The 57,671-nt window shown below is 73.3% G+C and carries 45 protein-coding genes (1 of these 45 running past the window's edge); 12 read left to right on the plus strand and 33 right to left on the minus strand.

The window, feature by feature from the left end:
* On the minus strand, positions 1–7,511 hold a 7,511-nt coding region (locus tag ABFX50_RS43550), incomplete at its 3' end, for an SDR family NAD(P)-dependent oxidoreductase (protein ID WP_346155142.1).
* A gap of 263 nt (positions 7,512–7,774) precedes the next feature.
* Here ABFX50_RS43550 and ABFX50_RS43555 point away from each other — a divergent pair.
* Positions 7,775–9,133: a condensation domain-containing protein gene (locus tag ABFX50_RS43555; RefSeq protein WP_346155144.1), complete on the plus strand. Its 1,359-nt coding sequence runs from the start codon at positions 7,775–7,777 to the stop codon at positions 9,131–9,133.
* A 27-nt stretch (positions 9,134–9,160) separates the two neighbouring features.
* Positions 9,161–10,702, plus strand: coding sequence for an AMP-binding protein (locus tag ABFX50_RS43560; protein ID WP_346155146.1), 1,542 nt, complete (start codon positions 9,161–9,163; stop codon positions 10,700–10,702).
* Positions 10,703–10,708: 6 nt separating this feature from the next.
* Here ABFX50_RS43560 and ABFX50_RS43565 read toward each other — a convergent pair whose 3' ends face one another.
* Entirely contained in the window at positions 10,709–10,978 is a 270-nt protein-coding gene (locus ABFX50_RS43565) for a phosphopantetheine-binding protein (protein ID WP_346117188.1), read from the minus strand.
* Positions 10,979–11,184: 206 nt separating this feature from the next.
* Between ABFX50_RS43565 and ABFX50_RS43570 the strand changes: the two genes are divergently transcribed.
* The 3 genes from ABFX50_RS43570 to ABFX50_RS43580 are packed head-to-tail and all read left to right on the plus strand — an operon-like array spanning position 11,185 to position 14,900.
* Entirely contained in the window at positions 11,185–12,816 is a 1,632-nt protein-coding gene (locus tag ABFX50_RS43570) for a condensation domain-containing protein (protein WP_346155150.1), read from the plus strand.
* A 7-nt stretch (positions 12,817–12,823) separates the two neighbouring features.
* Positions 12,824–13,714: a hypothetical protein gene (locus tag ABFX50_RS43575; protein ID WP_346155153.1), complete on the plus strand. Its 891-nt coding sequence runs from the start codon at positions 12,824–12,826 to the stop codon at positions 13,712–13,714.
* A gap of 4 nt (positions 13,715–13,718) precedes the next feature.
* On the plus strand, positions 13,719–14,900 hold the full coding sequence (locus tag ABFX50_RS43580; protein WP_346155156.1) for a cysteine desulfurase family protein: 1,182 nt from the start codon (positions 13,719–13,721) through the stop codon (positions 14,898–14,900).
* Here ABFX50_RS43580 and ABFX50_RS43585 read toward each other — a convergent pair.
* From ABFX50_RS43585 to fabG, 19 genes are read right to left on the minus strand one after another with little or no spacing between them, the layout of a single operon-like run.
* On the minus strand, positions 14,887–15,888 hold the full coding sequence (locus tag ABFX50_RS43585) for a hypothetical protein (RefSeq protein ID WP_346155157.1): 1,002 nt from the start codon (positions 15,886–15,888) through the stop codon (positions 14,887–14,889). The genes ABFX50_RS43580 and ABFX50_RS43585 overlap by 14 nt on opposite strands.
* 16 nt (positions 15,889–15,904) lie before the next feature.
* On the minus strand, positions 15,905–16,783 hold the full coding sequence (gene rfbA / locus ABFX50_RS43590) for a glucose-1-phosphate thymidylyltransferase RfbA (RefSeq protein ID WP_346117178.1): 879 nt from the start codon (positions 16,781–16,783) through the stop codon (positions 15,905–15,907).
* Between the two features lie 26 nt (positions 16,784–16,809).
* Positions 16,810–17,961 (minus strand): ABC transporter permease, encoded by a 1,152-nt coding sequence (locus ABFX50_RS43595; RefSeq protein ID WP_346155162.1) that lies wholly within the window; start codon positions 17,959–17,961, stop codon positions 16,810–16,812.
* On the minus strand, positions 17,958–19,124 hold the full coding sequence (locus ABFX50_RS43600; protein WP_346155166.1) for an ABC transporter permease: 1,167 nt from the start codon (positions 19,122–19,124) through the stop codon (positions 17,958–17,960). Before ABFX50_RS43600 ends, ABFX50_RS43595 begins: the two co-directional genes overlap by 4 nt.
* Before the next feature lie 14 nt (positions 19,125–19,138).
* A complete protein-coding gene (locus ABFX50_RS43605) occupies positions 19,139–20,077 on the minus strand; it encodes an ABC transporter ATP-binding protein (protein WP_346155169.1) in 939 nt (312 codons plus the stop codon).
* Positions 20,074–21,090, minus strand: coding sequence for a right-handed parallel beta-helix repeat-containing protein (locus ABFX50_RS43610; RefSeq protein WP_183644387.1), 1,017 nt, complete (start codon positions 21,088–21,090; stop codon positions 20,074–20,076). The genes ABFX50_RS43605 and ABFX50_RS43610 overlap by 4 nt, the downstream gene beginning before the upstream one ends.
* Positions 21,081–21,569: a 4'-phosphopantetheinyl transferase superfamily protein gene (locus ABFX50_RS43615; RefSeq protein WP_346155175.1), complete on the minus strand. Its 489-nt coding sequence runs from the start codon at positions 21,567–21,569 to the stop codon at positions 21,081–21,083. Before ABFX50_RS43615 ends, ABFX50_RS43610 begins: the two co-directional genes overlap by 10 nt.
* On the minus strand, positions 21,566–22,345 hold the full coding sequence (locus ABFX50_RS43620) for an alpha/beta fold hydrolase (RefSeq protein ID WP_346155178.1): 780 nt from the start codon (positions 22,343–22,345) through the stop codon (positions 21,566–21,568). Before ABFX50_RS43620 ends, ABFX50_RS43615 begins: the two co-directional genes overlap by 4 nt.
* 19 nt (positions 22,346–22,364) lie before the next feature.
* Entirely contained in the window at positions 22,365–23,207 is an 843-nt protein-coding gene (locus ABFX50_RS43625) for an ester cyclase (protein ID WP_346155182.1), read from the minus strand.
* Positions 23,207–23,659, minus strand: coding sequence for a holo-ACP synthase (locus ABFX50_RS43630; protein WP_346155184.1), 453 nt, complete (start codon positions 23,657–23,659; stop codon positions 23,207–23,209). The genes ABFX50_RS43625 and ABFX50_RS43630 overlap by 1 nt, the downstream gene beginning before the upstream one ends.
* Positions 23,656–24,597 carry an ACP S-malonyltransferase gene (locus ABFX50_RS43635; protein ID WP_346155187.1) on the minus strand — a complete coding sequence of 314 codons (942 nt, stop codon included), beginning with the start codon at positions 24,595–24,597 and terminating at the stop codon, positions 23,656–23,658. Before ABFX50_RS43635 ends, ABFX50_RS43630 begins: the two co-directional genes overlap by 4 nt.
* An 18-nt stretch (positions 24,598–24,615) precedes the next feature.
* Complete coding sequence (locus ABFX50_RS43640) at positions 24,616–25,485, minus strand: alpha/beta fold hydrolase (protein ID WP_346155189.1); 870 nt, start codon at positions 25,483–25,485, stop codon at positions 24,616–24,618.
* Positions 25,482–26,726 carry an FAD-dependent oxidoreductase gene (locus ABFX50_RS43645; RefSeq protein ID WP_346155192.1) on the minus strand — a complete coding sequence of 415 codons (1,245 nt, stop codon included), beginning with the start codon at positions 26,724–26,726 and terminating at the stop codon, positions 25,482–25,484. The genes ABFX50_RS43640 and ABFX50_RS43645 overlap by 4 nt, the downstream gene beginning before the upstream one ends.
* Entirely contained in the window at positions 26,723–27,442 is a 720-nt protein-coding gene (locus ABFX50_RS43650) for a nitroreductase family protein (protein ID WP_346155283.1), read from the minus strand. Before ABFX50_RS43650 ends, ABFX50_RS43645 begins: the two co-directional genes overlap by 4 nt.
* 5 nt (positions 27,443–27,447) lie before the next feature.
* Complete coding sequence (locus tag ABFX50_RS43655) at positions 27,448–29,724, minus strand: beta-ketoacyl synthase N-terminal-like domain-containing protein (RefSeq protein WP_346155195.1); 2,277 nt, start codon at positions 29,722–29,724, stop codon at positions 27,448–27,450.
* A gap of 31 nt (positions 29,725–29,755) precedes the next feature.
* Entirely contained in the window at positions 29,756–30,820 is a 1,065-nt protein-coding gene (locus ABFX50_RS43660) for an aminomethyl transferase family protein (RefSeq protein ID WP_346155199.1), read from the minus strand.
* Positions 30,821–30,823: 3 nt separating this feature from the next.
* The gene (fabZ, locus tag ABFX50_RS43665; RefSeq protein ID WP_346117153.1) at positions 30,824–31,300 is read right to left on the minus strand and encodes a 3-hydroxyacyl-ACP dehydratase FabZ; all 477 of its coding nucleotides are present in this window, start codon (positions 31,298–31,300) and stop codon (positions 30,824–30,826) included.
* A complete protein-coding gene (locus ABFX50_RS43670; RefSeq protein ID WP_183644419.1) occupies positions 31,297–31,587 on the minus strand; it encodes an acyl carrier protein in 291 nt (96 codons plus the stop codon). The genes fabZ and ABFX50_RS43670 overlap by 4 nt, the downstream gene beginning before the upstream one ends.
* Before the next feature lie 38 nt (positions 31,588–31,625).
* On the minus strand, positions 31,626–32,378 hold the full coding sequence (fabG, locus tag ABFX50_RS43675; protein WP_246451681.1) for a 3-oxoacyl-ACP reductase FabG: 753 nt from the start codon (positions 32,376–32,378) through the stop codon (positions 31,626–31,628).
* 137 nt (positions 32,379–32,515) lie between these two features.
* Here fabG and ABFX50_RS43680 point away from each other — a divergent pair, with 137 nt between their 5' ends.
* Complete coding sequence (locus ABFX50_RS43680) at positions 32,516–34,210, plus strand: FAD-dependent oxidoreductase (RefSeq protein WP_346155207.1); 1,695 nt, start codon at positions 32,516–32,518, stop codon at positions 34,208–34,210.
* A 49-nt stretch (positions 34,211–34,259) separates the two neighbouring features.
* Here the strand turns inward: ABFX50_RS43680 and ABFX50_RS43685 are convergent, their stop codons facing one another.
* Both ABFX50_RS43685 and ABFX50_RS43690 read right to left on the minus strand, forming a co-directional pair.
* Entirely contained in the window at positions 34,260–35,696 is a 1,437-nt protein-coding gene (locus tag ABFX50_RS43685; protein WP_346155209.1) for an AfsR/SARP family transcriptional regulator, read from the minus strand.
* On the minus strand, positions 35,696–36,877 hold the full coding sequence (locus ABFX50_RS43690; protein WP_346155213.1) for a macrolide family glycosyltransferase: 1,182 nt from the start codon (positions 36,875–36,877) through the stop codon (positions 35,696–35,698). Before ABFX50_RS43690 ends, ABFX50_RS43685 begins: the two co-directional genes overlap by 1 nt.
* Positions 36,878–37,046: 169 nt before the next feature.
* Between ABFX50_RS43690 and ABFX50_RS43695 the strand changes: the two genes are divergently transcribed.
* A complete protein-coding gene (locus ABFX50_RS43695; protein WP_346155216.1) occupies positions 37,047–38,147 on the plus strand; it encodes a DegT/DnrJ/EryC1/StrS family aminotransferase in 1,101 nt (366 codons plus the stop codon).
* Here the strand turns inward: ABFX50_RS43695 and ABFX50_RS43700 are convergent.
* The 3 genes from ABFX50_RS43700 to ABFX50_RS43710 are packed head-to-tail and all read right to left on the minus strand — an operon-like array spanning position 38,122 to position 40,550.
* On the minus strand, positions 38,122–38,718 hold the full coding sequence (locus ABFX50_RS43700; RefSeq protein WP_346155217.1) for a dTDP-4-dehydrorhamnose 3,5-epimerase family protein: 597 nt from the start codon (positions 38,716–38,718) through the stop codon (positions 38,122–38,124). The genes ABFX50_RS43695 and ABFX50_RS43700 overlap by 26 nt on opposite strands.
* 4 nt (positions 38,719–38,722) lie before the next feature.
* Entirely contained in the window at positions 38,723–39,943 is a 1,221-nt protein-coding gene (locus ABFX50_RS43705) for a methyltransferase domain-containing protein (RefSeq protein WP_346155221.1), read from the minus strand.
* Between the two features lie 10 nt (positions 39,944–39,953).
* Positions 39,954–40,550 (minus strand): DUF1707 SHOCT-like domain-containing protein, encoded by a 597-nt coding sequence (locus ABFX50_RS43710; protein ID WP_346155223.1) that lies wholly within the window; start codon positions 40,548–40,550, stop codon positions 39,954–39,956.
* A gap of 160 nt (positions 40,551–40,710) precedes the next feature.
* Here ABFX50_RS43710 and ABFX50_RS43715 point away from each other — a divergent pair, with 160 nt between their 5' ends.
* Positions 40,711–42,066, plus strand: coding sequence for an NDP-hexose 2,3-dehydratase family protein (locus ABFX50_RS43715; RefSeq protein ID WP_346155287.1), 1,356 nt, complete (start codon positions 40,711–40,713; stop codon positions 42,064–42,066).
* On the opposite strand, the gene ABFX50_RS43720 is transcribed toward ABFX50_RS43715, so the two are convergent.
* Positions 42,047–42,886 (minus strand): TIGR03621 family F420-dependent LLM class oxidoreductase, encoded by an 840-nt coding sequence (locus tag ABFX50_RS43720; protein WP_346155225.1) that lies wholly within the window; start codon positions 42,884–42,886, stop codon positions 42,047–42,049. The genes ABFX50_RS43715 and ABFX50_RS43720 overlap by 20 nt on opposite strands.
* Positions 42,883–43,581, minus strand: coding sequence for a 4'-phosphopantetheinyl transferase family protein (locus ABFX50_RS43725; RefSeq protein ID WP_346155229.1), 699 nt, complete (start codon positions 43,579–43,581; stop codon positions 42,883–42,885). The genes ABFX50_RS43720 and ABFX50_RS43725 overlap by 4 nt, the downstream gene beginning before the upstream one ends.
* A gap of 277 nt (positions 43,582–43,858) precedes the next feature.
* Here ABFX50_RS43725 and ABFX50_RS43730 point away from each other — a divergent pair, with 277 nt between their 5' ends.
* Positions 43,859–44,821, plus strand: coding sequence for an aldo/keto reductase (locus ABFX50_RS43730; RefSeq protein WP_346155231.1), 963 nt, complete (start codon positions 43,859–43,861; stop codon positions 44,819–44,821).
* On the opposite strand, the gene ABFX50_RS43735 is transcribed toward ABFX50_RS43730, so the two are convergent.
* The 3 genes from ABFX50_RS43735 to ABFX50_RS43745 all read right to left on the minus strand — a co-directional run bounded on the left by ABFX50_RS43735 (position 44,797) and on the right by ABFX50_RS43745 (position 47,525).
* Positions 44,797–45,465, minus strand: a complete 669-nt coding sequence (locus ABFX50_RS43735) for a response regulator transcription factor (protein WP_183644451.1) — start codon at positions 45,463–45,465, stop codon at positions 44,797–44,799. The two genes, ABFX50_RS43730 and ABFX50_RS43735, sit on opposite strands and share 25 nt — an antisense overlap.
* A complete protein-coding gene (locus tag ABFX50_RS43740) occupies positions 45,455–46,282 on the minus strand; it encodes a sensor histidine kinase (protein ID WP_183644454.1) in 828 nt (275 codons plus the stop codon). Before ABFX50_RS43740 ends, ABFX50_RS43735 begins: the two co-directional genes overlap by 11 nt.
* A 340-nt stretch (positions 46,283–46,622) precedes the next feature.
* Complete coding sequence (locus ABFX50_RS43745; RefSeq protein ID WP_346155235.1) at positions 46,623–47,525, minus strand: UbiA family prenyltransferase; 903 nt, start codon at positions 47,523–47,525, stop codon at positions 46,623–46,625.
* A 283-nt stretch (positions 47,526–47,808) separates the two neighbouring features.
* Here ABFX50_RS43745 and ABFX50_RS43750 point away from each other — a divergent pair, with 283 nt between their 5' ends.
* Together ABFX50_RS43750 and ABFX50_RS43755 are read left to right on the plus strand one after the other, a co-directional pair.
* Positions 47,809–49,557 carry a 2-isopropylmalate synthase gene (locus tag ABFX50_RS43750; RefSeq protein WP_346155237.1) on the plus strand — a complete coding sequence of 583 codons (1,749 nt, stop codon included), beginning with the start codon at positions 47,809–47,811 and terminating at the stop codon, positions 49,555–49,557.
* Between the two features lie 131 nt (positions 49,558–49,688).
* A complete protein-coding gene (locus ABFX50_RS43755; RefSeq protein WP_346155238.1) occupies positions 49,689–52,400 on the plus strand; it encodes an AAA family ATPase in 2,712 nt (903 codons plus the stop codon).
* Positions 52,401–52,452: 52 nt separating this feature from the next.
* Here the strand turns inward: ABFX50_RS43755 and ABFX50_RS43760 are convergent, their stop codons facing one another.
* Positions 52,453–53,883: an acyl-CoA carboxylase subunit beta gene (locus ABFX50_RS43760; RefSeq protein ID WP_346155240.1), complete on the minus strand. Its 1,431-nt coding sequence runs from the start codon at positions 53,881–53,883 to the stop codon at positions 52,453–52,455.
* 184 nt (positions 53,884–54,067) lie between these two features.
* Between ABFX50_RS43760 and ABFX50_RS43765 the strand changes: the two genes are divergently transcribed.
* A complete protein-coding gene (locus ABFX50_RS43765; RefSeq protein WP_346155242.1) occupies positions 54,068–57,259 on the plus strand; it encodes a GH92 family glycosyl hydrolase in 3,192 nt (1,063 codons plus the stop codon).
* On the opposite strand, the gene ABFX50_RS43770 is transcribed toward ABFX50_RS43765, so the two are convergent.
* A protein-coding gene (locus ABFX50_RS43770) for an SMP-30/gluconolactonase/LRE family protein (protein ID WP_346155244.1) crosses the window boundary here: on the minus strand, positions 57,256–57,671 show its 3' end. Its footprint extends 493 nt past the window's final position; the window shows 416 of its 909 coding nt (coding positions 494–909); the start codon falls outside the window, past its right edge; it ends in the stop codon at positions 57,256–57,258. The genes ABFX50_RS43765 and ABFX50_RS43770 overlap by 4 nt on opposite strands.

Raw genomic sequence — 57,671 nt, forward strand, 5'->3', positions numbered from 1 at the left:
CCGGCCAGCGAGGAGAACAACACGAACAACGACAACGGCCGCCCCGCCGTCAACTCGTGCAGATACCACGCCGCATCCGCCTTCGGCGCCAGCACCGCGTCGAGCCGGGAGGCGGAGAGCCCTTCGAGGACGGCGTCGTCGAGCACGGCGGCGGTGTGCACCACACCGCCCAGCGGCACCCCCTCCAGCAGACCGGCCAGCGCCTCACGATCGGAGACGTCACAGGCGGCCACCACCACCCGCGCGCCCAGCCCCTCCAGCTCCGCCACCAACTCGGCCGCACAAGGCGCGCCAGGACCGCGACGCGAGACCAGCAACAGATCCCGCACCCCATGACGCGCCACCAACCGCCGCGCCACCAACGCGCCCAGACCACCCGTGCCACCGGTCACCAGCACCGTCCCCGACACCTCGGGCAACGACTCGGCGGCGACCTCACGCCGGGTCAGGCGCGGCGCCAGCAGGTCCTGTCCCGCGGCGGTGAGCTGGGTCTCGCCGGCGGCGATCGCGGCGGCCAGCCGCTCCCAGCCGGAGAAGCCCGGGGCGATCTCGGCGAGGACGAACCGGCCAGGGTGCTCCGACTGCGCCGAGCGCACCAGCCCCCACACCGCCGCCGCCTCGGGCCCGCCTGGGCGGGTGGCGAACACCAGCCGGGACTCGGCGAACCGCTCGTCGGCCAGCCAGCCCTGGGCCAGGTCGAGCACCTCACGCAGGGCGTCGTGCGCGGCGTAGGGGAGGTCGTCGGCGTCGGCGTGGACGGGCGCCAGCACCACGCCAGGGACCCTGCCTGCGCTCATGCCGGCCAGCGAGGCGAGGTCGTAGTGGCGTGGCGCCGCGATGCCCGCCCGCTCCAGTTCGGCGCCCAGGTCGTCGGCCGCCTCGTCGTAGCCGACCAGCGCCCAGTCCCCTTCGCCCGTCCCGGCGCCGAGCATGGGCGGTTCGGCCCATTCGACGGTGTAGCTGGCGGCGGCGGAGGCGGGGCGGGCGGCGCTTCTCGGCAGGCGGCGCAGCGCCAGCAGATCGACGGCGGCGATCCGGTCTCCCGCCCCGTCGAACAGGCTCAGCGCGATCCGGTCGTCTCCGAGATCCGTCACACGAGCGCGCAGCGCCTCCGCGCCGAGCGCGGCCACTCGCACCCCGCTCCAGGAGAACGGCAGCAGCAGCGCGGTGGGGTCGTCGGCCGACTCCAGCACCACCAGGTGCAGCACCGCGTCCAGCAGGGCGGGGTGCAGGACGAACCGCCCTGCGTCGGCGCGTACCTGGTCGGGCGGCGCCACCTCGACGAAGGCGTCGTCGCCCGCGCGCCAGGCGGCGCGCAGCCCCTGGAACGCGGGACCGTAGGCGTACCCCCGCTCGGCGAGCAGGTCGTAGAGCCCGTCCAGGCCGATCGGGAGGCCATCGGGCGGCCAGGAAGGCAGGCGCTCGGGCGGATCCTCGGGGGCAGGGCCGAGCAGGCCGGTGGCGTGGCGGGTCCAGGGGGCGTCGGCGTCGCCGGCAGGGCGGGCGTGGACGGCCACGGTACGGCGGCCCTGTTCGTCCTGGCCGCCGACGGTGACCTGGACGTGGACGCCACCGGCCGCGGGCAGCGGCAGCGGGGCCTCCAAGGTCAGCTCCTCGACGGCGTCGCAGCCCGCCTCGACGGCGGCCTGCAGCGCCAGCTCGACGAAGGCGGTGCCGGGCAGCAGGACGGTGCCGTCCACCGCGTGGTCGGCCAGCCACGGATCGGTACCGGCGGACAGCTGGCCGGCCAGCAGGAAGCCGCCGTCGGCCGCGAGCGGCAGCGCGGTGCCGAGCAGCGGATGGCCGGAGCCGGGGCCGCCGACGGGGCCGGGGGCCAGCCAGTGCCTGTGCCGCTCGAAGGGGTAGGCGGGCAGGCTGTCGTGGTGGCGGCCGGCGGGGCCGACGTCGGCCGCCCAGTCCACGTCGGCGCCGAGCACCCACGCCTGGCCGAGCGCCTTGAACAGCCTCGGCAGGCCGCCGTCGTCGCGCCGCAGCGTGCCCGTGGCGCCTCCGGCGACGCCGGCGGCCGCCAGCGTGTCCACGACGTGGCCGGTGAGCACCGGGTGCGGGCTGGCCTCGACGAACACCGGCGTTCCTGTGGCCGCTACCGCCTCGATCGCCTGCTGGAAGCGGACCGGGTTGCGCAGGCTCGTGAACCAGTAGCCGGCCGTCAGCAGGCCGGTGTCGATGAACTCTCCCGCGTAGGAGGAGCAGAACGCCACCTCGGTGTCGCGGGGCCGTACTCCGTCGAGGCTGCGCAGGATCTCCTCGCGCAGCGCCTCGATGTGCGGGGTGTGGGCGGCGTAGCCGATCGCGACCCTGCGAGCCTGGACGTCGTCGCCGCAGGCGGCGGCGCACTCCTCCAGCGCGTCGGTGTCGCCCGCCACCACCGTGCTGGAAGGGCCGCTGTACACGGCCGGCCACAGGCGGCCGGCCCAGGGCCGCAGCAGTTCCTCGGCCCTGGCGGCGGGCAGCGACACGGCCAGCATGCCGCCCTTGTCCCCGAGCCTCGTCAGGGCCCGGCTGCGCAGCGCGACCACGCGCGCGGCGTCCTCCAGGGAGAGCGCCCCTGCCACGCACGCCGCGGCGATCTCGCCCTGGGAGTGGCCGACGACGGCCGCGGGGTGGACGCCGAGCGAGCGCCACAGCCCGGCCAGTGCGACCATGACGGCGAACAGCGCAGGCTGGATGACGTCCGAGCCCTCCAGTGGGGGCGCGCCGTTCCTGCCGCGCAGCACGTCCACGACCGACCATCCGGTGTACGGCCGCAGCGCGCGGTCGCACCGGGCGACCTGGTCGCGGAAGGCGGGGCTGGCGTCGAGGAGGTCCACGGCCATCCCGGCCCACTGGGAGCCCTGTCCTGGGAAGGCGAACACCGGCCTGGCCTCGGCGGGCGCGGCCCCGCTGGTGACGGCGGCGTGCGGGGTGCCGGCGGACACGGCCTCGAGCCCGGCGAGCAGCTCCTCGCGGTCGGCGGCCACCACCACGGCGCGATGCGCGAACGCGGCTCGCCTGGCCAGCGTCCGCCCGGCGTCGGCCAGCTCGCCGTCCGCGAGCCCGCCGGCGTACGCGTGCAGCCTGGTCGCCTGGGCGCGCAGCGCGGGCTCGCTCCTGGCCGACACCACCCACACCATCGGCCCTGCCTCCGGGTCGAGGACCCGCGGCGCCTCGTCAGGGCGCGCGGCGGGCGGCGACGGGGCGGCTTCCACGATGAGGTGGGCGTTGGTGCCGCTGATGCCGAAGCTGGACACCCCTGCCCGCGGCGGCCGGTCCTGCGCCAGCTCGACCTTCCCTGTGAGCAGCCTGACCCCGGCCGAGGCCCAGTCCACGTGCGGCGTGGGGTCGGCGGCGTGCAGGGTGGGCGGCAGAGTGCGGTGTTCCAGCGCCTTCACCATCTTGATCACCCCGGCCACCCCGGCCGCCGCCTGGGTGTGGCCGATGTTGGACTTGAGCGAGCCGAGCCAGACCGGTCGTCCCGGGTCCCTGCCCTCGCCGTACACGGCGATGATCGAGTCCGCCTCGATGGGATCGCCCAGCCGGGTGCCCGTGCCGTGCGCCTCCACGGCGTCGACCTCGGCGGCGGTGAGCCGGGCGTCGGCCAGCGCCTGCCTGATGACCTCACGCTGCGCCTGGCCGCTCGGCGCGGTGAGGCCGTTGCTGGCGCCGTCCTGGTTGACCGCGCCGCCCCGCAGCACGGCGAGGACCTGATGACCGTTGCGGCGCGCGTCGGAGAGCCGCTCCAGCACGAGCATGCCCGCGCCCTCGGCCCACCCCGTGCCGTCGGCCAGGGCGGAGAAGGCCTTGCACCGTCCGTCGGGGGCCAGGCCGCCCTGCCTGCTGAACTCCACGAACATGCCGGGCGTGGACATGACGGTCACGCCGCCCGCGAGCGCCAGCGCGCATTCCCCGCGGCGCAGCGCCCGCATCGCCAGGATGATCGAGACGAGCGAGGACGAGCAGGCCGTGTCCGTGGTGATCGCCGGTCCGCGCAGGCCGAGCGCGTACGCGACGCGGCCGGAGACGACGCTGAGCGCGGTGCCGGTCAGCAGGTGACCGTCGGAGGCGCCGTCCGGCTGGTGCAGCCGGGGTCCGTAGTCGGGGGCCATGGCGCCGACGTAGACGCCGGTGGCCGAGCCCCGCAGGGTGGCCGGGTCGATGCCGGCGCGCTCCACGGCTTCCCAGCAGGTCTCCAGGAGCACCCGCTGCTGCGGGTCCATGGCCGTGGCCTCGCGCGGGCTGATTCCGAAGAACGCGGCGTCGAACCGGTCGGCGTCATGCAGGAACCCGCCGTACCGGGTGTCGCTGGTGCCCGAGGCGCCGGGGGCGAAGAGCGTGTCGAGGTCCCATCCGCGGTTGGCGGGGAACTCGGTGATCGCGTCGGTGCCGGTGCTGACCAGCCGCCAGAGGTCCTCGGGCGAGACGACCTCGCCGGGGTAGCGGCAGCCCATGCCGACCACCGCGATCGGGTCGTCGTCCGCCCGATCCCGCGCGCCGCCGCCGTCCGCTTCCTCCGGCCCGCCGCCGGTGAGCAGCGCGTGCAGGTGGCCGGCCAGCCGGTCGGGCGTGGGGTGGTCGTACAGCAGTCCTGCGGGCAGCCGCAGCCCGGTGGCCGAGCGCAGCCTGTCCCGCAGCTCGACGGCGGTGGCCGACTCCAGTCCGAGGTCCTTGAACGTGCGCTCAGGCTCCACGGCGGTCGCGTCGCCGTAGCCGAGCAGCCGCGCCGTGGCCGCCAGCACCAGCTCGCGCAGCTCCTTCCTGGACCTGGCCGCCGGCGCGGCCGGCGTTCCCGACGGCTCCGGCGTGCCCGCCGCGTCCGCCGCCTGCGGCCGTGCGGTACGGGGCGGAGGGGCGGCCGTGGTGTGGCGGCGGCGCTGGAACGGGTAGGTGGGCAGGTCCACCAGCCGCCCGCCGGGACAGAGCAGGGCCCAGTCCACGGGCGCGCCCTGGGCGTACGCCTGGGCGAGTGACCGGGTCAGCCGCTGCGCGCCGCCCTCGCCGCGGCGCAGCGTGGCGACCACGGCCACCTCCCGGCCAGCGTCCTCCGCGCTCTCCTCCACGCCCGTGACCAGAACGGGGTGCGGGCTGCACTCCACGAACAGCGCGCAGCTCTCCAGGGCGGCCCGTACGGCCTGGCCGAAGCGGACCGGGCGGCGCAGGCTGCGATACCAGTAGGCGGCGTCGAGCCCTGCCGTGTCCATGGGCTCGCCCGTGAGCGTGGAGACGAACGCCGTCGCGCTGCTCACCGGCCGGATCGGGGCCAGCGCCGCCAGCACCTCCTCGCGCACCGCCTCGACCTCGGGCGAGTGGGAGGCATAGTCCACAGTAATGATCTTGGTTCGGTGGCCGGGCAGCCGGGCGGCGAGCTCGGCCAGCGCCTCTCTCGGGCCGGAGACCACCAGAGAGCGGGGGCCGTTGAAGGCGGCCACGGACACGCCTTCGGGCAGGACCGGCTCGACCACGTCCAGGGGGGCGGCGACCGACATCATGCCGCCCCTGCCGGTGATGCCGGCGATGGCGCGGCTGCGCAGCGCGACGACCCTGGCGGCGTCGGGCAGGGTGAGCGCGCCGGCGACGGTGGCGGCGGCGATCTCGCCCTGGGAGTGGCCGACGACCACGTCGGGCCGCACGCCGTGCGCCCGCCACGTCTCGGCGAGCGAGACCATGACGGCCCACAGGGCGGGCTGCACCACGTCCACCCGGTCCAGGCCCGGGGCGCCGGGACGCTCCTGGAGCACGTCCATCAGGGCGTACCCGGTGAAGGGTTCGAGCGCGCCTGCGCACTCGGCCAGCCGCGCGCCGAAGATCGGCGAGGCGGCGATCAGCTCACGCGCCATCCCCGGCCACTGCGAGCCCTGCCCTGGGAAGACGAAGGCGCACCCGCCGCCCACGGCGCCGCCGGTGACGACGGCGTCGTGGGGACGGCCCGCGGCCAGTGCGCGCAGCGCCTCCTGGCGCGTGGCGGAGTCGGGGGCGAGCACGACGGCACGGCGCTCGAAGGCCGTCCTGCTCACGGCGAGGCTCAACGCCACGTCCACCGGCCGCGCGCCGTCGATGTCCACGCCGGCGTCAGCGTCGTGGGCGGCGGCGATCGTGGCCAGCCGGCCCGCCTGCTCGCGCACCGCCTCCTCCGTCCGCCCGGACACCACCCAGGGCGCCTCCGCGCCCGGCCCCCCGGAGTCGTGTCCCGCAGAGTCGTGTTGCGCGGTGCCGGGCGTTACGCCTGGGGCGACCGTGGCGGTGGGAGGAGGCTCGGCGACGATCAGGTGGCAGTTCGTGCCGCCCATGCCGAAGGAGCTGACGCCCGCCACCAGACGGCCGCCCACCGGCCAGGGGCGGGTCTCCTGCACCACCCGCAGGCGCAGGGCGTCCAGGGGGATCTGCGCGGGAGGCGTCTGGAAGTGCAGGCTGGCGGGCAGCCGGCGGTGCTTGACCGCGAGCACCACCTTGAGCAGCCCGGCGATGCCCGCCGCGCCCTCCAGGTGGCCGATGTTCGTCTTGACGGACCCGACCAGGAGCGGCTCCGTACGCCCGGCTCCGTAGGCGGCGCCGAGCGCCGCCGCCTCCACCGGGTCGCCGACCCTGGTGCCCGTGCCGTGCAGCTCGACGTAGCCCACGTCGCCCGGCGTGACCCCGGCTTCGGCGCAGGCGAGCCTGATGACCTCCTCCTGCGCCCGTGCGCTCGGCACGGTCAGCCCCTCGCCGCCGCCGTCGTTGTTGACGGCCCCGCCGAGGATCACCGCGTGCACCTGGTCGCCGTCGGCCAGCGCGTCGGCCAGCCGCTTGAGCACCACGACCGCGCCGCCCTCGCCGCGCACGTACCCGTTGGCCCGCTCGTCGAAGACGTGGCAGCGTCCGTCGGGCGACAGCGCGCCGAAGGCGCCGATGGCGGCGGTGGTCTCGGCGAGCAGGTTCAGGTTCACCCCGCCGGCCAGCGCCAGGTCGCTCTCACCGCGCCGCAGGCTCGCCCCGGCCATCTGGACCGCGACGAGCGACGACGACTGGCCCGTGTCGAGGGTGAGGCTGGGCCCGCGCAGCCCGAGCACGTACGAGATCCGGTTGGCGATCAGCGCCCGGTTGACGCCGGTGTAGGCGTGCCGGCCGGGGCTCGCGGTCCTGTCACTCAGCGCGGCGTAGTCCTGGGAGATGGCGCCGAGGAAGACGCCGGCGGCGCTGCCGCGCAGCGCGGCGGGCAGGACGCGGGCGTTCTCCAGCGCCTCCCAGCCGAGTTCGAGCGCCAGCCGCTGGTGCGGGTCCATCGCCGCCGCCTCGTTCGGCGAGATGCCGAAGAAGGCCGCGTCGAAGCCGTCCACGTCGGCCAGGAATCCGCCCCTGCGGTACTCGGCGGCCTCCGGCCACCGGCCGGCGGGCGCGTCGGCGACCGCGTCAACGCCCTCGCGCAGCAGCCTCCAGAAACCCGCCGGATCGGCGGCCTGAGGGAGCCTGCACGCCATGCCGATGACGGCGATCGCGTCCGGCCCGCCCGTCCCGGGTCGCTGTCTCGACTCAGCCATCAATACGCCACCCCAAGCCTCGGGCGTCCATAAGACGCCGTTTATCCGAACGGCTGTGATGCATTTACCGACAGCCGGACGAGTTCGCGGCTATTGCATAGTGAATGAGACCCTAATTGCCGGTCCTCATGCGGCACACGGTCTGCGGGCGGCACCTTGTTGCCGCCATTTATTGCCATCGCCTCCGACCGGGACGAGCCTTGACCCGGACGTCCGGGTCGGGGATGAATGACGGACGGAGAAATCCGCGGGAGGAGGGGCGCATGCCCGTCGAGTCTCCGCTCAGCCACGGCCAGCTCTTCAGCTGGCGCGAGATCGAGCGGTATCCGGAGGACTGGCTGGCCGAGGCGAACCTGCCGGCCACCTGGGATCTGCGTGGCCTGTCCACCGGGCAGGTGACGGCCGCGCTGGAGCGGCTCGTCGAGCGGCACGAGGCCCTGCGGACCACCTACCACCTGGGCGGCGACGTCCCGGTCCAGCACGTGCACGAGGTCGTGGCGCCGCCGATCGAGCGGGTCGACCGGATCGTCACCGACCCCTCGGAGCACGAGCGGACCAAGGCCGAACTGGTGGCGCTGCCGTTCTCGATGGCAGGCGACCTCAACTGGCGCGGCCGGATGGTCAGCTCGCGGGGCGCCCCGGTGTACCTGTCGCTGACCTTCTCCCATCTGATCGTCGACCTGTGGTCGATCCACCACCTACAGGACGAGTTCAAGGCGCTGACGTCCGGCGCGGGCGCGGTGGCGCCGGCCGGACCGCCGCCGCGCGAGCTGGCGCGGCGGCAGCGCGGGGCTGCCTGGCGGCCCCGGCAGGAGAGCGCGGAGCGCTACTGGCGGGGGGTGCTGGCCGAGGGGCTCACGGACGAGCTGCCGACGCTGCCCGCACGGGTCAAGCGGGAGCGGCTGGAGCTGACCCTGCACTCGCGGCGCCTGGGCGGCCTGGCGGCGGAGACGGCCCGCAGGCACGGCGTCACCGCCCCCGCGGTGGTGATGGCCTTCGTGGCCGCCGGTCTGGCCAGGCATCTCGGCACCGACCGGGTCACGATGAGTCTGATGTCGTCCAACCGGTTCGCCCCTGAGGACCAGCACCTCATCGGCACGATGAACCAGCTCATCCCCGTCGTCACGGAGGTGGACCGGCGGGCCACGCTCGCCGAGCACATCAGGCGCCTGCACTGGGCGGGCGCCCGGGCCTACCGTCACGGCTCCTACGACGTCGACCGGATCGCCGAGGTGGCCGGGGCCGCAGGGCCGGCGCCGGAGCACGGCTGCTGGATCAACCACCTCTTCCGTGCCTGGTTCAACTACATCCAGGTCGACAGGCGGCCGTGCGACCCGGCTGACCAGACGCCCGCCGAGCTGGCCTGGACGCCTCTGGCCCAGCCGTACGGCCAGGCCTTCCGGGTCCGGATCGAGGTGCGGGGCGGGCGCACCAGCGTGCTCATGCTGGCCGACCCCGAGGTGCTGCCGGCCCCTGCGATGGTCGACATCATGCGGACGATCCCGCTGGGGATGCAGCTCGCGCTGACCGACCCCGGCCGGGCGTTGAAGGACCTGTGGAGCGCGGGCGAGGAGCTGCCGCCGGCGCTGTTCCCCTCCCGTCCGCCCGAGCCGCCCGGGTAGCGGCCTGGCCATCATCGTGGAGAGCTCATGGCACGCACCCTCTACCAGTGGTTCGCCGGTTCTGCGGCGCGGTTCGGCGATCGGGTCGCCCTGGAGGTCGGCGGCGAACGGTACACCTACGCCGAGCTGGAGGCGATGTCCGGGGTTCTCGCGGCGCGGATCGCGGCCACCTGCGACCGGCCACCCGCGCGGGTGGGGTTGCACGCCGGCCGCGGCGTCCTGGCCTACGCCGGGTATCTGGCGATCCAGCGGCTGGGCGCGGCGGCGGTCCCGCTGAACCCGGCCGCGCCGGCCGCGCGCAACTGCCTGGTGGCCGCCTCCGCCCGCCTCGACCTCGTGCTGTCCGACGCCTCCCACGAGCCGCCGGATCTCGCCGGGCCGTCAGGGCGCGGCCCGCGCACCGTGCGGGTGGACCAGAGCGCCCTGCGGACCGGCCCGCGCCCCGCCGCCGCCTTTCGGGAGGCGGGCGCCGACGACCTGGCCTATGTGCTGTTCACGTCGGGATCCACCGGCGTCCCGAAGGGGGTGCCGGTGCGCCATCGCGGCGTGGACGCCTACCTGCGGCACGTGATCCCCCGGTACGAGCTCGGCCCAGGCAGCCGCGTCTCCCAGACCTTCGACCTGACCTTCGACCTGTCGGTGTTCGACCTGTTCGCCACCTGGGGCAGCGGCGCGACGCTCGTCGTGCCCGGCCGCTACGACCTGCTCAAGCCTGTCGCGTTCGCCGCTCGGGAACGGCTGACCCACTGGTTCTCGGTGCCGTCGGTGGTGTCGGTGGCCATGCGGTTGCGCCGGCTGACGCCCGCGGCGATGCCGTCACTGCGGTGGAGCCTGTTCTGCGGGGAGCCTCTCACCCTGCGGCAGGCCGACGCCTGGCGGGTGGCCGCGCCAGGCAGCGTCCTGGAGAACCTGTACGGCCCGACGGAGCTGACGCTCAGCTGCACCGAGTACCGCCTGCCTGCCGACCGGTCCCGCTGGCCGGAGACGGTCAACGGCACGGTGCCGATCGGCCTGCCCTACCCCGGCGTCGAGCATCTGGTGCTCGACGGGGACGGGCGGCCCGCCGAGGAGGGCGAGCTGTGCCTGCGCGGCGTGCAGCGCTTCCCCGGTTACACCGATCCGGCGGCGAACGCGGGCCGGTTCGCCGCCTTCGACGGCGGCTCCGCCGTCCCCGCCGCGACGGGCGACACGGCCGCGCCCGAGCTGTGGTACCGCACCGGGGACCGGGTGGCGTGGCGCGACGGGCTCCTGGTGCACCTGGGCCGGTTGGACCAGCAGGTGAAGATCTCGGGTCACCGGGTGGAGCTGGGCGAGGTCGAGTGCGCCCTGCGCGGGCAGCCGGGGGTGCGGGAGGCGATCGTGCTGGCGGTGCCAGGGCCCGACGGCGAGGCGGAGCTGGCCGCCGCCTGCACAGGCGCGGGCCTGGACGCGATGACGCTGGTCAAGGGCGTCACGCAGGCGCTGCCCGGATACATGGTGCCCCGCTCGGTCACGGTGCTGGCGGAGCTGCCGCTCAACGCCAACGGCAAGGTGGACCGGCGAGCCCTGGTGGGCCTGCTGGGCAGGTGATCCGCGTCAGAACGACCGGGAGCTGTCCGATCCTGTCGTCATCAGCGTGGACAGCGCCCGCCACAACGAGCCGACGGTCGCGAACGTGGCCTCGTCCAGGATCTCGTCGGGCAGTTCGACCGCGTAGCCGTTCTCGATGTCGACGAGCAGGCGCACCACGCCCATCGAGTCGAGGCCGAGCGCGGACAGCTCGTCGCGGGCGGTCAGTCCGCCCGCCTCGGCGTACGGCAGATGCGCGCGCAGAATGCTCTGGAACCGGTCCGGTATTTCCAGCATCGCATTACCTCGAATCCAGCGGAGAATACTCGCCGATATCGAGGCTGCCGAATGGCCGGGCGCCGGTCAAGGCGGCGGGGAAAGGCGCACGTGGCAGCTTATCCCGGGCCGGAACCTGCCATTGAGCAGTGGTTGTGCCGGGTGCCGGAAAAGCTGATCCTCGAACGTGTCCGGGATTTTGCGACGACCGCTGGGGGTGGGAACCGGTGAAATCCGCGAACCTGGGCTGGGGACAGCGCTACATGTGGCTGCGGTTCCATCAGCTGCCGCCCCGCCACCAGCGCGAGACGCACGTGGTCCTGCGCTTCGATCTGCCCTCGGGGCTCACGGTCGCCGCCTGCAGGGCGATGCTCACCTACCTCGTGCGCCGGCACGAGATCCTGCGCACCACCTTCGACCTCGGCCCTGAGCCGGCGCAGCGGGTGCATCCGGCCGCGCCGCTACCGGTCACGGTGGCCACGACCGAGCGGGACGGCACCGCCGCGCCCGCCGACGTGGTCGAGGAGCTCACCGGCAGGCCGTTCGACCTCGCCGCCGAGTGGCCGATCCGGGCCTGCCTGATCACTTCGGGCGGCGTGCCGAGGCACTGCGTGCTGGTGTTCAACCACCTGGCCGTGGACGTGTGGACGCTCGGCGAGATCAAGCGGGAGCTGCGCGCGCAGAGCGCAGGCGCCGCCGCCCGCCGTCCCGCGGCCCTGCTCCCTGTGCGCCGCCAGCCCGCCGACCTGGCCCGTTACGAGGCGTCGGCCGACGCCGCCATCCTGGCGTCGCAGGCGATGGCGTACTGGCAGGACGAGGTGGCAGGGTTGCCCGCCGACCCGTTCGCGGCGCGGCGCGGCGCGCGGTCAGAGCCGCCCGCCCGGCACGCGACGCTGGTCTCACCGGCGATGTTGGGGGCCTCGCGGCGACTGGCAGGCCGGCACGGCGTGTGGCCGTCGCTGGTGCACGTGGCCGCCTACACCGCGATGATGGCCGCCTACACCGGCCAGGACAGCGTCGCGCACCTGGCGTTCGTCAGCAACCGCGGGTCCCACCCTTGCCCGGACGTGCTGACGTGCATGTTCTCGCCGATGCTGGTGCGGGTCGGCTGCGCAGGCGACCCGTCGTTCGGCGAGCTGCTGCGCCAGGTGGCGGGCGCGTACGAGCGGGCGGGAGAGCACGCGTACGTGCCCTACGACAAGGTCGTCGAGATGGTGTCGAGGGAGGGCTCCCTGCGCGGCACGGCCGTACGGCTGGGCTCGGAGATCAACTTCATCAAGCAGCGCACCAAGGAGTACGGCGGCCGGCGCACCGCCTTCACCTGGAACCCGGTCCCGGAGGCCTGGGCGCACCACGGCTCCGACACCTATCTGCGCGTGGACGAGTGGCGTGACGCCGTCGCCGTGGCGCTCCACGCCGCCTCGCCGGTCATGGACGCCGTCGCCGTGGAGCGCTTCCTGCGCGGCATGGAGGCGCTGGTGCTCGCGCACGACGACCCCGCCACCGACCTGCCGCTGAGCGAGGCGGCCCGGCTGGCCGGGTTCGAACCGCCCCGCGGCGCGCCCGCCGCCGCCCCGATCGAGGTCTGGGACGGCGAGGCGGGCCCCGCCGCCCGCGCGCTGGTCGACGCCGTGCGGCAGGCGCACGGTCTCGGCGACCTCGACCTGTCCGACAGCTACACCCTCGCCGGAGGTCAGGCCCTGCGCATCCCGCAGGTGCTGGCCGAGCTCACCAGGCGCGGCTGGGAGGGCCTGACCCTCAACCAGCTCGCCGGTCCTGCGCCGCTGGGCGCGCTGGCCTCCCGGCTGGCCCCGAACCCGCGGACCGCCCCTGCCCAGAACCCCGTGAATTCGGAGTGACACCATCATGAACCACGTATCCACCGGCCAGGTGTCCAGGTCACGCCGGCTGGTCGCCTCCGAGCAGGAGCTCCGCGACGCCATAGCCCGGGAACTGCCAGGCCAGGACCTCGGCGGCCTGGTCGTCATGGGCGGCCACTTCATGCTGTTCGAGGACGAGGCGTCGGGGCGGCTGGTCCCCGGCGTCATCGAGGAGCAGGCGGACGAGACCATGCGCCGCCGCATCGCCGGTCGCGTCGGCATCTTCCCCGGCTACACCTGGGAGCTGTCGGCCGGCCTGCTGCGCGACTACGCCGCGGCGGGGGTGGAGTCCCGGCTGCTCCTGCTCGTCAACGACTGGCAGTACGTGCCGTCGGCGGACCGGCCCGCCGGCGAGCTGCGCGCCGAGTTCTTCGAGGGGTTCACCGCGCTGCCCGCGGCCTACGAGAAGATCCTCTGCGAGGCCGGGCTGTCGGCCGCGGACGTGCTGCCGAGCAGGAAGCATCCGCTGGCCTTCCCCGAGACCTGGCTGAAGTACCGCTTCCAGAAGTCCGCCGACCGGCTGGTCAAGCAGGGCCGCCTGGAGAAGCGCTACCTCGACGGCGGGAGCGGGGACAGCGAGGTGGCCTTCCTCGACGCCGCCGGCAACTATCGCACGCTGATCAGCTGCGGCATCACCGGTTGCGCCGGCGAGATCACCGAGATGGTCGCCGAGGTGTACCGGGCAGGCTACCGGGCGATCCTGATCTTCGCGCCGGGCGAGTGCCTGATGCCCGTGCAGACCGGCGTGGACATCGCGCTGAGCCTGTACGACCTTCCGGGCATGAGGGTGGTGATCGCCGACCCCGGCGGCAGCGGAGAGATGTCCCCCGAGGAGATCTACGGCAAGCTCGTCACCGTCAGCACGTTCCGGAGCTGACGTCGTGAAGAAGCTCATCTATCTGGACGGCTGCGCGACGACGCGGGTGGACGACGAGGTGTTCGAGGCGATGCTGCCGTTCCTCCGCGAGGAGTACGGCAACCCGTCCTCCCCGCACGTGCTCGGCAAGCGGGCGAGGCGGGCCGTGGACGAGGCGGCCGCCTCGGTGGCCGCCCTCATGGGGGCCGACCCCGCCGACGTGGTGTTCACCTCCGGCGCGACAGAGGGCAACAATCTGGCGCTGCTCGGCATGTTCAGCCACGACGACCGGGCGCCGGTCAGCGGGCTGTTCTGCCCGACCGACCACAAGTCGTCGCTGGCGATCGGCAGGGCGCTGGCCGCCCGCGGCGTGGACGTCAGGACGATGCGGGTCGGACCGGACGGCAGGATCGACCTGCAGCACCTGGCCGGCCTGCTCGACCTGCACTCCAGGGTGGCGACCACGGCCTGGGTCAACAGCGAGATCGGCACCGTGCAGCCGGTGGCGGCGATGGCCGCGCTCTGCCACGAGGTGGGGGCCATGCTGCACGTGGACGCCGCCCAGGCGGCCGGGCGGGTCCCGCTGCGCGTGCGGGAGGCCGAGGTCGACACGATGTCGCTGTCCGGGCACAAGATCCGCGGCCCCAAGGGCGTCGGCGCGCTGTACGTCCGGCCGGAGATCCGCCATCGGCTGCGGCCGGTCATGTTCGGCGGCGGGCAGTACGAGCTGCGCAGCGGGACGATCCCGACGCACCTGGTGGTCGGGCTGGGCAAGGCGTGCGAGCTGGCGCTGGCCCGGCTCGACGCCGAGCGGCGGCGCGCCGTCGAGCTGCGCGCCACCGCGCTGGACATGCTGCGCGCGGGACTGCCGGGCGTGCGCGTCAACGGCGACCCGCGCCACGGGGTTCCGCACGTGCTCAACGTGGTCCTGCCCGGCGTGCGCGGGGAGAGCCTGGTCTCCAGCCTGTCGACGGTGGCGCTGGCCACCGGGTCGGCGTGCAACTCCGGCTCGCAGGAGCCCTCGCACGTCCTGACCGCCATCGGCCTGAGCGCACAGGACGCCAACAGCTCGGTCCGGATCTGCCTGGACGCCAGGATGCCGTTCGAAGATCTGGTGCTCGGCCTCGACCTGATCGTGGAACGGGCCCGCGACCTGGCGGGCGTGGTCGTCGCCATGGGCGGCCACGCCCCCTTCAGCCCGTCTTGAGGAACTTCCTGGCCGCTTCCACCCCGGCCTGGAAGCGGCTGGTGGCGTCGAGGTCGCGCATGAGGGTGGCGATGTGCCGGCGGCAGCTGCGCACCGACATGCCGAGCTTCCTGGCCACCACCTCGTCGGTGTAACCCTTGGCCATGAGCGTGGCGATGGACTGCTGGAGGTCGTCGGCGACGGTGGCGTAGCCGAACTCGACGCCCTCCAGCGGCGTCGCCGTCTCCCACAGATGGTTGAACATGTCGAGGAAGAACTGGGCGATCCCCTGGTTGCGCACCCGGGCGAGGCTGACGTCGCCGCCTTCCCCGCCCTCGCCGTCGCCGAACAGGACGACGAGTGAGCGGTCGAAGACGATCGCCGAGCGCGGCACGTGGCTGACGGTGTAGACCTCCACGCCTGCGTCGGTCAGCCGCTTCATCGCCAGCCGCGTGGCCACGTCGGCCCTGCTGCGGTGCTGGCAGATGACCCGCACGGTCACGCCCCTGGCGACCAGCACCAGGAACATCTGCGACAGGTCGCCGGCCTCGCCCACGCCGCCCTGCAGGACGAGCAGCTCGTCGCGGCAGGCGTCGCCGGCCGTCTTCAGGAAGCCGCGCACCTCCATGGCTCCCACCAGGTACTCCACGGTGCTGGGCGGAGGATCGCCGCCGGTCCTGGCGCCGAAGACGCCGACCCGCTCGCGGATCTGGTCGATGAGCTCGCGCCGCCGGTAGATCTCCCGCTCGACGGAGGACACCAGCGAGGCGACCGCGAGATCGGGATCGACGGGCACGAACCGTCCGCCCGCGCCGTCGTCGGCGCGCAGCAGGCGGCTCTCCATCAGGTGCCGCACGGCCTCGCTCACCAGGTGGACGTCGATCCCCAGGTCGGCTGCGGCCACTTCGACCGCCTCGATCGCCCCCTTGCGGGCGGCATAGTGGTACACGTCGGTCACATGCTCGCCACCGGAGGGCGACCTGCCGGTGAACAGCGCCGTCATGGACATGATGGTCACTCCTTACTCACCTGTTCGCGAACCGCTCGGCCACCGAGATGACGTACTGGCCGTAGGCGGACGTGCCGAGTTCGACGCCGAGCCGGTGGCACGTCTCGGCGTCGATGTAGCCCATGCGCAGGGCGATCTCCTCCAGGCAGGCGATCCGCACGCCCTGCCGCTGCTCCATGAGCTGGACGTACTGGCCCGCCTGCAGCAGCGACTCGGGGGTTCCGGCGTCCAGCCACGCGAAGCCGCGACCGAGGTCGACCAGCTTCGCCTTGCCTCTTTCGAGGTAGACGCGGTTGAGGTCGGTGATCTCCAGCTCGCCCCGCGCCGACGGGGTGAGGTTCTTGGCGATGTCGACCGCGTCGCCGTCGTACAGGTAGAGACCGACGATCGCGCGGTTGGAGCGGGGCGCCGCCGGCTTCTCCACGATGGACAGCAGCCGGCCGTCCGCGGCCGTCTCGCCGATGCCGTACCGGTGGGGGTCGCCGACCGGGTAGCCGAACAGCACGCAGCCGTCCAGGCTGCGGCACTCCTGACGGAGCAGTTCCTGGAAGGAGTGGCCGTGGAAGACGTTGTCGCCGAGGACGAGCGCGACCGGGTCGCCGCCGATGTGCCCGGCCCCGATCAGCAGGGCCTCGGCGATGCCGTTGGGCTCTGGCTGTTCGGCGTAGTCGAGGCGGAGCCCGAGGTGGGAGCCGTCGCCGAGCAGGCGGTGCAGCTGCGGCAGGTCCCTGGGCGTGGTGATGATCAGGATGTCCCTGATCCCGGCCAGCATGAGCACCGACAGCGGGAAGTACACCAGCGGCTTGTCGTTGACCGGCAGGAGCTGCTTGGAGACCGCCAGCGTGGTGGGCAGCAGGCGGGTGCCCCGCCCTCCGGCGAGCAGGATGCCCTTCATCGCGTTCCCTCCTTCCTGCCCGGCGCTCACGTGCGGGCCGGGGTACGGCGGCTGAACAGGACCAGGGAGATGACCAGGAGCAGGGCGGCCATCCCCGCGAGCACGCCGAGCTGCGGCAGCACCGCGTCCAGGCCGGTGCCGGGCTCGGCGAGCGTCAGCAGCGCGTCCATCCCCCAGGCGTGCGGGAAGAGGTGGCCGATGGCGTTGAGCACCTCTCCCGAGGACTCGCGCGGCCACAGGCAGCCGCCGAGCATGCCGAGGACCACGCCGAGCGGCGGGCCGATCGCCGGAGCCTGGTCGGGCGATCGCAGCAGCGTGCCGACGAGGAGCGCGGCTCCGGTCGCGACGAGCGCGAACACGCCCACGACAGCCGCCACGCCGAGCGGGTCGCCCCACGAGACGCCGAATGCCAGCGCACTGACCACCACGATGAGCGCGGCCTGCGCGAGCGCGACGAACAGGCGGCTCAGCGCCTCGCCGAGCAGCACCGACCTGCGCCGCACGGGAGCGGTGAGCGCGCGCTGCAGCATGCCCAGCCGGCGGCTCTCCACCAGGGCGGCCGCCACGGCCATCGAGTTGATGAAGGTGAACAGCAGCAGGTTGGCCGGGGCCGTGTACGCGAAGCCGCGCGGATCGCCGCCGCCCGTGGCCGAGCCGGTCACGCCGACGCGGCCAGACTCGGCCTGCGCCCTGCGCACGTACCCGGCGGCCTGCTCGGGAGTGGCGCCGGCGGCCACGACGGCCCTGGTGGCCTCCAGGACGGCGGCGACCTTGGCGACCGCGCCGCCGATGGCGCCGCGGGCGGCCAGGCCGCTGCCGTTGGTCTGGGTCACGACGAGGTCCAGGCGGCCGGCGCCTGGCGAGATGACCAGGCCGGCGGCCAGCGAGCCGGCCCGCACGCCGGACCGTACGTCCTCGGCCGCGTCCAAGGGCCGCACCTCCAGGTCGGGATGCTCGCGCAGCTCGGCGAGCAGGGCGGCGGTGACGGCGTCGGAGCCGGGGGCGACGACGCCGACGGGAAGCCGGGAGGAGCCCGCGCCGCCACCGAACGCCATGCCGACGAACAGGATGGACACGAAAGGCATGACGACCATGAAGAACAGGCCGGTGCGGTCGCGGGTGTGCCTGCGCAGGTTGGCGGCCACCAGCGCGGCCACCGGCCTCGGGCGGAGGGTCACAGCAGCATCCCCTTCCTGAGGCCGAGGACGGCCAGGCCGCCCGCGGCGAGCGCGATCGCCAGCAGGACGCCGATCGGCCCCATGACGGCGGCCACGCCCGCGCCGGACCCGGCCAGCTCCGCCAGCGCCGTGGCGGTCCAGCCGTTCGGCGTCAGCAGCGCCACGGCCTGGAGCACGCCGGGCAGGCTGTGCAGCGGTACGAGGCTGCCGCCGAGGAACGCCATCACGAACGAGATGACCATGATCACCCCGTCGGCCTGGGCGTCGGTCTTGACCCTGGCGGCCACCAGCATGGTGATCGCTGCGGCGGCCAGCACGTGGGCGGTCAGCACGGCGAGCACCGCGAGCGGGTCGCCCCAGCTGGAGCCGAAGATCAGCGTGCCGGAGACCCAGGTGGCGCACACGCTGACCATGGCCAGCGCGAACCCGACCACGGCCTTGCCCGCGACCGGGACCCAGGCGGCGAGCGGCCCGGCCCGCATCCGGTCGAGGGTGCCGAGCTTGCGCTCGGTGAGCAGGCTCCTGAACGACGCGCCGACCACGAAGAAGGCGAACAGCGCCGCCATGCCGGAGCCGTAGTAGACCGCGAGGTCCACCTTGCCGCCGGCCAGCGGGTCTCCGGTGAGCCTGAGCGCGGGCCCTGCCGCGCCGTTGCGCTCCACCAGCTCCTTGACGCGCTCTCCCGGCACCCCTGCGAGCAGGGCGGCGCGCACCGCCAGCGTCCTGGCGTCCACCACCGCCGAGATGCGGTCCACGACGGCTCCCGCGACCACTCCGGCCAGCGGCGAGCGGGGCGAGGTCAGGACGGTGACGTCGCCGCCCTCCCCCGCGCCGACGCTGCGGGTGAACCCGGCGGGGAAGATGATGGCCGCGCCGATCTCGTCGGCGTCGAGCGCCCGCCTCGCCTCACCGCCGCTCGCCAGGTCGCGCAGCGTCACGCTGCCCTTCAGCTCCTCTGCCGCCGTCACCTCGCGCCGCACGCTGGCGGGGAACTCTCCGCCGTCCAGGTCCACGAAGCCGACCGTGGCGCGCAGCGGCGGGTCGTCGCCGCCCAGGGCCAGCCCGAACAGCGTGGCCAGGGTCACCGGCACGACGAGCGCGATGACGATCGCGGTGCCGTCGCGCAGGCGGGTGCGCAGTTCGAGTGCGCTCACCGTGAGCATGGCTCGCCACATGATCAGTCCCGCAGAGTGGTGCCGGTGAGGTGCAGGAACGTCGCTTCCAGGTCGGGTTCGATGACCTGGGTGGCCGTCACGGTGGCATGCCCCTCCACGGCGGTGATGAGCGACGGCAGCAGGTACCTGCCGCCGTCGGCCATCAGGCGGACGGACGCGGCCCCGGTCCTGACGGCCTCGGCCACGCCCTCGACGGCGCGCAGCTTGGCGCAGGCGGCTTCGACGTCGCCGTCGAGCACCAGCTCGACGGTGTCGGCGCCGCCGACCAGGGAGACCAGCTCGCGGCGGGTGCCGTCGGCGACGATGCGGCCGTGGTCGATGATCGCCACCCGGTCGCAGACCCGCTCGACCTCCTCCATGTAGTGGGAGGTGTACAGCAGCGCCATGCCGTCGCCGACCAGGCGTTCCAGGCCTTCGAGGATGGCCTTGCGGCTTTGCGGGTCCACGCCCACGGTGGGCTCGTCGAGGATGAGCACCTCGGGGCGGTGCAGCAGGGCGGCCCCGATGTTGATGCGCCGCTTCATGCCGCCCGAGTAGGTGCCGAGCTTGGTGTCGGCCCGGTCGGCGAGGCCGATCAGGTCGAGCACCTCGGCGATGCGCGTGGCCAGGGCGCGGCGGGGAAGGCCGAAGAGCCTGCCGAAGAAGCGCAGGTTCTCCCGGCCGGTCAGCTCCGGGTAGAGGGCGATCTCCTGAGGCACGTAGCCGATCCTGGACTTGGCGCGCAGCGGCTCGCCGGCCAGGTCGACGCCGCCGACCAGGACGGTGCCCGTGTCCGGCCGCAGCAGACCCACCAGCATGGAGATCGTGGTGGTCTTGCCCGCGCCGTTGGGGCCGAGCAGGCCGTACGCCTGGCCGGGGGCGATGGAGAAGCCGACGTCGTGCACGGCGACCAGGTCGCCGTAGCGCTTGCCGAGTCCCCCGCAGGACAGGGCGGCCGTCATCGCCGCCACCCCTGCACGTCCTGCGGGTCGCCCTTGGCGGCGGTGTTGGCGGCGAACACCTGCCGGGCGGGGTCGGCGCCGAGCTGATAGTCCAGCGGAGTGTTGCCGGTGACCCGGTTCCACAGCACGTGGCAGTCGAGGACGTCGTCGCCGCCGAAGTCCTTGGAGGAGCCCATGACGAACCCCGCGCCCATGACCGACTCGCCGCCGGGATGGTTGTCGTGGATGTGGTTGTCCACGACGGTGACCCGGTGCGTGCCGATCAGGGCGAGGCCGACGCCCGAGATCGGTGGGCCGGCCGCGCCCAGGCCGTCCTGCTCGGCGCCCGCGGCCAGCACGTTGCCGTACAGGTCGTTGCCGGCCACCAGGCAGTCTCGTACGCCGCCCTCGGGCTCGCCCTCGTACACCTGGTTGAGCAGCAGGATGCCGATCGCGTTGCCGTGGCAGGCGTTGCCCAGCACCCTGGCCTCGGAGGAGTTGTCCACGAAGACGCCGAAGGCGTTGGCGGTGCACTCGTTGCCGGCGATCTCCGCGCCGGAGCGCGGGCAGAAGCTCAGGGCGACGCCGCCGTACTGGCTGCCCGAGGCCCGGCAGCGCACGACCCGGCAACCGGTGGACTCGCGCAGGTAGATCCCCCAGACGGCGTTGTCGCGCACCTCCACCTCGTGCACGGTCACGCCGGCGGCCGAGTGGGCGTAGACGCCGGCGCCGGAGAAGCCCCGCACCGTCAGCGCCTCCACGCGCACGTCGCCCGCGAGCTCGCCGTGCACGGTGAGGCCGCTGACCACGTCCTCGGCCGCGTCGTGCAGCCTGGGGACGTCGGGCGGCCCGCCGCCGCCCGGCACCAGCACCGTGCGCCCTGCCCCTGCGCCGGTCAGCGTCACGCCGGGCTGCCTGATCCACACGCTCTGCGCGTACGTCCCCTCCTCCAGCAGGATCCGGGCGCCGGGTCCGCTCTCGTCCAGCGCCCGCTGGATCGACTCCCCCGGTGAGACCGTTCTCGTCACGGACATGAGCTTTCCTTCCCCTGCGCAACCGGCGCGCCGGCGTAGACGATCGCCAGCGACACGAGCACTCCGCCGCCCTCGCCCCAGCGGGCGGCGGCCTCGACCGTTGCCTGCGCGCCGGGACCCAGCCGCAGCAGCGCCGCGCCGGCGCTGGCACCGCGGACCGCGTACGCCGTCCCTGCGGTCAGCGGCAGCCCGGTGGAGGCGGTCAGCTCGTCGGCGGCCTCGTCCAGCAGCGGCATGGTCCACGCGGCCGCAGGCGCGGCCACGGCCTCGAAGTCGTGCCAGGTGAAGCCGGGCGGCCTGCCTCCGACCGCCTTGATGAGGCTCTCCTTGACCGAGAAGGCGACGCGACCCGCTTCCGTGCGCCGCTCGGCCGCGGTGGCGACGTGGCGGGCGAGGAGCTCCCCGCCCCGGTCCGCGGCCCTGGCCAGCCGGCCGGACTCCACGATGTCCACGCCCACGAGGACGGCGGGCGGGTTCACGCGAGGGCTCCCGCGCATCGGGCGACGAACGGCTCCAGCGCCGCGGTGTACTCCTCGGCGCACTCCACCATCGGGATGTGGCCGCTCTCCTCGACCACGAGCGTCTCGTGCCCGTCCCGCCCTTCGAGGGCCTCCAGCCAGGGGGTCACCGGCGTCATCCGGTCGTGCCGTCCCCATATGTACAGGGCGGGGCAGGCCACCTTGTCCAGGGCGGGGGCGACGCGGTAGGCGCGGGTGGCCTTGAGGCTGCGGGCCATGGACACCATCGAGTCGGGGCGGCTGATCAGCTCGCCCGCCTCCGCCATGCGCTCGGCGGAGAAGTGGCAGCCGCGGTGGAAGAGCGCCGCCACCATGCGGCGGCCGAAGTCGTCGCCGGTCGGCCGCACGCTGCCCCGCCGGTCGAAGCTCAGCCCGACGTCCGGGTCGGCGGTGAGGCCGGGCGCGCCGCTCACCACGATGCCACGGACCCGGTCGGGGCGGCGGCCCGCCAGGTCGATGGCGACCAGGCCGCCGAGCGAGTTGGCGCAGACGACGATCTCGCCCAGGCCCGCGGCGTCGCAGGCGCTGAGCAGCGCGTCGCCGAGCCGCTCGATGGAGCCCGCCACCTGGCGGTCCATCGCGCAGATCGCCTCGTTCGTGCGCAGCACGGGGCGGCCGGCCCGCGCCAGGCTGTGGTACGGGTGGTCCCAGATCCAGCCGCCGGCGAACAGCGCGGACATGAACACCACAGCCGGCGCTCGGTCACCGGGCCGGTGCTCGGTGGTGAATTCCCTCATCAAGGCTCCAGTCACTCGGTCACAGCGTCGAGGCGTCGTCGGGGGTCCATCCGCAGCCGCAGGCCGAGCCGGCCGCCACGACCTGCGCGCAGCCGGGGCAGCGGGCGTAGTCGCGCACGGTGGCGGGATACCAGACGCTGGTGTGGACGCGGGTGCACAGCCCGCCCTTGAAGAAGCGGCGCATGGCCCGCTGGTGCGGCCGGGCGTGGACCGCGCGCAGCGACTCGGGCCTGTCGAAGGCGCTGAGCGTGAACTTGCGCCCGCCGACGTCGAACGTGGTCACGCCGAGGAAGCCGCGCGAGGCGCGCAGCGACTTGACTATCTCCACGCTGAGCAGGTCCACCTCGGCGGATTCGGCGTCGTCGCGGATCTCCAGCCAGGTCAGGACGAGCGCGCCGGGGCGCTCGGTGCGGCCGGTGGCGGCTCTGGCGCTCACGCCGAACTCGCGGGTCGCGTCGGCGGCGGGCACGAACCGCGCCGTGTAGCCGAGCGCCTCGGCGAGCGCGAGCCGGTCGAAGACACGTTGGACGTGCACGCCGCCGGCGCCGGCGGTCACCAGGTCGAGGCCGGAGACGGTGACGGCGCCGCCTGCCGCCGGCATGCCCAGGTACGCCTCGCGGTGATCGGCCGTCAGCCGCCAGGACACGGCGGCGGCGTCCCCGTCCCCCGTGACGCGGTCCACCTCGAAGCTCAGGTTCCTGAAGCGGGCCAGCGTGGTGGCGGCGTGCGCGGCCAGCGCCTCGCCGGCCAGCGGCCCCGCGCAGTCGGGGTCGGCGTAGGTGCCGGCGCAGGCCGCGACCGCCGCGGCGTCGCCGGCCTGCCACGCCTCCAGGTGCGCCTCGGCCGTCTTCCTGGCGTCCATCAGCCGCCCCCGTCTTCCGGCAACCGCCGCGTACGCACCGCCAGGGCCATCGCCCTGACATCGGTGTGGCTGATCGACACCCGGATCCACCCGGCACCGCCGTCGGGCGCCGCGGGCCCTTCGGGGCGGGGCGGGAGCGCCGCCAGGTCGCCGTGCAGGCGTACGGCGGGCGGGTGCCCGTCGAGGCAGGCCCTGCTCGCCCGGCAGGCCGTGGTGGGGAGCGGCAGGATCTCGACCTGGCCGAGGTGCTCGGGGGTCGGCGGCAGGCCGAGCAGGCGCAGGACGGCGCGCTTGGCGGCCAGCCGTCCGGCCCAGTGCTGCAGCGTGCGCCCGCCCGCCGACCTGAGCCGTTCGGCGCGCGTGTAGACGACCTCCAGCGGCATGTCGCCGACGAGCTCGCGGGGGCTGGTGAGCCCCGCGTGGCCGACGATCGCGCTGCCCCACCGTTTCACGCCGCCACCGCCTTCGCCAGCCGCCTGAGGGTCGCGGGGTCGGTCATGCTCAGGCAGCGCACCCCGGTGCGGCGGGCCAGCCCGGTGAGCACCTTGCTGTCGCCCACCTCGACGACGGACACCGGCGCGAGGGCCGTCTCCCGCATGCCGGCCGACGGGGTGGGCGCGATCGCCTCCATCGTGTGGGTCCAGCGGACGCGGCCCGTGAGCTGGGCGACCAGTGCGCGGCGCAGAACGGCGAGGTCCGTGGTGGGCTCGCCGGTGACGTTGGGGACGACGGGAACGCGGGGCTCGCGCATGAGGGCCGCCTCGACCGCCGCCGCCCAGGCGCGTTCGGCGCCGGCCATCAGCGGCGAGTGGAAGGCGTTGCCCACCCGCAAGGCAACGATCTGGTCGGCGTCGGCGGCGAGCTCCGCGAGCCGGTCGAGCGCGGGCGGCGAGCCCGACACCACCACGTGCCCTGGCGCGTTCTCCAGCCCCACCACGACGGGCTCCCCGGGCGCGGACGCGGCCTCGGCGAGCTGCTCGACCCGCTCCACCGGCAGGCCCATCACCGCCCGCATACCGCCGCGGACGTCCACTCCGGCCATGAGCCCGGCGCGCAGTTCCACCAGCCGGACCGTGCCGGCCAGGTCCAGCACGCCGGCCGCGTGCAGCGCGCTCAGTTCGCCCACGCTGTGCCCGGCCACGACGGCTGGCTCGTACCCCTCCTCGTCGAGGACGGCCAGCGCCGCCAGGTTGCAGGCCGTGACCGCGATCTGGGCGTGCTCGGTGGCGACCAGCCGGTCGAGCGGCCCCCTGGCGCACAGCGGCGAGATCGGCCGGGTGAGCATCGCGTCGACCTGCTCGAGGCGTCGCCTGGCCGCCGGGCTGCGACGCAGCCATGCGCCCATGCCGACACGGACCGTTCCCTGTCCGGGGAAGAGATAGCCCAGCATGTCGTCTCCCTTCGCCGACTAGAGCCGGCGCCTGGGGCGCCGCTCCTGGTGCGCGGGCCGTTCCGTGCCGAGGAAGCCGAGCAGCAGCTTGTTGACCTCGTCGGGGGCGTCCAGAGGGAGCCAGTGGCCGGCGTCCTCGATCCGCTCGTAGCGCCACGGGCCCTTGACGTACTTGCCGGAGGCGGCCATGCCCTCCTCCAGGAGCGCCTTGTCGCCCGCGCCCCAGATGCCGAGCGTCGGCGCGTACACCGGCGGGAACGGCCGGGCCGGGCGCAGCTCGGCCTCGGGCGAGCGGTTGGCCCTGTACCAGTTGAGCCCGGCGGTGAGCGCGCCGGGTCTGGCCAGGTCGCGCAGGTAGCGGTCGTGGTCGCCTTCGCGGCCCATGATCTCCTTGAACAGCCGCCAGCCGTTGCGCCGCAGCAGTTCCTCGCTCACTCCGGGGAACTGGTAGAAGAGCATGTACCAGGAGGCGGCCCGCTGCTCCAGTGAGGGCGTGGCGAAGACGCCGGGGTGGCCGACCGACATGACCACCAGGTGGTCGAGCCTGCGCGGCATCAGGAAGGCGTACATCCAGGCGATCGCCGCCCCCCAGTCGTGGCCGACCAGGTGCGGGCGTTTGACGCCGAGGTGGAGCGTGAGGGCCACGACGTCGTTGACGATGGTCTGCATGCCGTAGGCGGCGGCCTCCTGCGGCTTGCCGGAGTCGCCGAAGCCGCGCAGGTCGGGCGCGATGACCCGGAAACCGCCCTCGACGAGCGCCGGGATCTGATGACGCCACAGGTAGGAGGAGTCGGGGAAGCCGTGCAGCAGGATCACGGGCTCGCCCTCGCCCTCGTCCACGTAGGCGAGTTCCACGTCGTTGACGCGTACGGTTCTCTTCTCGGTCATGCCGTCTCCCTGAACAGCCGCTCAGCGAAGAACTCGCTGAAGCCGAACTCCGGTACGTCCTCCGGGGCGACCATGTTGAGCAGCCCGGTCACCTGCGCAGCGAAGTTGCGCGCCATGAGCTTGCGGACCCGGCGCCTGCGCTCGACGGCGGCGGGCCCGAACTCCACGTGCAGCCTGCTGATGATGGAGGCGCCGAAGTCCAGGCGCTCCAGGCGGAAGCCACGCTCCTCGACGTACGGCGCGAACGCCGCGGGCGACCAGTCGGAGGAGGCCAGCAGGATGTCGCAGACCGTGCGCGAGTCGCGCATGGCGCAGGACAGCCCGGTGCCGAGCACGGTGTCGGCGTTGCCGGCCTCGTCGCCGATCAGCACGACGCCCTCGGTCAGCGGCGGCCCCTCGGGAACGCTGGACACCGACGGCCACACCGACAGCGGGCCCGCGGGCGTCGCCTCGGTCACCGCCTTGCCCCGGTCCGGCAGGCACTCCAGCTCGAAGGCGGCCATGAACCGCTCGACGCCGCCAGGTCCCCTGTAGCGGTGCTTGTTGGCGGTGGGGAAGTTGAGGTAGAGGCGGGCCCGGCCGTAGCCCTGGGGGAAGACCATGAACATGACGTCGCCCTCGGTGCCCATGGCCTGCACGTCGGGCGGCCAGCCGGCCATGTCCTCGACCATCATGCCGCCGCCCCAGTGGTGCATGGAGTTGCGCATGGTGATGCCGACCTGGCGGCCGACCGTGCAGCCGCGGCCGGTGGCGCCGAGCACGAGGCGGGGCCGCAGCTCGAACGCGCCCTCCGGGGTCCGGTAGGTGACGACGGGCCGCTCACCGGGAACCACGACGATCTTGGAGGCGTTCATCACCAGGCGGGCGCCCGAGGCGGCGGCCTGCTCCGCCATCAGCGCGCACACGGCGTGGTGCGGGAAGGACATGGGGCCCCCGACGCCGGGGATGAACCTGGTCATGTCCACCGCCTCGACCTCGTCGTCCGTGACGGCTTCGTCCCAGGTCATCCACTCGCGGATCTCCCAGGCGCCGCCGGCCGAGAAACAGTCGTAGACGCCCAGGCGCTGCGCCTCCCTGATCCCCCATGGCGCGAGCCACTCTCCGCGGACCAGATCCTGGTAGGTGTCCTGCTTCTCCAGCAGCACCACGGAAAGCCCGCCGGCGGTCAGCTTGCAGGCGGCGGACGCGCCGGCGATGCCGCCGCCGACGATGACGACGTCGGGCGGCTCGGGTCGGGTCACTGCCCCCACCTCTCCCAGTAGGTGCGTTCCTTGGCTCGGTAACGGTCGGCCGGGCGGAAGCCGGTGCCCAGCGTGTAGGCGACGGGGATCATGCAGACCTGCGTGACCCCTGTGGGTATGCCGAGCAGGCGCCCGGTCTCGCGTTCGTGCGGCACGTGCAGGCACGTGATCGTGCTGCCGAGCCCCCTGCTGCGCAGGGCGAGCTGGAAGGACCAGATGGCGGGGAAGATGGAGCCGTAGAAGATGCTGGCCCGCGTCTCGCCGTGCTGGACGAGGTGGCCGGGGTCGTCGGCGATCTTGTCCGCCATCCGCGCCCGCCAGCGGGCGTTGATGGCGGCGATGTCCGGCGGCCTGCCCAACACGCAGGGGATGACCAGCACCGGCACCGCCGCGATCGTCTCGGTGAGCGCCTGCGCGGAGTCGTAGTTGCGGCGGGCCTGCGCGTCGTTGCGCCGCCGGCCCGCGTTGGTCCACATGTCGTTGCGGTGGAAGGCCCAGGACGAGCGGATCATCTCGGCGAGCTTCTCCTTGACGCCCGCCTCGGTGATCACCAGCCAGCGCCAGTTCTGGTGGTTGTTGGCGGTGGGCGCCTGGACGGCGACCTCCAGCGCCTGCTCCACGACCTCCCGGGGTACGGGCCGGTCCAGGTCCAGCCTGCGGCGCACGGACCGGGTGGTGGTCAGCAACCGGTCGGTCTCGGCCACGTCGAAGGGCATCTGGCTCACACCGCCTCCAGCAGGACGGCGCCGCGGACCGAGTCGTGTGCCGCGGTCAGCGCCAGCGCGCCGGCCACCGGCCCCGCGAGTTCGGGGCGGGTCACGTACGAGCCCGTGTCGCCGGCGAGCGGCGCGGTGAGCCCGGTCAGCGCGGGGGCGAGACCGTCGCGGACCGCGAGCGCGGCCAGGGCGATGTTCATCGCGCCGGTGGCCGCCTGGCAGTCGCCGATGAGCGCCGCCGAGGCGATGAGCAGCGCGCCCGGCATGCGGGCCAGGACCGCCGCCGCCTCCTCGCCGTCGCGGGGCAGCCCGGTGGCCGCGCCCACGACCAGGCCTGGCGCCGCTCCGGGCAGCGCGAGGCTGCGCGCCACCGGCTCGGCTCCCTCTCCTGCCGCGTGCCTGGTGCCTGCCACGCGGGCGTACGGCCTGCCGCCGCGCGCCGCGCAGTGGTCGGCGGACTCGACCACGAAGGCCACGGCCCCCGATCCGGTCACCGGCTCCACCGCCTCCGCCCCGTACGGCACCGGCCCGTCGTCCTCGAACGGCGCGGAAGCGCCGCCGGTGGCGGGCCTGGCGGGCGTCTCGTCGGCGGCGACGACCAGGACCACCTCGGCCTTGCCCGCGTCGATCATCTCCAGCGCGCAGTCCAGGGCGATGGACGCCGACGCCGCGCCGTTGCAGAGGGTCGTGGTGGGGCCACGCAGCCCGAGCGTCTGGCAGACCGCGCCGCCGGTGGCGTTCAGCACCACGTTGGAGAAACTCAGTACGGCCGGCTTGTTCGGGTTGAGCGCGATGCTGTCGTCGAAGCCGCCGGTGCTCTCGGCCGATCCTGCCCCTGTGGCGAAGACCAGCGCGACGTCGTCCAGCGCCTTGCGCGGCAGCTTGAGCTCGGCGTCCTCCCAGGCCAGGCGCGAAGCCGCGATCGCCAGGCGGGACAGGCGGTTCATGTGCCGCCACAGTGAGCGCGGCGCGAACGTCCGGCCTTCGAGCGACGGGGCCTGCCCCGCCGCGCGGGGGGCCGCGGCGATCGCCGCGGCCGTCTCGGCGATGCCGGTGCCGGCGCCGGTGACCGGCCCCAGCCCGCTGATCACCGCCTGCCTGCGCGGCGCGGGCTCGTACGGAACCGGGTCCCTGGGCCTGGCCAGCACGAGCGAGACGTTGTTGCCGCCGAAGGCGTAGTTGTTGGAGACCACGGTGTCGATGGGCATCGCCCTGGCCTGGTTCGGCACGTAGTCCAGGTCGGCCTGCGCGCCGTCGTCGAAGCCGATCGTGGGCGGCGCCACGCCGTGGCGCAGGGCCAGCACGCTGGCCACGGCCTCGACCGCACCGGCGGCGCCGAGGGTGTGGCCGACGAAGGACTTGATGCTGCTGGTGGGCACCCGGGCGGCCCGCTCGCCGAAGACCAGGCGCATGACCTTGGCCTCCATGGCGTCGTTGGCCGGGGTGCCGGTGCCGTGCCCGCTGACGTAGTGGACGTCGCCGGGGGTGAGCCCGGCTTCGGCCAGTGCGCGGCGCACGGCGCTGGCCCCGCCGCGCCCGGTGGGGTCCGGGGCGGTGGCGTGGTAGGCGTCGGCGGACAGCCCGTAGCCGGCGACCTCCGCCAGCGGCGTGACCCCTCTGGCGAGCGCCAGGTCCAGCGGCTCCAGCAGCAGGAACGCGGCGCCCTCGCCGAGGTTGAGCCCGTCGGAGCGGCTGTAGGGCCGGCACGGACCGGTGCTCAGCGCCTGCAGCCCGGCGAAGCCCGCGTAGGTGCCGAACAGCAGCGGGTCGACGCCGCCTGCCAGGACCGCGTCGGCCTCGCCGGTGAGGATCTTGTCCCTGGCCAGGCCGACCGCGTTGCCGCCGGCGGCGCAGGCGGTCGAGACGAGGATCCGCGGCCCGCGCAGGCCGAGCCGCTCCGCGACCACGTCGGCGGTGTGGTGCATGGGCTGGTAGCGCCCGGCGGGCCCTGGGGTCGCCTGGCACTTGCCGAGGATGATGCCGAACCGGTCGGGGGCGGGGGCCGCCCGTGCCGGCCCTGCCTGCTCGACCGCCTGGCGGGCGGCGACGAGCGCGAGCCGCGCGGTGCGGTCCCCTGCCTGCTCGCCTGCGGGCAGCTGGGCGTCGATCCACTCGTCGGGCACCTGACCCGCGTGCCTGGCCGTGAACACGGCGAACGCCTCGTCCTCGATCGGGGCGAGCCCGCCCCTGGCCGTGGTGAGCCGCGTCCAGAACTCCACGGGGTTCCTGCCGGCCGCGCAGATGATGCCCAGGCCGGTGACGACGACGGGCCGCAGCGCCATGCTCTGCCTCCTTCTCAGCGTGACCTGCCGATCAGATGATCGGGATGCTCCAGCTCTTGGGCACGATGTACGGGCTGGTCAGCGTGGTGACGCCGACGCCGCCGACGGTCAGGCCGAGGCCTGCCGCCGCCAGTTCGGGGTCCACGCGGGCCAGGCCGAGGGTGGCGCCGAGGCCGGCGCTCTGCACGGCGTAGACGACCTCGCCCACGTCCTGGCCGCCGGCGAGCACGCGGGTGCCAGGCGCAGGGACGCCCTCGCAGCCGGTGAAGCCGACCGTGCGCCGCCCGCCTCCGGTCTCGAAGGCCTCCAGCACGGCGGCGCGGCCGACGAAGTCGTCCTTGGTGATGTCGACCAGCCAGTTGGCGCCGATCTCGATCACCGAGGCGCCCGGGGTGGCCTCGTGGCGTGGGATCGGCTGACGCACCTCCAGCATCGCCAGCTCCAGCGCCTCCTGCCCCGCGGCCTGCGCGTGCTCCAGCGCGCCCGCCCACAGGCCGGGCGCGGCCTGCCTGGGGACGATCATCTGGTAGCCGTACTCACCGGTGTAGCCGGTCCTGGCGAAGACGATGTCCACGCCGTTCCAGGTGGTGTCCACCACGGACTCGAACGGCAGCGAGGCGAGTTCGCCGTCGATCAGCCGGCCGACCACGCCCCACGCGTACGGGCCCTCCAGTCCGATGACCGTCAGGTCGGCGGAGCGGTCGGCGATCTCGGCGCCCTCCTCGGCGTGCGCCAGCAGATGGTCCAGCAGGCGGGCGCCGGCGCCGCAGGAGCTCTCCAGGAGCAGCCCCTCCTCCCGGCCGAAGGCGACGACCTGGTCCACGACCTGGCCGGACTCGTCCAGGACGAGGCTCATCATGCAGCGGTCGGAGGTGAGGTACTCCACGTCGCGGGCCAGCACCCGCTGGGCGAAGTCCACGGCGGCGGGGCCGGTGATCTCGATGAGCCGGTGCCCACTGAGGTCGAGCACGGCCGCGCGCTCCCTGAGCACCTGGTACTCCTGCGAGAAGGAGGAGAAGCGCAGCGGGACGGTGGCGTCGCCCACGTCGCCGTAGACGGTGTCCTCCGGATGCAGGGACGCGAGGACGCTAGCCATGGTTCACACCTTTCGCACAGAACGTTGGGTCGCCGGATCGGCGATCGTGAGGTTTCCTTCGGCGGCGACCTGGCCGTCCACCCGGGCCGAGACCCGGTACTCGGCGAACCCCGAGCCGCCACCGGTCTGCTCGGCCGTCAGCACGAGCTGGTCGCCGGGCACGACCGGGCGGCGGAAGCGCATCGACCTCACGCCCGCCAGGTAGCTGATCTCGCTGGCGCCCGCCAGGGCGAAGACCACGCCGGCGAGCTGGGCCATGGCCTCGACCACGACGACCCCGGGCAGCACCGCCTGGCCGGGGAAGTGTCCCTGGAACCACAGCTCGGTGCCGGTGACGTTCTTGGTCGCCGTTCCCTTGACGCCGGGCACCACCTTGACGACCCGGTCGAGCAGCAGCATCGGCCAGCGGTGCGGCAGGACGGCGCGGACCTGGTCGTGGGTCAGCCCGGAGACGGGCGGCGCCTGCTGTGCCACCGTCATGCCGGCGCCCTCAGCGTGGGGTCGACCTCGTCGGCCAGTCGCGACACCGAACCGAACACCGCCATGTCGCTGTCGTAGAGCGCGACGCCGAACTCGGCCTCGATGGCGACGTAGAGCTCCAGCACGTCGAGGCTGTCCAGCTCGAGGCCGCGGCCGAACAGCGGCTGGTCGTCGGTGATCCAGCCGGGCTCGATCTCCAGATCGAGCCGCGACACGATCATCTTCTTGATCTGGCTGCAGGTCTGCTGCCGCTGGGCGGCCTTCGCCCGCAGTTCGTCGATGGTCATGGATTCTCCTTGTGCGCCAGGCTGATGGTCGGGGCCGGTCACTGGAGGCCACCGCCGTGCGCGACGACCACCGAGCCGGACATGTACGAGGCCTTGTCCGAGGCGAGGAAGCTGACGATGGAGGCGATCTCCTCCGGCCGGCCCATCCGGCCCAGGCGGATGCGCGACTCGTAGCGCTTCTTGATGTCGGCGGGCACCTTGCGGGTCATGTCGGTGGCGACGAAGCCGGGGGCGACCACGTTGGCCCGCACCCCGTGCGGGGCCGCCTCGTTCGACAGCGCGTGGGTGAAGGCGATGATCGCGCCCTTGGACGCCACGTAGTTGGTCTGGCCGGGAAAGCCGCCGTCGAGCCCGCTGGAGGAGGAGATGGTCACGATCGACCCGCTCCGCTGGTGCTGCATCACCTTCAGCGCCTCCCGGCAGGCGAGGAAGGTGCCGACGAGGTTGGTGTCCACGGGGGCGCGGAACTGCTCCAGGCTCATCGCGATGAGGTAGCGGTCCCTGGTGACGCCGGCGCTGGTCACCAGCACGTCGAGCCGCCCGTGCTCGGCCCGCACCGTGCGGAAGAGGCGCTTGACCGCCTCCTCGTCGGTGACGTCGGCCTGCACGGCGCTCGCGCTGCCGCCCTCCTGCGCGATCTGGTCGGCCACTTCCTTGGCGTCGCGCTCGGACTGGGCGTAGTTGACGATGACGTGGGCGCCCTCCCTGGCCAGGTCGAGCGCGACGGCCCGGCCGATCCCGCGGGACCCGCCCGTCACCACGGCCACAGAGCCGGGGGCAAAGAGCATCATCTCTCCAGGAATTCGATAATCACCGCATCGATCAATCTGGATCTTTACGCATAAGCTACTAAGCCGCGATATCACGCCTGCATCACCCAGATATCTCGGCATTGACCTGAATATTCGCGATATATGACTCTTGGCCCATGAATGAGCTCGATGTAGAAGTTCTGGTCGTCGGAGGCGGGCCTGTCGGGCTCTGCGCCGCCATTGAGCTCGCCCGCCACGGAATATCGGTGCTGCTGGTGGAAAGGCGTGCGGACACGTCGATTTTCCCGAAGGCGCGTTTGATCACCACCAGGACGATGGAGCTGCTGCGCGGCTGGGGCGTCCAGGAGGAGGTGGAGCGCGCAGGCATGCCCAGGGAGGAGTACCTCGCGGTGGGCGTCGGCAGCTCCCTGACCGCCGCCGACTTTCTCAGGTCCGCCGCGGAGCTGGACCGGGACGCGCCACAGAGCCCCACCTACACCTTCCTGTGCGCGCAGGACCGCCTGGAGGTGATCCTCCGGCGGCTGGCCGAGTCCCGGCCTGAGACCGAGGTGTGGTTCGGCGCCACCATGACCGGCATGCGCCCCACCGCCGGCGGCGTGACGGCGACCGTGAACCGCGCGGACGGCGAGACGCTGGTGCGCTGCCGCTATCTGGTGGCCGCCGACGGCAGCCGCAGCGGCGTGCGCGAGGGCCTCGGCATCGCGGCCGAGGGTCCGCCGCCGCTCGGCCACATGATCAGCATCATGTTCGAGGCGGACCTCGGCTTCCTGCCACCCGACCGGCGGGCCGCGCTGTCCTTCCTGCGCGACCCGCCCTGTGCCGTGGAGGCGGTCGACCACGAGCGCCGCTGGATGGTGCAGACCGGCTACGAGCCGGAGCTCGGCGGCAGCCCTGCGGACTTCACCGAGGAGGCCTGCCTGGCGGCCGTGCGCGCCGCCGTGGGTGTGCCCGGCCTGCCCGTCACCATCCTCGGCGTGATGCCGTGGCTGCAGCAGGCCATGGTGGCCGCCGCCTTCAGGGCAGGCCCGGTCTTCCTGGCGGGCGACGCCGCGCACGTGGCGACGCCGCAGGGCGGGTTCGGCATGAACTGCGGCATCCAGGACGCCCACAACCTGGCCTGGAAGCTGGCCGCCGTGCTGCGCGGCACGGCGGGCGAGGAGCTGCTGGACACCTACGAGGCGGAGCGCCGGCCCGTCGCCGCCCGCACGGTGGACGAGAGCCTGAACAACGCGCTGATCACCTTCGACATGATGGAGGGCAGGCTGTCGATGCGGGAGGCGATCGAGCGGCAGGCAGGGCGGCGCAGCTGCGAGGGGCTGGTGCTGGGGTTCGGCTACGACTCCCGCGCCGTGGTGTCCGACGGCACCGCGCCCCCCGCGCCCGCCGACCCCTACCGGACGTACGTCCCCACCGCCCGGCCCGGGCATCGGGCCCCGCACGTGTGGCTCCATGGCCCCGACGGGCGTGTCTCCACCCTGGACCTGCTCGGCCCGCGTTTCACGCTGCTCGCTGCCGCCGGCGCCGGCTGGCCGCAGCAGGCCGCGGAGGCGGCCCGCCGCACCGGTGTCCCGCTCACCGCCGTGGAGATCGCCGCCGAGGAGATCTCCGCCGAGGACCCGCCCACGCTTGGAGAGCCCTCCCCGCACGTCCCAGGGGACCCGTTCACCGTCGCGGTCCGCCGTCCCTCCGGCCCGCTCCTCTCGCCTACCTGGGCCAAGGAGTACGGGCTCGGTCCTGAGGGCGCGGTCCTCATCCGTCCTGACGGTCACGTCGCCTGGCGCTCCCCGGACGGCCCCGCCTCGGCGCTGGCGCTCACGAAGGCCGTCGACCAGGTGCTGTCCAGGCGCTGACACGGCGGACCGGGCGGCGGGCCCCCGGCCAGGAACGCCCGCTGCGGTGTCAGGCGGCGGGCTGACCCGCGCGGGAGTGCAGGCGGGCGGCGCCGAGCCGCAGCGAGAGCGGGTTGCCGCGGGAGGTGACCACGAGGTCGGCCACCGCCTGGGGGCCGAGTGCCCCGCCGACCAGCAGGTCCGCCAGGTGTCTGGCCGCGTCGTCGGCCAGGGGCTGCAGGAACGCCCGGTTGGCCCCCTGCCTGGCCACCAGGTCGTCGAGCGGGTTCCGGCTGGTGACGATGACGCGGCAGTCCGGCCCTCCCGGCAGCAGCGGCAGCACCTGGTCGCTGTCCTCAGCGCCGTCCAGCACGACCAGCAGCCGGGTGCGCGCCGTGCAACTCCGGTAGAGGGCGAGCTTCTCGGCGGGGTCGGCCGGTGTCTCCTGCACACCGAGCGCGCGCAGGAACCGGTCCATCACCGCCGCGGGCCCGGTGGCGCTCATGTCGGCGTAGAGCTGCCCGTCGGGGAAACGGTCCGCCTGGCGGTGCGCCCAGTGCACCGCCAGCGTGGTCTTGCCGACGCCCGCCGCCCCGCACAGCACCATGGCGCCCGGCGCCCTGGCGGAGCCCAGGATGGTGTCGAGCGTGGCCAGCTCCCTGTCGCGGCCCACGAACGGCAGGACCTGCGGCGGAAGCTGGGAGGGCACGGGCCGGGCGGCGGCCGGACGTGGGGCGGGCGGGCGCATGAGCGCCGACTCGTCCCGCAGGATCTGCTCGTGCAGCCGCCGCAGGGCAGGGCCGGGTTCGAGGCCGATCTGCTCCAGAAGGTAGCGGCGGGTCTCCTGGTAGGTCCGCAGCGCGTCGGCGCGGCGGCCCGCTCGGTACTGCGCCAGCATGAGCTGCGCCCGCACCCGCTCCCTGAAGGGCGACTCGGCCACGAGGGCGAGCAGCTCGGGGATCACCTGGTGGTGGCGGCCGAGCTCGATCTCCAGCTCCAGGCAGGTCTCCAGGGCCTCAAGCCGTGACTCGGCCATCCGCGCCGCGTCGAAGCGCAGCCCGCGGATGTCCTCGAACGGCTGGCCGCGCCAGAGCGCGAGCGCGTCGCGCAGCAGGAGGACGGCGTCCTCCCGCTCGCCGGCGGCGGCCTGGCCGCGCGAGCGCGCCACCAGCTCCCTGAACCGGAGCCAGTCGATGCTGGCAGGAGAGGCGCGCAGCAGGTAGCCGGGGCTGGAGGTCTCGATCAGGCCCGCGCCGAGCGTGCGGCGCAGCCGTGACACGCAGATGGCCACCTGCCGCCAGGCGCTCCGGGGCGCCGAGCCCGCCCACACCGCTTCGACCAGCCGTTCCACGCTCATCACCCGGTTGGCGTTGAGCAGCAGGCTGGCCAGGATGACCAGCTCCCTGTTGGCGCTCATGGCCAGCTCGGCACCGTCCTTGACCACGGTGAGCGGGCCCAGCACATGGAACTCGAAGGCGGGCGCCCGCCCGGGCGCGACCCGCTCCATCAGGCGGCCAGACGGCGTTCGAGCACGTCGGCGGCGCGGACCGTGCCGCCCGCCGACTCGATCTCGCGCCGCATCTCGCCCGCGGCCCGCCGTACGCGCTCGTCGGAGGCGACGGCGAGCACCGCCTCCACCAGGCGATCGGGGGTGAGCCCCGCGGGGTCGAGCGCCCGGCCGAGCGCGAGCTCCTCGATGCGGCGGGCGTTGAGCCTGTCGATGGCGGTGGCGGGAAGCACGACCGCGGGACAGCCCCAGTAGAGCGCCTCCATGGCGGTGCCCATGCCACCGTGGGTGACCGCCACCGACGCGTGGCGCAGCACGCTCAGGTGCGACACCCACCGGCGGGCCTCGACGGTGGGCGGCAGCGGGCCGAGGTCGGCAGGGTCCATGCCGTCGCCGAGCGTCACCACGGCCCGCCACGGCAGCTCGGCGAAGGCCTGCACGCAGGTACGGACCAGATCGGGGCGGCTGGTGAGCACGGTGCCGAAGGACAGCAGCGCGATCGGCAGCCCGTCTCCCGGCGGCTCCCACCCGGTGAGGAAGCGGCGCTCCCCCAGGCAGGGGCCGACGAAGGCGAACCGCTCGTCGAAGGTGTCCCCGGCGAACTGGAAGGCGCGCGGCAGGGCGACCAGGTTGGAGTCCTGCACCTCCCACCAGAGCTCGGCGGGGTCGGCGCTCACTCCGTGGGCCTCGGCCAGCTCCCGGGTCCTGGCGAGCATGCCGTCCACCCAGCCAGGCAGCTCGGGGGACTCGCCGCCCTCCTCGGCGTAGACCGCGGACAGGAAGGAGAAGTGGGCGTTGGCGGCGAAGACCGGGATGAGCTGCGTGGCGGGCAGCCCCCACTTCCTCGCCAGGACGCGCCCGGCGTGCAGGACGGAGACGTCGTAGACGATCACGTCCGGCCGGTGCTCGGGGCCGGCCGCGGCGAGCATCGCCGCGCTCTCGTCGAGAAAGAGCGAGAGCAGGCCGAGCGGATCGTCCTCCAGCTTCCGCAGGTCCACGTGCTGGTAGATCGAGTCGTACGGGAGCACGGTGGCGCCGGCTCCCGTCACCAGCCCGGCCATCGCGGGCGAGGTGAGGTAGGTGACCTGATTTCCCCTGCGGACCAGTTCAGCGACCACGGCGAGACTGGGAATGACGTGACCGTGGTCGGGCTGGCACATGAAAAGAAAACGCCCCGTCATGTGGAGCCTCCCGGCAATTTTTTCGCATTACGTGCGGTGCCCAATCTAGGGACGGCGGCGAGAAACGGTCACCCCTACCGTGCCCCTCATATTCGCCCCCTCCTTTAGGGGTTCCCCCGCTCCCGGTCGGGGTGTTTATCCTGGGGCCGCCGGAGCCCGAGGAGGACGAATGGCCACGCGCGTATGGGATTATCTGCCCGAATACGAATCCGAACGAGCCGACATCCTGGACGCCGTCGAGACCGTGTTCCGCTCCGGACGGCTCGTCCTGGGCGAGAGCGTCCGCTCCTTCGAGGAGGAGTTCGCCGCCTACCACGGCGTACGCCACTGCGTCGGCGTCGACAACGGAACCAACGCCGTCAAGCTGGGCCTGCAGGCGCTGGGCGTCGGCCGGGGCGACGAGGTGATCACGGTCTCCAACACGGCCGCGCCGACGGTGGTGGCCATCGACGCCGTGGGCGCCACCCCGGTCTTCACCGACGTACGCGCGGACACCTACCTGATGGACGTGGAGCGGGTGGAGGCGGCGATCACGCCGCGCACCCGCTGCCTGCTGCCGGTCCACCTGTACGGGCAGTGCGTGGACATGGCGCCGCTGGAGCGGCTGGCCGCCGCGCACGGGTTGGTGATCCTGGAGGACTGCGCGCAGGCCCACGGCGCCCGCCACCACGGCAGGACGGCAGGCTCGATGGGCCACGCCGCCGCCTTCTCCTTCTACCCGACGAAGGTGCTGGGGGCATACGGCGACGGGGGCGCGACGATCACTTCCGACGGGGACGTGGAGCGCGCGCTGCGGCGGCTGCGCTATTACGGGATGGAACAGACGTACTACGTGGTCCAGACCCCCGGCCACAACGCGCGGCTGGACGAGGTGCAGGCGGAGATCCTGCGCCGCAAGCTGAGCAGGCTCGACCGCTACATCGCCGGCCGCAGGGCGGTGGCCGCCCGCTACGCCGAGGGCCTGGCCGGCACCGACCTGGTGCTGCCGGAGACCGCCGCGGGCAACGAGCACGTCTACTACCTGTACGTGGTGCGCCACCCGCGCCGGGACGAGATCATCCAGGCGCTGCGCGCCTTCGACATCCATCTCAACGTCAGCTATCCGTGGCCGGTGCACACCATGTCGGGCTTCGCCCATCTGGGATACGCGCAGGGCAGCCTGCCGGTGACCGAGGCGCTGGCCGGGGAGATCTTCTCCCTGCCGATGTACCCGTCGCTGCCGGTGGAGTCGCAGGAGCGGATCATCACCGCGCTGCTGAAGGTGCTGTAGCGGGCGCGTAGCTCGGGAGCAGCCCGCGCGCCGCCGCCTCCGCCAGGGTGGGCGCGGCGGCGTCGCGCTCCGACAGCGCCGGCGACATGCCGCCCGGCAGCGGCAGCCCGAGGTCCTCGTCGAGGACCGACAGGGTGAGGTCGTCCTCCTTGCGGTATTCGGAGGACAGCAGGTAACACATCACGGTGTCGTCCTCGAGCGCGGCGAACGCGTGGCCGGCGCCCGGCGGGAGGTAGACCGCGCGGCCGTTGCCCGCCGTCAGCTCCACAGCCTCCCAGCGGCCGAACGTCGGCGAGCCCATCCGCAGGTCGACGACCATGTCGAGGCCCCGGCCTCCGGCGCAGAAGACGTACTTGGCGGTGCCGGGCGGGACCAGGGTGTAGTGCACGCCGCGCACCACCCCGCGCCGGGAGACGTTCCGGCTGGCCTGCGCGACGGGGAAGAGCGGACGCCCCACCGCGGCGGCGAACACGCTCTCCTGGTAGGGCGAGGCGAAGCTGCCGCGCCGGTCGGGGTGGACCTCGGGGTCGAACACGAAGGCGCCGGCCACGGCCAGCTCGCGGTGTTCCACCTGCTCAGCCCCGCACCAGGTGGACGTCGGGGACGTACAGGATCCACGTGCCTCCCGCGTCGCGGAACGCCGTCTCCTTGGCCATGATCTCCTCTGCGTGGTTCCACGCGAACAGCAGCGCGTAGTCCGGGTACGGGGCCGCGAACGCCTCGGGGCCGCGGACCGGGATGTGCGAGCCGGGCGTGAGCCTGCCCTGCTTGGCCGGGGTGGTGTCGCAGATGTGCGAGACGAGGCCGGGGCCGATGCCGCAGTAGTTGAGCACTGTGGCGCTCTTGGCCGTCGCGCCGTAGCCGTACACCGTGGCCCCTCGCGCGCGCAGGCCGGTGAGCAGGTCCACGAGGCTGTCGCGGATGCCCGCCACGCGGCCGGCGAAGTCCCGCAGCGTCTGCGGGCCGGTCAGGGCGCCGGCCTCCTCGGCGGCCAGGAGCTCGGCCACCGCCGGGCTCGGCGTCCTGGCGCCGCGCCTGGCCAGCGTGTAGCGGACCTCTCCGCCGTGCACGGGCAGCCGCTCCACGTCCACCAGGTCGAACCCGTGGCGGCGGGCCAGCTCCCGCACGGAGGTGGCGGAGAAGAGGTAGAAGTGCTCGTCGTAGATCTGGTCGAAGGAGGCGCGGTCCAGGATGTCGCCCAGGTAGGGGTCCTCGAAGACGAAGACGCCGCCCGGCCGCAGCAGTGTGGCGACGCCCTTCATGATCGAGTCCAGATAGGGGATGTGGCACAGGGTGTTGGCGGCGTAGACGACGTCGGCGGGTCCGTCGAAGGCCAGGATGCTCGCCGCGGTGGCGGCCTCGAAGAAGTCCTTGCGCACTCGCACGCCCCGGGCCGCGGCCAGGTCGGCCACCCCGCCCGACGGCTCGACGCCGAGATGCCTGACGCCGGCGGCGGCGATCGTCGCCAGCATGGTGCCGTCGTTGCACCCCAGCTCGACGACGAACGGGTCGGGCCCGGCCAGTTCGGTGGCGAGCAGCCGCCCGGCCAGCGAGCGGAAGTGCTCACGCATCACCGCCGAGCCTGACGACAGGTACGGGTATCCCTCGTGGAACATGCGCTCCCTGGGCACTTCCTGCAGGAGCTGCACCATCGCGCAGCTCTCGCACACCCCCACGGCCAGATCGAAGAAGAACTCCTCGCCCGTGTCGCCGGGCAGGACGAAGGCGTCGGAGACCGGCTGACGGCCGAAGTCGGCGAAACGGTGGAGACGGCCCGAACAGATCCGGCACGCCATGCGATCCTCCTCAGCTAGTGGCCCTGCGGTACCTCACCCAGACGTCGCCGGTCTGGACGTAGCCGGTGAGCCGCACGGTGACGCCGTCGGGCGCGAGCGGGACCGGCGGGCGGTTGTACACGGCGCCCATCCACCGCCGGACGACCTCCTCGTCGCGGACCACCCAGCCGCGCGGCACCACCACGACGATGTCGCCGAACCAGGAGGTGATCTCGATGTCGAGCAGGACCTCCCGATGCGGGCAGTCGGCCGAGGTGAAGTCGATCCGCACCTTGCCCCACCGGCCTGCCTTGGCGCTCAGGTACGGGGGCACACTCCAGCGGCCCACCTGGCCGACCCTGCCGCTGGTGGTGTGCAGCAGCAGCGTGTCGCCGCCCACCGGGACGGGCAGCGGCGCGGCGCGCGTGGGCGCGGACAGCGCTCCTGGCCCCGGCAGGTCGGCCACGACCTCGTCCAGCTCGCCCAGCGTGCGGGCCGAGTAGGTGCGGTCGACGCGCTCGTTGAACTCCTCCAGGGTGATGCGCCCCTCGCCGACGGCCACGCGGAGCACCTCGGCGACCCTGTCGCGGTCGTGGTCACTGGCCCGCACTTCCCGGTGATCGGTCATGGCGTCCACCCTAGAAGAGTAGGAATGCCGCGGCCCAGAGCAGAACCCCTATCCTCCCGGCCCGCGCGGGACAGGGGTCGGGCGCGGGAGCAGGGGTTGAGCGGCCGCGGCGGCCCGTGGCAGCGTCGCCGGTGACGGACCGCGCGGTAAGGAGCTTGCCATCACCGACGTACAGGAGTGGCTGCGCGAGATGGCCGGGCACACGTTCATGAGCGTGACCCGGCTGCCCCTGGAGGAGCTGGCCGGCTGGCACGAGGACCCGGAGACGGGCAACATCCACCACCGAAGCGGCCGGTTCTTCACAGTCGAGGGTCTCGACGTGCGCCGGCCGGGGTGGGCGGTGGAGGCCTGGACCCAGCCGATCATCAACCAGCCCGAGGCGGGCATCCTCGGCATCCTGCTCAAGCGCGTCGGCGGCGTGCCGCACCTGCTGATGCAGGCCAAGAACGAGCCTGGCAACGTCGACGGGCCGCAGCTCTCCCCCACCGTGCAGGCGACCAGGAGCAACTACACGGGGGTGCACAGGGGCCGGCAGGTGCCGTACCTGGACTTCTTCAGGGAGCCGCGCGGGCGGGTGCTGGCCGACGTGCGCCAGTCGGAGCAGGGCGCCTGGTTCTATCGCAAGCGCAACCGCAACATGGTCGTGGAGGTCGGCGAGGAGGTGGCGGCGGCCGAGGGGTTCCGGTGGCTGCCGCTGCGCCAGGTGCGGGACCTGCTGTCGGTGGACGATCTGGTCAACATGGACGCCCGCACGGTGCTGGCGTGCCTGCCGCTTCAGGACGGGGCGGTGGGCGGCGACGAGTTCGGCGCCATGCTGGCGCGCTCGCGCGACCCGCGCGCGGACGCCGCGCACGGCGTGCACGAGATCCTGAGCTGGCTCAGCGGCGTCCGCTCCACGGTCGACATCCAGGCCAGGCCGCTGCCGCTCAACCGGCTGCGCCGCTGGCACCGCTCCGGCGGCCGGATCTCTCACGAGAGCGGCAGGTTCTTCGACGTCGTCGGTGTGCGGGTGGAGGCGCACGGCCGCGAGGTGAACCGGTGGACGCAGCCGATGATCGAGCCGGTGGGCACAGGGCTCGTCGCCTTCCTGGTCAGGCCGATCCGCGGGGTGCTGCACGCTATGGTGCACGCCCGCGTCGAGCCCGGCTACACCGACGTGGTGGAGCTGGCCCCGACCGTGCAGTGCACGCCGGGCAACTACGACCACCTGCCGGCGCCGGCTCGGCCGCCGCTGCTGGCGCAGGTGCTGGACGCCCCGCCGGAGCGGATTCGCTTCGACACCGTCCTGTCGGAGGAGGGCGGCCGCTTCTACCACGCGCGCAACCGCTACCTCGTCGTCGAGACGGACGAGGATCCGCTGCCCGGCCATCCGGCCTTCCGCTGGCTCGCCCTGCACCAGCTCGACGCGCTGCTGCGGCACAGCTACTACCTGAACGTGCAGGCGCGAAGCCTCAACGCCTGCCTGCACAGCCTGGCGGGCGCGCTCGACCGGCCCGTCAGCGGAGGTGTTCGATGACCTTCCCGAAGTCCTCCATGGCGGAGTCCATCACGGTGAAGTACGTGAACCCGTACCGTTCCCGATCCCTGCGGATCTGTTCGGCGATCTGCGCCGGGGTGCCCGCGAAGATCGTCGGCACCTCCAGGAGCTGCTCCGTGGTGAGGTCAGGGGCGTAGCGGCGCAGGCTCCGCACGCCCGCACGGCGGTCGCGTGTCAGGACGGTGGCCTTGGACAGCACGTTGAGCTCCGGCTGCGAGGACCGTGCGCCCGCCGCCGCGCGCACGTGCGCGACGCGCCCGAGCAGCGTGCCCGCGTCGACGAGCGCGGTCCTGCCGTACTCGGGGCGGAACGGCGCGCCGGTGAAGCTGACGATCTCGGCGTTGCGGGCGGCGAGGCTCAGCACCCGGTCGCCGTGCCCGCCGATCATGAGGGGTGGCCGCTTGCGCTCCAGGAGGCGGTCGAGCTCGGCGACGAGCCTTTCCAGCGTGCGGGTACGGGTTCCCGCGCCGAAGGGCAGTCCTGCCGCCTCGAACTCGGCCCGCACGTAGCCGGTGCCGAGCCCCAGCTCCAGGCGTCCGTCCATGAGCCGGTTGAGGGTGACGACGTCCCTGGCGAGCAGGGCAGGCCGGTGGAAGGCGGCGTTGAGCACGTAGGTGCCGATCAGCGCCCGCTCGGTGACCTCCGCGGCCAGCAGCGCGGTGGGGAACGGCGCGAGCAGGTTCAGGTGGTCGGGCACGGCGATCACGTCGTAGCCGAGCGCCTCGGCGCGCCGGCACCTGGCTGCCCACTCGTTCCTGGAGCAGTCCTCGGCGATGAGCACGACCCCGAATCTGGTCATCTGAGGTTTCCTTCCGGCCGGCGGGCGGGCGGGACGGCGTGCGGGGCCGCCACCGCGGCGACAGCGGTGACGATCAGGCCCGCGCCGGTTCGCCACCGGCCGCTGAAGCCGGTCAGCGGCCTGCCCATCCAGCGCGGCCCCGGCACGAGCAGTTCGGCCCTGAACGTGCCGCGCTCAGGGTCGAGGCTGACCACCGCGTCCTGGAAGTCGAGCCAGCGCCCGGCCAGCGGGAACCACGCCTTGTAGACCGACTCCTTGGCGCTGAACAGGAGCCGGTCCCAACTCGTGCGGGGATACAGGGCGGCCAGCCCGAGCAGCATCTCGCGCTCGCGGGGAAGGGAGACGACCTCCAGCACTCCGGGGGGCAGCGGGGCGTCGGGCTCGGCGTCGATCCCGACGGCGCCCGGCTGCACGCTGACGGCGGCGGCGCGGTAGCCGGCGCAGTGGGTGATGCTGCCGATGACGCCCGGGGGCCAGAGCGGCTCGCCGTAAGGGCCGCTCAGGATCGGGACGGGGCCGACGCCGAGCCGGCGCATGGCCCGGTGGGCGCAGTCGCGGGCGGTGGTGAACTCCGCGCGCCGCTTGCCGGCCACCAGGCGCACCAGCGCGGCCTCCTCGGGGAAGAGGACGACGTCGGACGGGTCGGTGAAGGTGTCGAAAGCCTTGACCGTCACGGGCAGGATCTCCTCGATCACCTGAACCTCCTCGCACCCCGCATAACCGGCACATTAGCCACCGTCCACGACCCCCGAAAGGAAGCGCAATCATCTTTATGGGTGTCATCGGTATTTCAGGGGTACGGATAGGGGTTCCGGCGTGGCCGCGTACACGGGTGGTCCCCTATCATGCGCAGGGGGCCGCCGGGGTTAACGACCGAATCCCGTTAATTGTGAAGTGGGGGCTTGCCATGGGATTTGGCGCTCCTTTTCACTGGAGAGGCGCACCGGAAATCGGCGGAATGAAAGGGGATTCGTGCGGTACACGAGGCTCGGCCCGTCGGGGCCGGTTATCTCCAGCGTCGGGCTCGGGTCGCTCGCCCTGACGGGCGTCTACGGCCATACCGGAGCCGCCGACGCAGACCGGCTGATCCGATCGGCGCTCGACGCCGGTGTGACCCTGCTCGACACGGCCGGCTTCTACGCCGGGGGCCAGGTGGAGAGCCTGATCGGCAGGGCCGTCGCCGGGCGCGAGGAGGTGGTGGTGACCACGCGCGGCGGGGTGCGCCGCCACGGCCCACGGGGGACGGAGGAGTTCGACGGGCGGCCCGGCTCGCTGGACCGGGACTGCGACGCCTCACTCCGGCGCCTGCGCACCGGCCGCATCGACCTGTTCTATCTCGACTGCCAGGACGAGCGCCTGGCCGTCGAGCCGAGCGTGGCGCGCCTGTCGGAGCTGGTGGCGGCAGGGAAGATCGGCCACCTGGGGCTGACCGGCGGCACGCCTCAGCAGGTGCGCAGGGCGCACGCCGTGCACCCGATCACGGCGCTCGCCGTGGAGTACTCCCTGTGGGTGCACAGGCCCGCGCCCGGCGTGCCGGCCACGGTGCGCGAGCTGGGCATCGCCGTGGTCGCCGCGCGCCCGCTGGGCCGGGGGTTCCTCACCGGCCGGATGGGGCCGCACCCCGGCTTCGAGCCCGGCGACTGGCGGCACGCCGATCCCCGTTTCGGTCCGGCGGAGCGGAACTCGGGCGCGCCCCGGCTGAAGGCGCTGGAGGCCATGGCCGCACGGCTCGACGTGGGCGCGGGGCGGCTCGCGCTGAGCTGGCTCCTGGCCCAGGACGACGGCGTCGTGCCGGTCCCCAGCACGCGTGACCCGATCCACCTGGAGATGAACCTCGCCGCCTCCTCGGTCGAGCTGCCGGCCGAGACACGCGAGGCGCTGTCCGAGCTCTTCCCCGCCTGCCCCGCGGGTCAGTCCTCGCCGCCCCTGCTCTGAGGCGGGATCAGCGAGGCGGCCAGAGCCTTGTTGACGGCGTCGATCCTGGAGGCGGCGTTGAGCTTGACGAAGATGTTGCGCATGTGGCGCTTGACCGTCGCCTCCGCCAGCCCGAGGCGTCGAGCGATCTGGTTGTTGCTCAGCGCCTGCGCCGCCAGCTGCAGCACCTCCAGCTCCTTTTCCGACAGCACCCCCGCCGAGGGCGCCTCCACCCGGGCCAGGCTGCTGCGGGAGACGGCGAGCACCAGGCGGGAGGGCTCCTCGTGGACGCTGCGCACCGCCGAGATCAGCTCGTGCCGGTGCACGCTCTTGAGCAGGTAGCCGCGGATGCCCGCCGACAGCAGCCGCGTGAGCAGGTGGGGCCCGTCGTACATGCTGAGGATGATGATCCCGCTGTGCGGTGAGAGCTCGCGGATGCGGCCGACGGTCTCGGTGACCTCGTCGCCCGGGATCTCCACGTCGAGCAGCACCACGTCCGGCCGGGTCTCGGCCACCACGCGCACGGCGGTGGCGGAGTCGCCGGCCTCGCCCGCCACGCTGATGCCGCCGGCCGACTCCAGGATCTCCCGCAGGCCCTCCCTGAACAGGGCGTGATCGTCCACGAGGACCACGGAGATCTCGGCGCTGGTCGCCCTACTGTTCACCGGCCCGCCTCTTGAGGGGGACGAAGAGCTCGACCAGGCACCCGCTCCCGGGCTCGCTGGAGATGAGCACCCGGCCGCCCAGCAGCTCGGCCCGCTCGCGCATGGACGTGAGGCCCACGCCGCCGCGCTCGCGCGCCCGTGAGGGGTCGAAGCCGCGCCCGTTGTCCTGGATGGACGCCGACAGCTCGTGCGGCGCGATGTCCACCCTGACCAGGACGATCTTCGGCCGGCCGTGGCCGAGCGCGTTGCGCACGGCCTCGCGGACGATGAGGAACGCCTCGTCGAGCACGCGCGGCCTGGCCCACGACTCGTCGCCGCTCACCTCCAGCCTGACGGAGCCCACGTCGTCCTCGACGGTCTCGAGGAAACCGATCAGTGACTTCTCCAGGCTCTTGACGGGGACCTGCGGGTGCAGCTCGGAGGTGATCTGCCGGAGGTTCTCCATGGTCTCCTGAATCGCCTGCTGGGCGAGGCTGATCTTGGCGGCGGCGCGGGCGGCGTCGACGGGCCGGTAGACCTCGGACAGCGCGAGCTGCTGGTGGGCGACGCTGACGCCGTGCCCGATGCGATCGTGCAGTTCGCGGGCGATGCGGCGGCGCTCGTCCTCCTGCGCCTCGTGGACCTGGTTGAGCAGGAAGCTGTGGTAGCCGTCGGCGGACTCCCTGACCCGCTGGGACAGGCTCTCCTCCAGGCCGCCGATGGCCAGCGCGATGACGTCGGCCGGCGATTCGTACGCGGCCGCGATCCGGCGGGTCAGATGGCGCAGCGCCGAGCGAAAGAAAAGTGAGCCCGCCTCAAGTGAAGACTTGGGATGCACCCCTCCGGCCGCACGCACGTTTCCCAGCTCTCGTGCCTGGAATTGATAGAGCTCACCTATCTGTACCTTTCCAGCGCGTAGCGTAGCGGTGACGTCGTCCAGCACGTGGCGGGCGGTGCGCAGGGCCTGCTCACGAGCGCTCTGATCTGCGAAGACGGCGTTTCCGGCGGACTGCAGGGCCGATTCGAATTCGTTGAGGATTTCATCACGACACGATTCGACTAATTCCGCAGGGTCCCCCGTGGCCCCGTGTGCGGCCTCCAATGTCCCCCCTCCGCCGTCGAGCGTTTAGGCGTTCCCCAAACTATCGCGCGACCAGGAGACGCATGCAACATTTCGGTCAGATCCAGGACAAAAACGCGGTCAGATGAAGCAGATGTTGCGTCCCCATGAACGCCCCATACGGACGGCGGCTCCGGCGGCGGTCCTCGCCCCCGGGTCGCGGGGCCGCCAGCAGGCCCGCGACCGCCACCGCGACGACCCCAGCCGCCAGGACCAGCACGACGCCACCCAGCCGCACCCGCAGCAGCGAGACCGCCACGCCGAACCCCGCCAGGAGCACCACCGCCGCGCCCACCATGACCTGCCTCGACATCCGCTCCCCGAGCAGCACGCCGAGGGTGCGCCGGCCCGCGGCCGCGTCCCCCGCGATGTCGGACAGATCCTTGGCGGGCACGCCGACGAACACCATCCAGCAGATGGCGACGCCCGCGAACAGCACGAGCGCGGTCGGCGCGGCCACGCCCCCGCCCGCCGTCGCGACGGTGAAGCCCGCCAGATAGGACAGCAGGCCCGACAGGCACAGCACCGCCACCGTGCCGCCCGAACTGGACTTCAGCGGCAATGGCGGGCCTGAGTACAGGTAGCCCAGCACCAGGTTGGCCGCGACGATCCAGAACATCGGCGCCGGCAGGCCCGACGTCGCGACGAGCGCCAGGCAGCCCGCGCCGGCGGCCACGGCGGCGGCCACCCGCGCGTCCAGGTCGCCCCTCGCGATGGGCCGGCCGGAACCGTTGATCCGGTCCTCCATGACGTCGGTGACACCGTTGTAGAGATAGACCGCGAAGATGGACAGCACCCAGGCGACCGCCCCCTGGGAGATCTGCGGGAGGTTGGCGGCGGCTGTGGCGGCGGGCAGTGCGAGCGCGACGCCGGTCAGATAGCGCATGGCCGAGATGGCCAGCACCATGGGACGAGCCTCGGCGACGCAGAAGGCGAGGGCGCGCGGGTGGAAGGCTGCCATGACTCGCATTGTGATCGGGGGCGGCGCCACTGATAAGGAGCGATCCGAAGGTTGTAGCGGGCCCTGCTCCTTTCGATACGCGGCAGGCTTCCACGGGCTATTCCCACCGAACTCCTGATGCCCGTATTGCTCGGCCGCCGGAGCCCCTATAACGTCCGGCCATAACACCGGTACATGAACGCGGGGTGGGGATCCTCCACCTTAGAAACGTCGCTGCGGATTTCCAACCCCTGTTCCGAGCACTTCAGGAAAACGAGGGTCACCCACGAAAGGAAAATCCACCATGCAGGGTGCCGGACGTTACACCGCATTCACGCCCCTCGATCTGACCGATCGCACCTGGCCGGGCAGGCGCATCCATTCGGCTCCCCGGTGGCTCTCCACCGACCTGCGCGACGGCAACCAGTCGCTGCCCCGTCCGATGTCCCCCGAACGCAAGCTCATGATGTTCGACCTGCTGGTGAAGACGGGCTTCAAGGAGATCGAGGTCGGTTTCCCCGTCGCCAGCCAGGACGACCACGACTTCGTCCGGCTGCTCATCGAACGGGACCTCATCCCCGACGACGTGCGCATCACCGTGCTCACCCAGGCCCGCGACGAACTCGTCAGGGCCACCGTGGACTGCCTCAGGGGCGCGCCCCGCGCGATGATCCACATCTACAACGCCACGTCGCCGCTCTTCAGGGAGTTGGTGTTCGGCCTCGACCGCGCCGGCTGCCGCGACATGGCGGTGCGGGCCACGCAGGTGATGATGGACCGTGCCGAGCGCGTGCTCGGCGGCTGCGACCTGAGCTACCAGTACTCCCCTGAGCTGTTCAACGAGACCGAGCCGGACTTCGCCCTGGAGGTGTGCGAGGCGGTCATGGACGTCTGGCAGCCGGAGGCGGGCCGGGGGATCATCCTCAACTTCCCGACCACGGTCGAGCGGTCGCTGCCCAACGTCTTCGCCGACCAGATCGAGTGGCTCGACCGCCATCTGTCCCGCCGCGAGCACGTGTGCCTGTCCGTCCACCCGCACAACGACCGCGGGACCGGAGTCGCCGCGGCCGAGCTGGCCCTCCTGGCCGGGGCCGAGCGGATCGAGGGCTGCCTGTTCGGCAACGGCGAGCGGGCCGGCAACGTCTGCCTGGTGACGCTCTGCATGAACCTGTTCGTCCACGGCATCGACCCTGGCGTCGACCTGTCCGACATCAACGCCGTCCGGCGCACCGTGGAGGAGTGCAACCAGATGCCCGTCCACCCGCGGCACCCGTACGCGGGCGACCTGGTGTACACCGCCTTCTCGGGATCGCACCAGGACGCGATCAAGAAGGGGTTCGACGAGCGCGAGCGGCTCGCAGCCCGTGCCGGGGTGCCGGCAGGGGAGCTCCCGTGGCGGACGCCGTACCTGCCGGTGGACCCCAAGGACGTGGGGCGGACCTACGAGGCGGTCGTGCGGGTCAACAGTCAGTCAGGCAAGGGCGGGGTCGCCTACGTGATGAGCGCCTGGCACGGGCTCGACCTGCCCCGCGGTCTCCAGGCCGACCTGGCGGCCCGGGTGCAGGCGCAGGCCGACGCGGAAGGCGGCGAGCTGTCCCCGAGCCGGATCGGCGAGCTGTTCCGCAAGGAGTACGTGTATCACGGCGCCCCGGGCGAGCACGGGGTCGAGCCGCTCACCGTCACGCTCTGGGTCGACGGCGCCCGCGCCCTCGAAGGGCCGCGCGACCTTCGCGCGGCGCTCGGCCCGTGGGGGATCGACGTGCGCGCCGTGCACAGGACCGCTCCCTCGCTGGACGAGCCGGCGATGACGCCGGAACGCGCCGCCCTCCCCCAGCGCTCCCCGCGAGACGTCGTGGTCTATGCGGAATGCGCCACAGGCGGACCCGGCGGGACCGGCATGGAGGGAGTCGCGTGGGGCGTGGGCATCGGCGCCGACGCGGTCGCGGCGGCGTTCTCCGCCGTGCGCGCGGGAGGCGCCCGGCTCGCGGGCCACACGCGGCTGCGGCCGTCCCGCTCCCTGCCCGAGCCGCGCCGCCTGGCGGCGGCGGGCTGACCTCCGGGAGGAGACCGAGATGACCCGCGTCACGAGAAGGAGGCCGCGGCCGAACCGCCGCCCCGGCCCTGACCCCGACCTGCGCACCCCATCAGGTCGGCCGCTCCCCTACTGAACGAAGGAGGGCCGTCATGGCCGAGGACGTCCAGCGGCACGAGATGGCCACGCTGCGGGAACTCCTGGACGAGGCGGTGGCAGGCAGGGGCCGCGTCGCGATGGTGACCGGCACGATCGCCACCGGCAAGAGCGCGCTCCTGTACGGCCTCGCCGAGCACACCTTCGACCATGGCGCCCTCCCGCTCACCGCCACCGGCTCGCGGGCCGAGAGCGCGCTTCCGCTCGGCGTGCTCTCGCAGCTCGTGCTCGGCGCGCCGATGACCGAGCGGAACCGCGCCACCGCCGTCGGTCTGCTCCGCGAAGGGGCCCGCGGGCACCTGCCGACCGGCCAGGCGGGCGTGCCCGCCGGCGAGCAGGTGGACGTGCTGATCGTGGACGCGCTCTGCACCGTGCTGCTGGAGCTGTCGGAGCGGTGCCCGCTGCTCATCGTCGTGGACGACCTGCACCACGCCGACCGCGCCTCACAGCAGTGCCTGTCGCACCTGGCGCGGCGGATCGCGTACGCCAAGGTCATGCTGGCCTTCAGCGTGCCGGACCCGCGCGCCCTCGGAAGCCTGCACGCCGAGATGCTGCGGCAACCGCACTGCCGCTCGGTCCGCCTGGGGCACCTGTCCCCTGGAGAGGTGTCGCGGCTGGCCTCCGGGGACACCGGCGCCGCGCCGGCGCGCTGGCATGCGCTGACCGGCGGCAACCGGCTGCTGGTGGACGCGCTGATCGAGGACCACAGGGCGGGGGACGGCCGGGGCGAGCGGTACGCCGAGGCCGTGCTCGCCTGCCTGCACCGCGCGGGGGACGGCACGTCCCGGGTGGCGCGGGCGCTGGCCGTGCTCGGCGAGGCCGGGCCGGTCTCCCGGCTGCTCGGCCAGAACGACGCGGCCACCGCCCAGGCGATCCAGGAGCTGACCCGTGCCGGGCTGCTGGAGGGCGGCCGGTTCCGCGACGAGGCCGCCAGGTCCGCCGTGCTGGCCGGGCTGGAGGAGCATGAGCGCGTCGAGCTGTATCGCCGGGCCGCCGAGCTGACCTACCGCGACGGCGCGCCCGCCCCGCTGGTCGCAGGGCACCTGCTGAGAGCCGGTCAGGCGAGCGAACCGTGGGCGCTGCCGGTCCTGGAGGAGGCGGCGGCGCGGGCGTTGCGGCACGACGGCGTGGAGTCCGCGATCGAGTACCTCATGCTGGCCCTGCGATCCTGCCCGGACGAGCGGCGGCGCGCCAGGATCGCCACCACCCTGGTGCGGGCCAAGTGGCGGATCGACCCCTGCACGCCCGCAGGGCATCTGGCCGACCTGACCGAGGCGCTGCGCCAGGGCCACCTGACGGGCGGCGACGCCGTGGTGCTGGCCAAGGCGCTGCTGTGGCACGGCCACGCCGAGGACGCCAGGGACGTCCTCGCTCACCTGAGGAAGCTGGACGAGCTGGACCGGGACGCGGTGGCGGAGCTGGCCGTGGCGCACGCCTGGTTCCGCAGCAGCTGCCCCTCGTTCCTGCGGCACCTGCCCGAGCTGACCGACGAGCAGACGGGCGGCGCCGCCCACTCCCTCAGCGCGGACCGCCGGACGGAGTCGGCGGACGCGCTGGTGCGCGCGCTGACGCAGGGTCCGCTCCCGGAGACGGCGGCGACGGCCGAGCGCATCCTGCGCGGCTCGCGGCTGGACGAGATGTCGATGGACACGGTGGAGAGCGCGCTGCTGGCCCTGACGTACACCGGCAGGGCCGACCTGGCCGCGCCCTGGTGCGACTCCTTCATCGCCGAGGCGGCCTCGCGCAGGGCCCCGAGCCGGCAGGCCCGCCTGTCGGCCATCCGCGCCGAGATCGGCCTGCGCCGGGGCGACCCCGCCTCGGCGGCGGCCGACGCCCGGCGCGCTCTGGAGCTCATCCCGCCGGACAGCTGGGGGGTGGCCGTCGGCGGGCCGCTGGGCAGCCTGCTGCTGGCCGGCGCGGCGATGGGCCGGCACGAGGAGTTCCTGCCGCCGGCCACCCGGCCGGTGCCGGAGGCCATGCTGGAGACCCGGTTCGGGCTGCAGTACCTCTACGGCAAGGGCCGCTTCCATCTGGCGGCCGGTCAGGCCCGGCAGGCGCTGCGCGATCTGCGGCTGTGCGGCGAGCTCATGGGCGCGTGGGAGCTCGACAGCGCCGAGTTCATCGCCTGGCGGCTGGACGCGGCGCAGGCCCTGATCGCCCTCGGCGAGACGGAGGAGGCCCGCCTGCTCGTGGAGGAGCAGCTGGCGCGCTCCTGCGGGTCCAGGCGGGTGCAGGGCATGGCGCTGCGCGTGCTGGCCGCCACCGCAGAGAAGCGCCACCGCGTGATGCTGCTGCGCCAGTCGGCCGAGCTGCTGCAGGACGGCGGCGACAAGTACGAGCTGGCCAGGTCGCTGACCGGCCTCACCGAGGCCTACCACGAGGTCGGCGAGTTCCGCAGGGCCGCGGTGCTGAGCCGCAGGGCCCGCGCCCTGGCCCAGGAGTGCCAGGCCGGCGTGCTGAGCCGGGCGCTGCCTGACGGCGGTGACGGCGCGTGGTCGGGCGAGGACCCCGCCGCGCGGCCGGTGCTCAGCGACGCCGAGCGGCGGGTGGCGGCGCTGGCGGCCGACGGCTACTCCAACCGGGAGATCGCCGCCAAGCTGTTCATCACGGTGAGCACGGTGGAGCAGCACCTGACCCGCGTCTACCGCAAGCTCAGCGTGACACGCCGCGCCGACCTGCCAGAAAGCCTGACCGGGGAGCGGCGCTGACCCCGGCCCCTTCGTACCCGCCCCGGCCGGGAGGGGGCTCTGACGGAGTCGGTCACAGGGGGATGTTCGTGTGACCGCCGCGTGCGCGCGGCGCGCGGGCCAGCGCGTCGGCGAGCCTGAACCGGGTGGTCTCGGGCGCGATGACCTCGTCCACGACGCCGAGGGCCACGGCCCGCCGCAGGCCCCCGGCCGTGCGCCGGTGCTCCTCGGCGAGGCGGGCGCGCAGCTCCTGGCGCTCCTCCTCCGGGGCCGCGGCCAGAGCCTTGCGGTGCAGGACGCCGACGGCGGACTCCGCGCCCATGACCGCCACCTCGGCTCCCGGCCAGGCGAACGTCGTGGTGGCGCCGAGCGAGCGGGAGTTCATCGCGATGTAGGCGCCGCCATAGGCCTTGCGGGTGATCAGCGTGACCCGGGGGACGACCGATTCGGCGAAGGCGTGCAGCAGCTTGGCGCCGCGCCGCACCACTCCGCCCCACTCCTGGCCGACGCCGGGCAGGTAACCGGGGACGTCCACGAGCACGACGAGCGGGATGCCCTGCGAGTCGCACATGCGGACGAACCGGGCGGCCTTCTCGGCGGAGAGCGAGTCGAGGCAGCCGCCCTTGTGGATCGGGTTGTTGGCCAGCACGCCGACGGTGCCCCCGCCGAGCCGTCCGAGCGCGACGAGCATGTTGGCGGCCCAGCGCGGCTGGAGCTCCTCCATCCGGCCGTCGCCGTCCAGAAGGGCGCGCACCAGGGGCCGAACGTCGTAGGCGCGCCGGGGCGAGGAGGGCAGCAGGGCGCTCGGGTCGCCGGAACCGCGCAGCGCGGTGGGGTCGCAGGCGCCGTGCCGGGCGAAGAGCCCGGTGAGGCGGCGCGTCCTGGCGAAGGCGTCGGCCTCGTCGGCGGCCAGGACGTGCGCCACCCCCGACTTCCTGCCGTGCGCCTCGGGCCCGCCGAGCCCCACCATGTCGATCCGCTCGCCGGTGACGCTCCGCACGATCTCAGGGCCGGTCACGAACACGCGACCGGCGTCGGACATGACGACCACGTCGGTGAGCGCGGGCCCGTACGCGGCCGCCCCCGCTGCGGGGCCGAGGATGACCGAGATCTGCGGCACGACGCCGGACGCCCTGGTCATGGCCGCGAACATGCGTCCCACGCCGTCCATGGACTCCACGCCGTCAGCGAGCCTGGCGCCGCCCGAATGCCACAGGCCGATGACCGGGCAGTCCATGCGCACGGCGGCCTCGATGGCCTGGACGATCCGGCCCGCGCCCGCCGCGCCCAGCGCCCCGCCCATCAGCCTCGCGTCGGTGCAGAAGGCGACGGCCTGAGCTCCGTCGACCAACCCGCGCACGGCCGACACGCCGCTGTCGTCATCCTCGTGGAGCGGCACGGCGGAGCCGGGATCGAGCAGGCGCGAGAACCGGACGGCCGGCGCGCGGGGATCGGCGACGGGGGCTGCGGAGCTTTCGATCGGAACCGTGGACACGACGGTCATCGCTGGGATCCCTCACATGCTCGTCACGGAGACGGGGTCACGGCGAATGTGTCAACGCCTCCGCCACCTGCCAACCCCTGTTCACCGGCGGGGCCGGTGGCCGGTTGTGACCGTGGTTTCCGTCCGTTGACCGGCCGTGCGGGGCCGAGGTTCGATACGGCGATCCCACCTCTGGAGGACGGTCGTGTCTCACTGGTCCCTGCCGGTCGTCACCGCCCTGCTCGCGGCGACGGCCTTCCCATACGGCGCCCCACCTGACGTGGCCGTGGAGCGCGACCCCGTTTCCCTCGTCAACGTCTTCCACGGCACCAAGGAGGCGGCGCCCGACTTCGACCACGGCGGAGGGGGAGGCATGACCTTCCCAGGGGCCGTCCTGCCGTTCGGGATGATGCAGTGGAGCCCCGACACGGTGGCCAACGCCGGCGGCGGCTACCGGTGGGAGGACGACCGGCTGCGCGGCTTCTCCATGACGCACATCTCCGGGCCCGGGTGCACGGGCGCACAGGACTTCCCGGTGATCCCGTACTCGGGAGCGATCGGCCGCTCGCCCGCCACCCACGGCGAGGACTACGTCCAGACGTTCAAGCACGACAACGAGCGGGCCTCCCCCGGCTTCTACGGCACCACGCTCGACAGCGGGGTCAAGGCAGAGCTCTCCGCCAGCATGCGCGCGGGCGTCGCCCGCTTCACCTTCCCGCAGGGCAAGCCAGGCACGGTGCTGCTGAACACCAGCGGCTCGGTCAACGGCGTCGACGACGGCGAGACCAGGGTCAGCGGGAACACCGTCGAGGGCTGGGTGCAGACCGGCGGGTTCTGCGGCCCGCCGACCCGATACAAGATCTACTTCCACGCCACGTTCGACCAGCCGGTCACCGCGTTCGGCACCTGGAAGGACGGCGAGGTGCGCCCCGGCGCGAGCACGGTCGCCAACGCCGGCCCCGCGAAGGTCAGGGGCGACCTGGTCACGCCGGGAGACGTGACCGTCAACGGGCCCGGCTCGGGGGCCTACCTGCAGTTCGACCCGGCCCGGCCGGTGCAGATGCGGGTCGGGCTGTCGTACGTCGGCATCGACGGCGCCCGGCGCAACCTCCAGGCCGAGATCGCCGCCAAGGGCCTGGACGAGGTGGCCCGCGAGGCGAGCGGCGTGTGGCGCGAGCGCCTGGGCCGGGTGCGGATCGGCGGCGGCACCGAGGACCAGCGGCGCACCTTCTACAGCAACCTCTACCACACGATGCTGCAGCCGCACGTCTCGGAGGACGTGGACGGCACGTACACCGGGTTCGACCACAAACCGCACCAGGTGCGGCCGGGCCGCCACCACTACGCGACCTTCTCCGGGTGGGACATCTACCGCAGCCAGGTGCAGCTCCTCGCCCTGCTCGCGCCGGACGTGGGCGCCGACATCGCGCAGTCGATGTACGACAACGCGCAGGCCGTCGGCAACGTGTGGGACCGGTGGTCGCACCAGACGGCGATCACCGGCGTCATGGTCGGCGACCCGTACCACGCGATCGTGTCCACCATGTACGCCTTCGGCGCGCGCGGATTCGACGCGAAGGCGGCGCTGCGGGCGATGGCCGAGGCGGCCAGGCGGACCGGCCCCAGGGACATCGGCCATCCGCTGCTCGGCTACGACGAGCGGCCGGGAAACGCCGCGTTCATGCGTGAGGGGCACGTGCCCAACGATCCGTCGGCGACGCTGGAGTACGGCGTGGCCGACTTCGGGATCGCGCAGCTCGCCTCCCGGCTCGGCGACCGGGCGACCGCCGCGGAGTTCATGCGGCGCGCGCAGGCCTGGCAGCACATCTACAACCCCGGCACCGGATGGATCCAGCCGCGCCAGGGCGACGGCGCGTTCACCTCGCCCTTCGACCCTGCCAGCCCTGATGTGTACATGGAGGGCAACGGGGCGCAGTACCACTGGATGGTGCCGCACAACCCGGCAGGGCTGTTCACCGCGATGGGCGGCCCTCGTGAGGTCGTCCCCCGGCTCGACACGTACTTCGCCAAGCTCAACGCCGGGCCCGCCGAGGCACACGCCTATCTGGGCAACGAGGTCGCGCTGCCGTCGCCGTGGCTGTACGCGTGGACCGGCCAGCCGTACAAGACGCAGGCGCTGGTGCGCCGGGTGCAGCAGGAGCTGTTCAAGTCGGGACCGGACGGGCTGGTCGGCAACGACGACCTGGGCGCGATGGGGTCGTGGTACGTGTGGTCGGCCATGGGGCTCTTCCCCGCCATTCCCGGCCGTGCCGAGCTGCTGGTGAACACGCCGCTGTTCGAGCGGATCACGATCGACCGGCCGGGCGGGGACATCGTCGTGGACGCCCGGGGCGCAGGACCGTACATCAGGTCGCTCCGGGTGAACGGCGCGGCGACGGACCGGGCGTGGCTGCCGGAGTCGTTCGCGACCGGCGGCGGGCGGCTGGACTTCGTCCGCGGCACCTCCCCTGACCGCGGCTTCGGCGCCGACCCCGAGGACGCGCCGCCGTCGTTCGGTGGCGGGACGAAGCCGTACCTGGCCGGGTTCAGCCGCGGCAGCGGCCCGGTCGAGCCGGGCGGCGCGCTCGCGACGGAGCTCGCGGTCCGGTCGCTCGGCCAGGCCGCCACGATCACCTGGGAGGCCAGGCCGCCGGCCGGCGTGACCGTGTCACCCGCACGCGGCACGCTCAGCCTGGCCGCCGGAGGCCAGGCCCGCCAGCCGGTCGAGATCTCCGTGTCCGGCGACGTGCCGCGCGGCGTGCTGACCGTGCCGGTCGTCGTGGGCGACCTCACCGCCTCGGTGCGGCTCAACGTGGCCGCGCGCGGCACCCCTGAGTGGCACCACAACAACGCCGGCATCGGCGACGCGGACGCTCCCGGCGAGGCCAATATCGACGGGCCGGGCTTCAGCCTCTCGGCGCAGGCCCTGGCCGAGGCGGGACTCACCCCGGGCGCCCGGGTCAAGTGGCGGGACTTCACCTTCACCTGGCCGGACAGGAAGCGCGGCGAATGGGACAACGTTCGCACCGGTGAGGAACCGCTGGAGGTGGCCGCGCCGGACGGCGCCACCCGCCTGTCCTTCCTGGGAACGGGCGTGAACGGCTGGCCGGAGGCGGACGTCACCGTCACCTACACCGACGGCACGACCAGCTCGGGCAAGCTCGGCTTCAGCGACTGGATCCTGGACTTCGGGTCGGCCGAGCCGCGGTTCGGCAACGAGGTCGTGGCCCGGACCCCGCACCGGTTGTTCTGGGGCTCATGGGCCTTCCAGCCCGTGCCCGCCCACGTCTACGCCTCGCAGCCCATCGCCCTGGACCCGGGCAAGAAGGTGCGGAGCCTGACGTTCTCCACCCCGCGTGACGGCCGGCTGCACCTGTTCACCTGGGCGTTCGCCTAGCGGGCCCACACCGGCTCGGCGCCCCGGATGCTCAGCATCACCGAGTACAGGGACGTGGTCGCGGTGATGAAGACGCGGTTGCGCTTGGGGCCGCCGAAGACGAGGTTCGAGGCGCTCTCCGGCAGGTGCAGCCTGCCGAGGAGCGTCCCGTCCTGGTGGTAGGCGTGGATCGCCGGGCCGACGGCGGCCCAGATACGGCCGGTCTCGTCCAGGCGCATGCCGTCGAAGCCTCCCTCGCCCTCGTGCTCGGCGAACACCTTGCCGCCCGCGAGCGCGCCGTCGCCGGTGACCTCGAAGACCCGCAGGTGGCCGCGCTCGGTGTCGGCGACGTAGAGCAGGCGCTCGTCCGGGGAGAAGGCCAGGCCGTTGGGCCGGGCGAAGTCGTCGGCCACCACGCGGACCTCGCCGGTGC

The organism is Nonomuraea recticatena (assembly GCF_039533245.1).
Lineage (GTDB): Bacteria > Actinomycetota > Actinomycetes > Streptosporangiales > Streptosporangiaceae > Nonomuraea > Nonomuraea roseola.

Bases quoted from the DNA above. Each gene is read 5' to 3' on its own strand.
- ABFX50_RS43660 (WP_346155199.1), bottom strand. From the start codon at position 30,820: ATGGCTAGCGTCCTCGCGTCCCTGCATCCGGAGGACACCGTCTACGGC.
- fabG (WP_246451681.1), bottom strand. From the start codon at position 32,378: ATGATGCTCTTTGCCCCCGGCTCTGTGGCCGTGGTGACGGGCGGGTCC.
- ABFX50_RS43610 (WP_183644387.1), bottom strand. From the start codon at position 21,090: ATGTCCGTGACGAGAACGGTCTCACCGGGGGAGTCGATCCAGCGGGCG.
- ABFX50_RS43745 (WP_346155235.1), bottom strand. From the start codon at position 47,525: ATGGCAGCCTTCCACCCGCGCGCCCTCGCCTTCTGCGTCGCCGAGGCT.
- ABFX50_RS43670 (WP_183644419.1), bottom strand. From the start codon at position 31,587: ATGACCATCGACGAACTGCGGGCGAAGGCCGCCCAGCGGCAGCAGACC.
- ABFX50_RS43575 (WP_346155153.1), top strand. From the start codon at position 12,824: ATGAACCACGTATCCACCGGCCAGGTGTCCAGGTCACGCCGGCTGGTC.
- fabZ (WP_346117153.1), bottom strand. From the start codon at position 31,300: ATGACGGTGGCACAGCAGGCGCCGCCCGTCTCCGGGCTGACCCACGAC.
- ABFX50_RS43605 (WP_346155169.1), bottom strand. From the start codon at position 20,077: ATGACGGCCGCCCTGTCCTGCGGGGGACTCGGCAAGCGCTACGGCGAC.
- ABFX50_RS43690 (WP_346155213.1), bottom strand. From the start codon at position 36,877: ATGACGGGGCGTTTTCTTTTCATGTGCCAGCCCGACCACGGTCACGTC.
- ABFX50_RS43755 (WP_346155238.1), top strand. From the start codon at position 49,689: ATGGCCGAGGACGTCCAGCGGCACGAGATGGCCACGCTGCGGGAACTC.
- ABFX50_RS43555 (WP_346155144.1), top strand. From the start codon at position 7,775: ATGCCCGTCGAGTCTCCGCTCAGCCACGGCCAGCTCTTCAGCTGGCGC.
- ABFX50_RS43600 (WP_346155166.1), bottom strand. From the start codon at position 19,124: ATGCTCACGGTGAGCGCACTCGAACTGCGCACCCGCCTGCGCGACGGC.
- ABFX50_RS43695 (WP_346155216.1), top strand. From the start codon at position 37,047: ATGGCCACGCGCGTATGGGATTATCTGCCCGAATACGAATCCGAACGA.
- ABFX50_RS43625 (WP_346155182.1), bottom strand. From the start codon at position 23,207: ATGGACGCCAGGAAGACGGCCGAGGCGCACCTGGAGGCGTGGCAGGCC.
- ABFX50_RS43655 (WP_346155195.1), bottom strand. From the start codon at position 29,724: ATGGCGCTGCGGCCCGTCGTCGTCACCGGCCTGGGCATCATCTGCGCG.
- ABFX50_RS43760 (WP_346155240.1), bottom strand. From the start codon at position 53,883: ATGACCGTCGTGTCCACGGTTCCGATCGAAAGCTCCGCAGCCCCCGTC.
- ABFX50_RS43705 (WP_346155221.1), bottom strand. From the start codon at position 39,943: ATGGCGTGCCGGATCTGTTCGGGCCGTCTCCACCGTTTCGCCGACTTC.
- ABFX50_RS43560 (WP_346155146.1), top strand. From the start codon at position 9,161: ATGGCACGCACCCTCTACCAGTGGTTCGCCGGTTCTGCGGCGCGGTTC.
- ABFX50_RS43650 (WP_346155283.1), bottom strand. From the start codon at position 27,442: ATGCCCTTCGACGTGGCCGAGACCGACCGGTTGCTGACCACCACCCGG.
- ABFX50_RS43750 (WP_346155237.1), top strand. From the start codon at position 47,809: ATGCAGGGTGCCGGACGTTACACCGCATTCACGCCCCTCGATCTGACC.
- ABFX50_RS43685 (WP_346155209.1), bottom strand. From the start codon at position 35,696: ATGGAGCGGGTCGCGCCCGGGCGGGCGCCCGCCTTCGAGTTCCATGTG.
- ABFX50_RS43565 (WP_346117188.1), bottom strand. From the start codon at position 10,978: ATGCTGGAAATACCGGACCGGTTCCAGAGCATTCTGCGCGCGCATCTG.
- ABFX50_RS43710 (WP_346155223.1), bottom strand. From the start codon at position 40,550: ATGACCGATCACCGGGAAGTGCGGGCCAGTGACCACGACCGCGACAGG.
- ABFX50_RS43635 (WP_346155187.1), bottom strand. From the start codon at position 24,597: ATGCTGGGCTATCTCTTCCCCGGACAGGGAACGGTCCGTGTCGGCATG.
- ABFX50_RS43640 (WP_346155189.1), bottom strand. From the start codon at position 25,485: ATGACCGAGAAGAGAACCGTACGCGTCAACGACGTGGAACTCGCCTAC.
- rfbA (WP_346117178.1), bottom strand. From the start codon at position 16,783: ATGAAGGGCATCCTGCTCGCCGGAGGGCGGGGCACCCGCCTGCTGCCC.
- ABFX50_RS43620 (WP_346155178.1), bottom strand. From the start codon at position 22,345: ATGAGGGAATTCACCACCGAGCACCGGCCCGGTGACCGAGCGCCGGCT.
- ABFX50_RS43720 (WP_346155225.1), bottom strand. From the start codon at position 42,886: ATGACCAGATTCGGGGTCGTGCTCATCGCCGAGGACTGCTCCAGGAAC.
- ABFX50_RS43680 (WP_346155207.1), top strand. From the start codon at position 32,516: ATGAATGAGCTCGATGTAGAAGTTCTGGTCGTCGGAGGCGGGCCTGTC.
- ABFX50_RS43585 (WP_346155157.1), bottom strand. From the start codon at position 15,888: ATGTCCATGACGGCGCTGTTCACCGGCAGGTCGCCCTCCGGTGGCGAG.